Consider the following 57,671-nt stretch of genomic DNA (forward strand, 5'->3'; position numbering starts at 1 on the left):
TTTGATGTTCGATGCTGTGAGTGCCCACACAGATTGCTTGATTCAAATTGTTAAAGAGCGTCACGCTTATCGCGTTGAGGAGGCGCATCTTACGCTCCTCACTTCGAAAGTCAAGCGGTTGTTTTCGCTTTTCTTTCGGCGCCCACTTCGCTAGGAAGCTGGCTCATCAGTTCGGCGTGTTCCGCCGTGCTGGTAGGGGCGCATTATAGGGAGCCGGATCACGATGACAAGGGATTTTTTGAAGAAAGTCACGGAAACTTCAAATTATCCAGTTAGAAACAGCTTACCCAGTGTATATATACAATGTTATCCACAAGCTGATGATTTCAGCTCTGTTTTATTGGCATTTAACCGGGTCTTCCTTGCTTAAGGAATGCCATACTGAAGCGGATAATGTGTCCCAAGTGGTCCATGGTAGCGTCCTGTCGTAAAGCTGGTTACCATGGAGGTGAATAGAGTGTTGCACCTTTTTTGCTTTCATTTACAAAAGGTCTTTAAAGATGAATTTATCCAAGTTTCCCGTTTATGTGCAGGCGGCCGTTCTCGCTCTGGTGTTGGCGCTGGTCGGTTATCTGGTTGCCCAGGCCCTGCAGTTTTCCCTGAAAGCCGAAGTCATTTTTGCCGTAGGTCTGGCCATTGGCGGTTTCGTAGTACCGCTGTTCCTTAACCGGGCTCCTGCCGCTGTGGCCGAGCAGAACGCCAGCCAAGAAACATGCACCTTATATGTAGGCAACCTGCCCTACCGTGCCAACGAGATTGCCGTGCGCGAGCTCTTTGCCGAGCAGGGTCTGGTGATTTCCGTCCGTCTGATGAAAGACAAGGCCACTGGCAAGCGCAGGGGCTTCGGATTTGTTGAGATGCCGGTCGCCGATGCGGCCAAGGCCATAGCCGCGCTCAATGACAAGGAGTATCAGCAGCGCACCCTCAAGGTACGTGAAGCCAACGACAAGCGGGACAGGGATGAGAGGGAAGGCGCCGACGTCGACGCCTGAATACTCAGCACAGCACCTCTTCGAGTGATGACAGCCCCCATGCTTGCAAGGGGGCTGTCAGTTTTTGGGCCCGGGCATCCAGCAGGCTGCAATAGGCGTGGCCCTGTCCTTCACCGGTGAAGGTGGATGGAAGCGCGGCCAGCAGATGAGCCACCCGCCTTGCCACCGCATTGCCCGAGTCCACCAGTTGGCACTCCGGCATCAGTTGCCGGATTTCATCCCCCAGCAGCGGGAAATGGGTGCAGCCCAGCACCAGGGTATCCGGCCTCTCCTCCCCTTCCATCCAGTCAGCCAGCACCTCTCGCAGCAACCCCATGTTGACCGGCTGTCCCGCCAGCTTGCGCTCGGCCTCGATCACCAGCTCGGTCGCTCCCTTGAGCAACACCCGCTTGCCCGGCGCGAACTGGGCGATGAGCTCATGGGTATATTCGCGGCTGACGGTGCCCGGGGTTGCCAGCAGACCGATGCAACCATTGCGGGTCAGGGCGGCGGCAGGTTTGATGGCGGGTACCACGCCCACCACAGGAATGCTCAGAGTGGCTCGCAGGGATGGCAGGGCTATGGTGCTGGCGGTGTTGCAGGCAATCACCACCAGATCGATGGCGTGTTCGGCCACCATGTGGCTGACCAAGCCGGTGCAGGCAGAGATCAGTTCTGGTTCGCTCAGCTCGCCATAGGGGAAGTGGGCGTTGTCGAAGCAGTAGAAATAGTTGTGCGCCGGCAGGGTGCGACGGATCTCCCCATAGACGGTCAAACCGCCCATACCGGAGTCGAACACGAGAATATTGGCCACCAGAGCTCCCCCTTGGATGCGAGGCGGCGATCATACTCCCGCCAGCGACCAATAGAAAAGGCCCCGCACATGGCGGGGCCTCGCTTTTTCCTCTCTATATAAGCAGAGCAGCAGATCAGCAGATCAGCAGATCAGAGACGGTAGTCGGCGGTCAGCTTGAACTCGGTGCCCGGTGAGGCATAGCCATAGGCCGGGACATAGTCACGATCGAACAGGTTGTCGATGCGACCGCCCAGGGTCAGCGCAGGCGTCACCCCGTAGCTGGCACCCAGATTGACCAGGGTGTAAGAGCTCAGCACCACCCGCTCTGCGGGGAAGCTGCTGAAGTTCTTGTCGTCCCGCTTGCCCACGTAGAGCAGTTCGGTCGACAGATCCACCGGGCCCAGCTGTGCCTGGGTCAGCCAGCTCGCCTTCTGCTTGGCGCGGCGCAGCAGCGGCTGATCGCCGTCGTTCTTGTCTTCGGTCTTGGTGTAATCGAAGCTCAGGTCATGATGGAGCGGACCGGTTTCCAGCCCCAGCGCCACTTCCACGCCGCGGATCTCGGCATCCGTGTTGTCCGGCTTGCAGCTGGAGAAGGCGCTCTGGCAGGAGATCAGGTTCTGGATCTGGTTGCGATAGAGGTTCACTGACCAATCCCAGGCGGTGTAACGGCCGGAGAAGTCCAGCTCCAGGTTCTTGCTCTCTTCCGGCTTCAGATCCGGGTTCTCATAACCGGGATAGTAGAGATCGAGGAAGGTCGGCGCCTTGAAGCCGGTGCCGTAGCTCAGCCGCACATTGTGGTTGTCGTCTATATCCAGCCCGCTGGCGGCGGACCAGGTGTTGTGACGACCATACTGCTCGTTGTCATCGGTGCGGCCGGATAGCTCCCACAGCAGGGCCTGCCAGCGATAACTGCCCACCGCAAACAGACCTGTGTTGTCGCGATCCGGGGCATTGAAGGCCTGGCCATAGCTGCGCGAATCGGACTTCATCTGCTCCTGCTGCCAGTCGGCGCCACCGGTCAGGTTGAGCCCCTCGATGCCGCTCCAGCTGTTGATCCAGGAGAAGCGGGTCAAGCCGGTGTGGATCGGCTGGGCGCTGGATTCCCCCTGGCTCTCCAGCCAGCTCTTCAGCTTGTTCTCGCCGTAGCTGGCTTCCAGCCGGCTGGTCAGGGTCTCGCTCTGGAACTTGAGGCCACCGTCGTACTGGAAGGCCTTCACCCGGCTCTGGTCGGCCGACTGATAGGCATCGTCCATCTCGGTCTGGTTGTCATAACCCTGGGCGTTGAAATCGGCACTCCAGGCGTCGTTGAAGGCATGGTTCATCCCGACCTGGCCATTGAGGCTGTCGAAACCGTCCCGATCCGGCTGCTGGGCACCGGCCACCACGTCGAACCCATCGGTGCGCTCATAGCCCACCAGCAGGTTCATGTCGGTCTGCTGGCCCAGAGCCTGCACGGTTCGCAGTTGGCCCTGACCATAACCATGGCTGCCTGCGCCGCCCTTCAGGTGGGTCTCGCTGCCACTCTTGGCGGAGGTCTTGGTGATGAGGTTGATGACGCCACCTATGGCATCCGAACCGTAGACGGCGGCGCGCGGCCCGCGGATGTACTCGACGCGCTCTATGTTGCCGAGGGGGATCTGGCTGAGATCGGGCGTGCCAGCCACCATGGCGGCGATGGGGCGGCCATTCATCAGCACCAGGGAGTGGTTGGAGTTGGTGCCGCGGATGAAGAGGCTGCTCATATGGCCCCGGCCACCCAGGGTGGTGATCTGTACCCCGGGCAGGGTCTTGAGAAGATCCGTCAGGCTCGATACCTGGCGGGATTCAATCTCGGCGCGATCGATCACCACCACGGGAGCCAGCACAGCACTGACGGGTTGTTCCACCCGGTTGGCGGTGACCACCATGGTGTCATTGGCAGGAAGGGAAGACTGGGCAAAGGCCGCCGTTGGCAACAGGGCAGCCGCCAATAATTTCTTGGACATGAGAGATCCTTAAGTTCGCGTAAGCATCTACTTCGTGGCCGGTTTCTCTCGGCCCGAAATACGAACTTTGGCAGGTCTTCGGGCTTGGGGGCTGATGGCCTACGGCGACGGCTTCCCACCTGACGGCAGTGCCCTGATGTCGCTTCGTTCCCCCTTACCGCTGCGCGCCAGCTCCGGATTCTCACCGGATTCCCTTTTAAGCATGATGCGCCAAAGCGGGGGGATTATAGGCAGAGCCAGATTGGATGTATAGCCATCTGGATTTCTATCATCGTTTTTTCCCACAAGAGGGTGTCGAGTGGCACAGATGCTACCCTGCACCTCTGTCATGGCCGCCGTTGGGCGCAATCCGAAGGGATCAGACGCAAGAAATGTTGAGCCAGGTCCCACGGCTTTTTGGTAACATGCGGCAAACGTTTGACACCCCCGAGGAAGCCGTAATGACGACCCCCCCAATGATCGGCCTGGTAATGGGCTCTGACTCCGACTGGCCCGTGATGCAAGCGGCAGCCCGCATCCTCAAGGAGCACGGCGTGCCCTATGAAGCGCGCGTCGTCTCCGCCCATCGCACCCCGGATCTGCTGTTCGAATATGCCGCCAGTGCCCGCGAACGCGGCCTGCGCGCCATCATCGCCGGGGCCGGCGGAGCCGCCCACCTGCCGGGCATGCTGGCCGCCAAGACCACAGTGCCTGTGCTGGGTGTGCCCATCCCGACCCGTCAGCTCAAGGGGATGGACTCTCTGCTCTCCATAGTGCAGATGCCCAAGGGGGTGCCGGTCGCCACCTTCGCCATCGGTGAGGCGGGTGCCGCCAACGCAGGTCTGTTTGCCGTCTCCCTGCTGTCGGTTGCCCAGGATGGCGACGCCCCTCGCTATCACCAGCAGCTCGACAGCTTCCGTGCCAACGAGCGGGATCGGGTGCTGGCCCTGCAACTGGAGGACCCGGCATGATACTGCCCCCCGCTACCCTCGGCATGCTAGGTGGCGGCCAGCTCGGCCGCTATTTCGTGATGTCGGCCCATCGCCTCGGTTATCAGGTGATAGTGCTGGATCCGGATCCCGCCAGCATCGCCGGCGCCGCGGCCGACGCCCAGATAGTGGCAGCCTATGACGACGCCGAGGCGCTGCGCGATCTGGCCAGCCGCTGTGATGCCGTGACTTGCGAGTTCGAGAACGTGCCGGCCGCCTCCCTGGCTCTGCTGGAGCAGCACCTGCCGGTACGCCCTGCGGCCAGCGCAGTGCGTGTCTGCCAGGATCGCCGGGAAGAGAAAGCCTTCCTGACCCGCGCCGGCGTGCCGGTCGCCCCGAACCTGACCCTGCTGCCGGGTGAGCCCCTGCCGGCCCTGCCCAACGACCTCTTCCCCGCCATTCTCAAGACGGCCCGCGAAGGCTACGACGGAAAGGGACAGTGGACTATCAACAAGGCCGACGAGCTGCCAGCGGCCCTGGCCGCCAGCGGCGTGCCCTGTGTGCTGGAGAAGCGCCTGCCGCTGGAGGGGGAGTTTGCCCTCACCCTGGCCCGCAGCCCGAGCGGTGCCATCAGCGCCCTGCCTCTGGTGCAGAACTGGCACAGCGGCGGCATTCTGGATCAGACGCGCTCCCCGGCCAATGTCCCCGCCCTGGAGGCGGAGGCTCAGCGCATCGCCGAGCACATCATCGCCGCCCTCGACTACGTGGGCGTGCTGACGGTGGAGTTCTTCCTGGTCGGCGGCACGCTGCTGGTCAACGAGATGGCGCCCCGCCCCCACAACTCCGGACACCCCAGCATCGACAACGCCGGTTGCAGCCAGTTCGAGCTGCAGGTGCGCGCCCTGTGCGATCTGCCGCTGCCGGCAAAAGCAGAGGTGTGCCCCGCCATACTGCTGAACCTGCTCGGGGATCTCTGGCAGGGCGGCACCCCTGACTGGGCCGGCGCCCTGGCCCTGCCCGGCGTACACCTGCACCTCTATGGCAAGGGCGACGCCCGCCCCGGCCGCAAGATGGGTCACGTCACCGTCACCGGCACCGACTGGTCTGCGGTCGAGGCCACCGCCAGCCAACTGCGCACCTTGCTGGGACTTCCCCCCCGCTAAACGCCGCTTGTACCAACGAAAAGACCCGGGCCAATGCCCGGGTCTTCTTTTTTACCGCCGTGGAGACCAGGTCAGCCCCGATCCGCCGCCACCGCAACGGGAGCCGGCAGCCGTATGGTGAGGGAGAGCACCAGGGCCACCACCAGCAACACCAGAATGAGGTTGAAGGTCGCCATGAAGCCGCCGAACAGGGACGCGACTATGGAGCCTATGATGCTACCCAGACCGAAGCCCAGATAGATGACGCCGTAGTTCTTGGTCAGGTTGTTGAGGCCGAAGAAGTCGCTCACCAGGGAGGGGTAGACTGTGATGGTGCCGCCGAAGCTGAAGGCCACGCAGGCCACCGCCACGAAGAACAGGTTGGCGTTGAGGGGCACGAACAGCAGCAGCACCATGCCTGCCAGGGTGATCAGCTGGGCTATGGTGATGACCCGGATGCGGGACATCTTGTCGGAGAGAATGCCCAGCACCAGACGGCCACCCAGATTGGCCATGGCGATGATGGCGACGGCGTTGGCGGCCACCACGGCAGGCAGGCCCACCATCTTCTCGCCTATGTCCTTGGCCACGCCGATGACATAGAGGCCGCTCATGCAGGCGGTGAGGAACATCAGCGCCAGCATCCAGTACTGCGGCTTGCGCATGGCCTCGGCCAGGGTGAAGTCGCGGCTCTCGGTCTGTTGCACGGAAGTGGCCTGCTGGGGCGCATCCTTCATCAGCATGCCGCCCACCAGCACCATGGACATGGCGATCAGCCCCCACAGCTGGAAGGTGGTCTCGAGGCCGGAGCTGGAGAGCAGCAGCAGGTTGATGTACTTGAAGCCGAGGCTGCCGAGGCCATAGGCGCCGATGGAGCAGGCGGAGATCAGCCCCTTGCGCTCCGGGAACCACTTCACGCAGTTGGAGAGGGTCATCAGGTAGCCTGTCCCGTCGGCGAAGCCCACCAGTATGCCGGCGCAGAGGTAGAGCATGGCCAGGTTGCTGGCGTGGGCGGTGAGGAAGAAGCCGATGCCGAGCAGCACGCCGGCCCCCAGGGTGACGTTGCGCACCCCGAACCGCTCCTGCAGCTTGCCCGCCAGGGAGGAGGCCACCGCCAGGGAGAGGCTGAGCAGGCCGAAGGCGAAGGCCACCTGGCTCACCGGCTCGTCCAGCTTGTCGGAGAGCTGGGCGTTGAACAGGCTCCAGGTGTAAACGGAGCCCAGCGCAAACTGGGTGATGATGGTACCGATCAGGGTCAGATACCGGGTGCGATTCATCTCTTTAGTCATGATGCGTCTCGGGCGATGGCCATAAGGAAATTGAGGCCACTATAGGCAAGACGCGACTCGCGCCGGCAGATTAAGGCATGAAATGCAGATCGGCAGGCATGAATGGCAATCAGAGCCGCATCAGCTGACGGAACGCCTTGATGTTGCTGCGGCTGACCGGCACCTCGAACGGCAGATCATGGAGCCGTATGAGATAGGTGCTGTTGAACCAGGGCACTATCTCGCGGATCTTGTTGATGTTGACGCAGTAGGAGCGGTGGCAGCGGAAGAAGCCCTCCGCCGGCAGGCGGCTGACAAACTCGCTGAGGGCCATGGTCATCACGTAACGATCGGTGCGGGTGTAGACATAGGTGAGTTTCTCGTCCGCTTCTGCGTAGTAGATCTGCTCGCAGGGGGTGACTATGATGCGCTCCCCCTTCACCAGGTTGATGGTGCGATTGTGCGGGCTGCTCACCTCCCCCTGCCCCGGCTGCGACTTGCCCGCATGCTCGAGCTTTTGCAGCAGATTGATGATGCGCGGCTCGTTGTAGGGCTTGAGAATATAGTCGAACGCCTCCAGCTCGAACGCCTCCACCGCGAACTCCTTGTAGGCGGTGACGAAGACGATGTGGGGCGGATGGCTCGACTTGTGCAGGTTCTTGGCCAGCAGCAGACCATCGATGGAGGGGATCTGGATATCCAGAAACACCACATCCACCTCGTGATCCTGCAGGTATTTGAACGCCTCCAGCCCATCCTCGAAGCTCGCCACTATCTCTATGGTGCTGTGCTGATTCACCAGATAGACCAGCTCCTCGCGAGCCAGGTATTCGTCTTCCACTATGATGGCTTTCAGCATGGCATTGCCCCCTGAGGGAACGCAGGAGAGGCCAGCTCCTCCCGCATCAAACATTCATCTTCGACACTAATGGCTTTCAACATGACAACGCCTCTCCAGTCAGCGACTCGTCTTCAACAGTGATGGCTCTCAACATGGCATCGCCTCCTGATCCGGCAGATAGAAACAGACTTCGGTACCCGGCTCCAGCCGCTTGAGGTGCAGGCCGTCGCCATAGAGCAGCTTGACCCGCTGATGCACGTTCATCAGGCCTATGCTGCGGCTCTCCACCCGGCCGGCGGCCACCCCGTCGATCACCGCCTGGCTGATGCCGTAACCCGTGTCGCGTACCGCCACCCGGATGCCGCCCGCCAGCTGCTTCACCTCTATGGTGACCCGGCCAGGCGCACTGCGGGGCTGGATGCCGTGCAGGATGGCGTTTTCCACCAGGGGCTGCAACAGCAGGCAGGGCACCTGGATGTGGACGTCGTCCACCTCGAACACTACCTCCAGCTTGTCGCCGAAGCGGGCCTGCTCGATGGCCACGTAGTCGCGCACCTGCTGCAGCTCCTCCTGAATGTCGATGAGCTCGTCCCCCTTGTTGAGGTTGTAGCGCAGGTAGTCCGCCAGGTTGGCGATGAGCTGGCGCGCCTGCTGGGGGCGGATGCGGATGAGCGACGAGATGGCATTGAGGGCATTGAACAGGAAGTGCGGGTTGATCTTGCTCTGCAGCGCGGTGAACTCCGCCTTGCGGGTCATCTCCTTGAGCTGCTCGATGCGAGACACCTCCATCTGGGTGGAGATGAGCTGGGAGAGGCCCACCGCCATCTCCCGCAACGAGCTGGTGATGCTGTGGGTGCGGCGATAGTAGATCTTGAGGGTGCCGCTGACGGCGCCGTTTTCCCGCAGCGGGATGATGATGACAGAGTGAAAATCGGAGAGGTGATACTGACGCAGATCGTTGTTGATGATGATCTGGTCCAGCAGCACGGCTCTCTGGGTCATGTCGCTGATGGCGTGGTGCTCGTCCAGCTCGTAGTAATCCTTGCCCACCCCCACATAGGCCAGCACGTCCCGGGTGTCGGTGATGGCCACCGCATCGGCGTCGATCTCGCGCCGGATCACGGCACACACCTGACCGAGGGAGTGGCGATCTATGTTCTGGAAGAAGGGCAGCGTCTGGTTCGCTATGTCCAGCGCCAGCTTGGCCTGCTTGGCAGCAATCAGCTCCTTCTCGTCATCCAGATCCTGCACCAGCTTGATGATGAGACCGATGCAGAGCGTCCCGGCGATCATCGGATAGGCGATGTGGCTGACGATCTCCACACCCACGGCATGGGGCTCGGTCAACAGCCAGATCAGCAGCATGGTCAGCCCCTCGCAGGCCATGCCCGCCAGTATGCCGTAGAGCCAGAGCCGCGACTTGCGGCATCTCAGGTGCAGCCAGGTCGCCAGCAGACCGGCGATGATGCTGGCGATGAGGCAAGGGATAGAGGTGTGACCATCCATGTCGATGAGGTAGCGGTGCAGACCCGAGATGACCCCGGCCGGGATGCCGACCCAGGGGCCAAACAGTATGCCGCCCGAGATGATGGCGATGATCCGCACGTTGATCAGCGCCCCCTCCACCGGAATGCCGGTGTAGGTGCTGAACACCGCAAACAGGCCGAAGATGGCGGCCACCAGCAGCAGCTCAGCCGGGGTGTGATCCCGCTTCTGGAACAATCGCTGGAACGGCCTTGTACGGGTCAGGAGGAAGAGCGTCATCAGCATCAGCGCCGCCCGTTCAAACACCGCCAACAACATCATCTGATTTTCGAGCATGGGGCCCTCCGGCCTATGGCCACAAAGGGGCGCACTATAGAAGGAATCTGGCCGTGGACGGCTGACCCCGATCAAATCAGGGACATGAGACCACGGCGGCAGGATTGAAAAGAGAGAGGCCCTCTCATCGAGCCCTAGTGTACCGCAGGCAGGTGCCGGGGAGGCATAGCGCTGCCATATTCAGCCCGATGGAGCAGGAAAGGACGGGATCAGGACGACAGGGTCGCCAGCCTGGCCGCGAAGCCCATGAAGAAGAGGCCGATCAGGCCGTTGCCCAGCTTGGCGAGACGCACCTTGCGCGCAAAGAAGCGCGCCATCAGGGTGCCGCCGAAGATCAGCAGGGTGAGATAGACGAAGCTCATGGCCTCCAGCATGCCGGCCAGCACCAGGTAGGAGATCCAGGTGTGGGCATAGCTGAAGTCGATGAACTGCACGAAGAAGGAGACGTAGAAGAGGATCGCCTTGGGGTTGGTGAGGCTTAAGGTGAGGGCCTTGGAGAAATAGCGCTCCCCCAGCTCCACCGCGGATTCCTGCCCTTCGCCCTTGGCTATGAAGTTGGCATGGAGGATCTTCACCCCCAGATAGAGCAGGTAGATGGCGCCGAGGTAGCGCACCAGGGTGAACAGCAAGGGGGTGGTGCGAATGAGGGAGGCGATCCCCAGGTAGGCGCAGAAGATGAGGATGGCATCGCCGACGAAGACCCCGAGGGCGGCGCGATAGCCAGGCCCTATGCCCCGCACGGCGGCGGTGCGCAGCACATAAATAGAGTTGGGACCCGGCGCTATGATGATGAAGAAGAGCCCCACCAGATAGGTCCAGACATTGATGACTCCCAGGCTTTCGAACATGTTCCCTCCATGGCGGGCTATGGGCCGGATAGCGGCGGCAGGCTTTCTATACTAATCCGCCAGGCGCCAAGCACAAGATCTGACCTGTCATCCACACACCTTCAGGGTGAACGGCTTGCACGCCGATCGAGAGCAGCCCCGGCGTTCGCCCACTTTGGTTATGTCCAGATGCACCGGGATAGGGCATGGTAGAGGGAGTATGAAACCGCAGATACCTCACCCATGGACAAGACCTTGAGCACCGATACCTCTGTCACCGCGACGCCCTCGGCCGACCCCCTGAACACCACCACTTATCCGGTGATTGCCGCCATCAGCTTCTCGCACCTGTTGAACGACATGATGCAATCTGTGCTGCTGGCCATCTATCCGTTGCTCAAGCTCGGCCTAGACCTGTCGTTCACCCAGATTGGGCTCATCACCCTCACCTACCAGTTCACGGGCTCGTTGTTGCAGCCGCTGATCGGCTTCTACACAGACCGCAGGCCCATGCCGTATTCGCTGCCCCTCGGCATGGGCTTTACCCTGCTCGGCTTGCTCTCCCTGTCACAGGCGGGCAGCTTTGGCGCCGTGCTGCTGTCGGCCATGCTGATCGGCATGGGCTCGTCCGTCTTCCACCCGGAATCCTCCCGGGTCGCCCGCATGGCGGCCGGCAGCCAGCCGGGCTTGGCCCAATCCCTGTTCCAGATCGGCGGCAACCTCGGCTCGGCCATAGGTCCGCTGCTCGCCGCGCTCATCATAGTGCCGCAGGGACAGGGCAGCGCGGCCTGGTTCTCGCTGTTCGCCCTGGTGGGCGTCATGGTGCTCTGCCTGGTCGGGCGCTGGTCGAGCCAGCACGGGGCCAACTTCCACAAGCGGATGAAAGCCCATGCCGGCAGCGGCCTGAGCCGCCGCCAGATCGGCTGGTCGCTGGCCATCCTGGGCCTGCTGATGTTCTCCAAGTTCTTCTACATGACCAGCCTGAGCAGCTATTACACCTTCTACCTGATGGACAAGTTCAACCTGCCGCTGGATAGCGCCCAGTTCCATCTGTTTGCCTTCCTGTTCGCCGTCGCGGCGGGCACAGTGCTCGGCGGGCCTGTCGGTGACCGCATCGGCCGCAAGCGGGTGATCTGGATCTCCATCCTGGGCGTCGCCCCCTTCACCCTGCTGTTGCCCCACGTCGACCTGTTCTGGACCTCGGTGCTCTCGGTGATCATCGGCCTCGTCCTGGCGTCGGCCTTCTCCGCCATCCTGGTCTACGCCCAGGAGCTGGTGCCCGGCAAGGTCGGCACCATCTCCGGCCTCTTCTTCGGCTTCGCCTTCGGCATGGGGGGCATAGGCGCCGCCCTGCTGGGTCAGCTGGCCGATGCGACCAGCATAGAAACCGTGTACCAGCTCTGCGCCTACCTGCCGCTGATCGGCCTGCTGACCGCTTTTTTGCCGACCATCAGAAAGGGTTAATAGATGCCCCGCACGGAAGACCGTCCATAAAAAACGCGGCCTGAGAGGCCGCGTCTGAAGTTGATGAGAACGAAGGTTGGTCAGCAGTACTGACCGGCCACCCAGCCCGATGACCAGGCCCACTGGAAGTTGTAGCCGCCGAGCCAGCCGGTCACGTCCACCACCTCGCCGACGAAGTAGAGACCGGGCACCTTGCGCGCCTCCATGGTCTTGGAGGAGAGCTCGTTGGTATCCACGCCCCCCAGGGTCACCTCGGCGGTGCGATAGCCTTCGGTGCCGTTCGGCAGTATCTGCCAGTCCCCCAGCAGGGTGGCCACCGCCTCCAGCTCCCGCTCGTTGTACTGGCGCATCGGCTTGCTGTTGAGCTGCCCCAGCTCCACCAGCTTGTCGACGAAGCGCTTGGGCAGCTCGCGTCCCAGCACGGTTTTCAGCTCCTGGGCCGGGTGCGCCAGCGCCCAGGCCTTGAGGGCCGTCGCAATATCCAGCTCGGGCAGCAGGTTGATGTGGATCTTCTCCCCCGCCAGCCAAAACGAAGAGATCTGCAGTATGGCGGGGCCCGAGAGGCCGCGGTGGGTGAACAGCATGGCCTCCTTGAAGCGGGTGCCATCCTCGGCGGTCACCGCCACCGGCAGGCTGACCCCGGCGAGATCGGCGAAGGCCTCTTTCTGTTCCTGATGCAGGGTGAAAGGCACCAGACCGGCGCGGGTGGGCAGCACATTGAGGCCGAACTGCTCCGCCAGCTTGAAGCCGTAGGGGGTAGCGCCGAGTTTCGGCATGGAGAGGCCGCCGGTCGCCACCACCAGAGAGTGGCAGGCGATCTCGCCCTTGCTGGTGTCGAGCAGGAAGCCGTCATCCGTCTTGCTGACGGAGAGGATCTCGGTCTGGCACTGCAGGGTCACTCCGGCCCAGTCACACTCGGTGAGCAGCACCTCGACTATCTCCTTGGCGCTCTCGTCACAGAACAGCTGGCCCAGGGTCTTCTCGTGATAGTTCACCCCGTGCCTGTCCACCAGATCGATGAAGTCCTGCTGGGTGTAGCGCGCCAGCGCCGACTTGCAGAAGTGCGGATTGCCGGAGAGGAAGGCGTGGGGACCGGCCTGATGGTTGGTGAAGTTGCAGCGACCGCCGCCGCTGATGAGGATCTTGCGGCCCGGTTTCTTGGCGTTGTCCAGCAGCAGCACGGATCGCCCCCGATAACCGGCCTGGGCCGCACACATCAAGCCGGCCGCCCCGGCCCCGATCACCACCACATCAAACTGCTTCATCATCACGCACCCATCAAAAGAAAAACGGCCCCTGCCAAGGAGCCGTCATCGCATGGCCGAAACCACAGCGGCGGTTTCATGGCTGCATCAATCGAAAACGGCCCACAAGGGGGCCGTATTGTACTGGCGCAGCACTAAGTGTCCACGACTATCAGGCGTTGCCGTCCATGATGCTGGCAGGGGCGCCCTTGGCCAGCTCGGCCAGCTCCTTGTCGATGAAGTAGAGACCCTTGCCATCTTCGCCCACCAGCGACAGACGATCGACGATGCTCTTGAACAGCTTCTCCTCTTCGTGCTGCTCGGCCACGTACCACTGCAGGAAGTTGAAGGTGGAGTAGTCCTGGGTGGTGAATGCCACATGGGCCAGACCGTTGATGCACTTGGTGATGTGGAACTCGTGCTCCAGGGTGGTGCGGAAGATGTCCCCCAGCGAGTTGAACTCGTGGGGAGGCGCATCTATGGCCCCCAGCAGCGGCATGCCACCGGTCTCGCTCACGTAGGTGAACAGGCGCTCCATGTGCTGGCGCTCCTCGGCGGCGTGCTTGCGCAGGAAGGTGGCAGCCCCTTCGAAGCCCTTGTCCTCGCACCAGGCGCTCATCTGCAGGTAGAGATTGGAGGAATAGAATTCAAGATTAATCTGCTCGTTCAACTTCTCGATCATGGCTTTGGCCAACATGATGATTCTCCACTGTGATTTGGTCACGATTGTCGCCACTGTTGCAGCCTGACGCAACCAGATACGACGGTCAGCGCTCGCAGTTGTGACCCGGCCTCGCCTCATCCTGTCCCCCATACGGTTATAGAGAAGCAAAGAAACATGGTGTAGGTGGCGTCAGCCATTATGATGGCGCCAGTGGTCTGGGAAAGGATTCAATGAGATTCATTATGGCACTGGCGCTGCTCTGGATAACCCAGTTGCAGGCCACTCCCTCCTTGCTGGAAGAGGCTGAATTGCAGGCGGCGCGCGATCCCGTCGGCTATCTGCAGCGCCTCGACGCCAGCCCGCAGCAGGACATGGAGCTGTTCCATGCCAGGGCCCTTGCCCAGGCCGCCCTGGGACGCTACCAGCAGGCTTTGCTGGACAACGCCCGCGCCCGCGGGCTGGCCAGTGCCCAGCAAGAAAGCCAGCGCCTGCTCGACTTCAGATTGCAACAGATAGCCCTGACCCTGGATACCGAGGCCCCCGAGCAGGCCCTCCAGCTGCTGACCCAGCTCAGGCCGGCCGTCCTGGGCCATGTCCAGCAGGAGTCCGAGTGGCATGCCCTCAATGGCCTCGCCCTCTACCGTACCCAGCAGATGAAGGAGGCGATCGCCGAGCTCAAGACCGCCTTCCAGCTCAAGCAGAAAGGGCCCGGAAGCACCCTCTCCACCCTGCAGTGTGCCCGCCTGATGATGACCCTTGGCAACCTCTATGCCGATCTCAGCCTCCACCGGGAGGCCGAGACCTACTATCAGGATGCCCTCGGACAGATGGTGCGACTGAACGAACCCAACAGTCAGGCCATCATCCGGGCCAACATGGCGCGGCTCTACATCGACATGGCGCGCCCCGATCGGGCGAGCGAGCTGCTCGATGCCCTGTTGGCCACCCCCGGGCTCTCGCCCCACTATCGCGCCATCGTCCTCGGCTACAGGGCCATGGTGTTCAACGCGCAGCGAGACTGGCACTCGGCCTGGCAGAGCCTGGAGGAGGCGCAAGCCATCTATGAGGGGCTGGGTTATCCCCATGCCGCCTCCCGGCTGACCGAGATCCGGGCCAGAACCCTGCAGGGACGGGGGGAGACCCAGCTGGCCTTGCAATTGCTGACGACCCAGCCAGGCCCGGTCAGCATAGAGGGCAAGGCGATGCAGGCCAGGCTGCTGGCAGATCTGGGACGCTACCCCGAGGCCTATGGTGTCATGACCCGCTACATGCAGCACTACAGGCAGCACTTCAATCAGACCCTGAGCCAGCATGCCGCCGCCTTCCAGGTCGAGATGGACCTGGCCCGCAGCGAGGCCAGCAACCAGGCGTTGCAGCAGGAGAACGAGAACAAGCGCCAGCAACTGCTGTATCAGCAGAGCGCCCGCTACTACCAGCTGATGCTGGTCGTCCTGCTGATCGGTGCCCTGATCCTGCTCGGGCTCACCACCCACAGGCTGCACCGCAGCTCGCGCCACCTCTACAAGCTCGCCACCTTCGATCAGCTGACCGGGCTGCCGAACCGCCGCGCCCTGCTGGAGCAACTGGAGCAGCAGTGGCAGCTGGATGCGCCACTGACCCTGCTCATCATCGACATCGACCACTTCAAGCAGATCAACGACAGGCACGGCCACCAGACCGGGGACCAGGCCATAAGGCAGCTGGCCCGGGAACTGAAGAGCTGGGCGCCGGACCTGCAACAGGTCGGGCGTTGGGGAGGGGAAGAGTTTCTGGTGGCCATGACGCAGGACGGCGCCACCTGCTGGCGGCTGGCCGAACAGCTGAGAAACCGGATCGCCTACCTGGCCGCCCCCCACATGACCATCAGCATAGGGGTGGCGGAGCGCTCACCGGACGATGACAGCCTCAGCCAGCTGATCCACAGGGCCGACATGGCCATGTACCAGGCCAAGCGTCAGGGGCGCAACCAGACCATACTAGCTCCGGCCCCCAACCAGCCAGCCTGCAACGTCGCCTGAACCACCAGCGCCCAGATCAGGGCAGCAGCTCGGTCAGGGAGGCGACATCCACCGGCGCCCCATAATCGACGCCGGGCAGCTCGAACCCGTTGAGCTCCATGAAGTCCTGGCGCAGCCCGGCGAAGTCCCCCAGGGCGTGGAAGTTGTCCGGCGTCACCTTGGGCCAGAGCGCCGAGACGGCGGCCTGAATGGCCGGGTCCAGCTCGTGGTCATCCATCCGGATCAGGCGGTTGCCGTCGGCCACCACCCCATGGGGCCCATACATCTTGGCGGCAAACAGCCGCTGCATCTGTTCGATGCAGCCCTCGTGCACGCCCCGCTCCTTCATCACCCCCATCAGCAGGCCCAGATAAATCGGCAACACAGGAATATAGGCGCTCGCCTTGGTCACCAGCGCCTTGCAGACCGACACCCAGGCGTGGCCACCGAGCTCGGCCAGCTGCAGGTTGATGGTCTCGGCGGTGGCGTGCAGGTGCTCCTTGGCGTAACCGATGGTGCCGTCTCTATAGAGGGGATAGGTGGATTCAGGGCCTATGTAGGAGTAGGCGACTGTCTGAACGCCTGGGGCCAGACAATCGGCCTGCTGCAACGCCTGCAGCCAGAGCTGCCAATCCTCGCCCCCCATCACTGTGACTGTGTCGCGGATTTCCTCCGGGGTGGCGGGAGACAATGACTGCTGCACCAGGGTGTCCTGCTCCAGATCCAGCCCCCAGCCGCTGAAGGGCTGGCCGGTGGTCTTGAGCACCGAGCGCACCTGGCGACCATCCGGCAGCACCCGGAGGCCGCTCGCCAGGGAGTAGACCACCAGATCCACCTGGCCCAGCTGCTGGCGGATGCCGTCGATGGCCTGCTGGCGCAGGGCGTCCGAGAAGGCATCGCCGATCAGGTTGATGGCGATGCGTCCCTCCTGCTCCGCCGCCTGGCGAAACCAGATGTTGTTGTACCAGCCCGCGCTGCCGAGCCCCTTGTCGGAGGGCCCGCGCTCGAACGAGATGCCCAGGGTATCGGCGCCGGCCCCGAAGGTCAGCGCTATGCGCGACGCCAGCCCGAAGCCGGAGGAGGCCCCCAGCACCAGCACTCGCCTGGGCCCGTTGAAGGGGCCCGCCGCCTTGACGCTGGCGATCTGCTGCTGCACGGCGGCGCGGCAGCCGATGGGATGGCAGTTGCGGGCCACGCAACCCTGGATCTGGGGATGAATGATCATGGATGAATCTCCAAGAAATCGATGGAATACGAGGAGCGGCGGCCGCAAACACATCGATCATCGGCGGCATCGCCACGGGAATTGGCTAGAGCATAACCAAGAAGCCGGGGATTACCTTGATGTCGGGTGGCATAGGGGCAAGAAAAGGGGGCAGAAAAACAAGAGGGAGCACAAGGCTCCCCAAAGCGTTATTCAGATGCTTTTTGTTGTGTTGTGTTCATTGCGAAGCACGGGCACATCCTATTCCCCTCCCTGGGTCGGGGCAATAGAGTGGCTGTGATCGGCTTCAAACTCCTGTTCAAAATATGTGCGACCCTTTTATCCGCAATGGCAACCAGGGTGTACGGGCCTGCCATGGAAATCCTGAAACTGTGGTGACATCGCCGTTTTAGTTTCAGCGGACATTGGTATAGTGAACCCAGGATCAGTGAGGAGAATTCCCATGAGTGGAACCTATTACAAGCACATACTGGCGGCGATCGACCTGTCGGAAGACAACCGCAAGGTGATCGACAAGGCGGTCGACCGGGCCCGTTCCAATGGCGCCAAGCTGTCGGTGATCCATGTGGACGTGGACCTCAAGGATCTCTACACCGAGATGATCGATATCGACATCGACAACGTGCAGGATCAGGTGATCGCCGAAGCGAAAGAGAAGCTGGAGGCCTTCCTGGCCTCGGTGGACTACCCCATAGAGAAGAAGCTGGTGATCTGCGGCGATCTGAGCGAGCGGGTCAATCAGGCGGTCAAGGATTACCAGATAGACCTGCTGGTGTGCGGCCACCGCCAGAGCTTCTGGAGCCTGCTCACCTCCAGCGCCCGCCAGCTGATGAATACGGTGCCCTGCGATCTGCTGGTGGTGCCCTTGCAGAAGTGATCAAACAGGCGTAGCTTGATTTGCCATGAACATGACCATCGTCAATCACAACTACTGGTGGTGCTGCTTATAAACAGGCGGCACTGCTTTTCTATGTAATTTTTCCCAAAGAAAACACCGTGACCGCCGAGAGGCGGTCATTGTTTTCATCCCTTTGTCGCCTCCCGGCCCACCCCAACTGGAGAGAGTGACATGCACAACCCCGTTATCCTGACCGGCGATCGCCCCACCGGTAAACTGCACATAGGCCACTACGTCGGATCCCTGCGCCAGCGCGTCGAGGCCCAGCACCATTACCGTCAATTCGTGATGATCGCCGATCTGCAGGCGCTGACCGACAACGGCCACAACCCGGCCAAGGTGACAGATCACGTGCTGGAGGTGATGGCCGACTACCTGGCCGCCGGCCTGGACCCGGCCAAGACCACCTTCTGCCTGCAGAGCGCCCTGCCCGCCCTCGCCGAGCTCACCACCTATTACCTCAATCTGGTCAGCGTCGCCCGGCTGGAGCGCAACCCCACCGTCAAGGCGGAGATCCAGCAAAAAGGGTTCGAGCGCAGCCTGCCTGCGGGCTTCCTGGTCTATCCCGTCAGCCAGGCCGCCGACATCACCGCCTTTCGCGCCACCCATGTGCCGGTGGGCGAGGATCAACTGCCCATGCTGGAGCAGACCAACGAGATAGTGCGCCGCTTCAACGTTCTGATGGGCAAGGAGGTGTTGACCGAGTGCCAGCCGATCCTGAGCGACACCGGCCGCCTGCCCGGTATAGACGGCAAGGCCAAGATGTCCAAGTCCCTCGGCAACACCATAGAGCTCGGCATATCGGCGGAAGAGATCAAGCAAGCGGTGTTCGCCATGTATACCGACCCCAACCACCTCAAGGTGAGCGATCCGGGTCAGGTGGAGGGCAATACGGTGTTCGCCTATCTGGACGCCTTCCACCCGGACAAGGCGCTGGTGGCCGAGATGAAGGCCCACTACCAGCGCGGCGGTCTCGGCGATATGCGCTGCAAACAGGTGCTGAACGACTGCCTGCAGACCCTGCTCGCCCCCATGCGGGAGCGCCGTCAGGCAGCCATCGCCGACAAGGAGAAGCTGCTGGCTCTGCTCTATCAGGGCACCTTGCAGGCCCGCGCCCTCACCGACGAGGTACTGGCAGAGGTCAAAAGCGCCATGGGACTGGATTACTTCGCCGGGTTGCGCTGAGTCGGCGCACCCAGCGCGTCTGCACCGTAACGCTCGAAGGCGAGCCGGTGCAGCAGCCCCTTGAACCAGCCGATCGCCTCGTCGTGGGCGGTGAGCGGGTGGCCCGCCATCAGGTAGACGATGGGAATGGCGGGCTCCAGCTGATGCAGCCGCAGCGGGTAGTAGCGGCAGAAGTGGCGCCCTATCATCTCGGGCACCACCACCAGATAGCGGCCGGTCGCCATCAACTGCGGCACCGCCATGAAGCTCGGCAACCTGACCCCCAGCTCCCGCGCCACCCCGAAGCGGGCCAGCCAGAGATCCACCATGGCCTGGCTGTGCCCCCAGCTGGAGGTGTGGATGTGGGGGCGGCTCACCAGCTCGTCCGGCCCCAGCTCATCGGGCAGTTCGCTGCCGAGCGGCGACAGGCAGACCAGGGGATTGCTGAACCACTCCTCGCGCCACAGGCGGGGGGAGAGGTGGTTGGCGCCGGCAAAGCCGATCACCAAATCCAGCTCCCCCTTCTCCAGCTCCCGCTCATAGTCGCTGTCCGCCAGCTCGCACACCTCCAGCCTACAGTGGGGTGCCTGCTGGACCATGCGCTCCACCAGGGTCGGCACCAGGCCGTGCTCCACCGAGCCCGGGGTGGCGATGCGAAACACCCGCTGGGCACTGGCGGGATCGAATCCCTTGGCCTGGCGCAAGCCCTGCTCCAACATGGCCAGCGCCTGGCGCACCGGCCCGGCCAGGGCCTTGGCCCGCTCGGTCGGCATCATCTCCCGCCGGCTCATGACGAACAGGGGATCATCCAGCGCCTGGCGCAATCGCCCCAGGGCGTGGCTGACGGTGGACTGGGAGAGGTGGAGCCGCTCCGCTGCACGGGTGACGTTGCGCTCCTGCATCAGCATGTCAAACACTGTGAGCAGGTTGAGGTCGAGGCGGGAGAGGGGGAGTTCCATCGATATTGGCCATAGTTGAATGACGACAATTCATTTTTGGCATAGTAGCAGATTGCATAGAATGCGCGGGCGAATTACATCGGAGATTAACATGCGTAGCTATCTGTTATTGCTGGCGATAGGCCTGTTGTGGGGCTCCCAGTTCATTTTCATGCATCAGGCCGTTACCGAACTGCCCCCCATCATGGTGGCGGCCGGTCGTGCCCTGTGCGGCAGCCTGACCCTGGGTCTGCTCTGCCTGTTCATGCGCCTCAAGAGCGAGCACACCCCCTGGCGTACCTATATGCTGATCGCCCTGCTCGATGCCACCATCCCCTTCATCATGGTGGCCTGGGGTCAGCAGTATGTGGACAGTGCCATCGCCGCCGTGGTCATGGGTTGTATCCCCTTTGTGACCATTCTGGCTGCACCCCTGTTTATTTCTGGTGAAAGAATCACCAAGGGTGGTCTGCTCTCCGTGGCCATCGGCTTCGTCGGCGTGCTGGTGCTGTTCTGGCCCAAGCTGGCCAACGGCATGAACGCCGGTCTGCTCGGCGCCATGGCCATACTGTTCGGCGCCAGCTGCTTCGCCATCGGCCTGCTGATGATCAAGCGCTTCGCCAAGGACCACCCCGTGGTAGTGGCCCGCAACATACTGATCTCGTCAGCCATCCAGCTGCTGCTGGCCGCGCCCTTCGTCACCGATCTGAGCGCCCTCACCCTGCCGAGCCAGCAGGCCATAGGTGCCGTGGCCGTGCTGGGGGTCTTCTGTACCGGTCTGGTCTACTTCCTCTACATGGCGCTGATCCAGAAGGCGGGCCCGACCTTCGCCTCCTTCAGCAACTACCTGGTGCCGCTGTTCGGCGTCATGCTGGGTGCCCTCTTCCTCGGCGAGCAGGTGCACTCCACCACGGCCGTGGCACTGGCCCTGATCCTGGGTTCGGTCGCCCTGAACCAGTGGGCACAGCAGCGTCGTGCCCGTCGGGAGGCCAGCCTATGTCAGGCATCCTGACCACATTGTGCGGCGGTCTGGTGCTGATAGCCGGCTGGCAGTATCGCCACCGGCTGGCCGGACTGCTCGGCCTGCTGATGCTGACCCTGCCCTGGTTCTTCGACAGCAAGCTGCAGGCCATGCTGAGCTATGCCCTGAATGCCTGAATGCCATCTCTGAATGTGTGACGAGAGTGTATCTCTCCTGTTTTTGGGACCGTTTTAAAAAAACCTCCGATTTGTCCCCGCTACCGGCGCTCTGCGCCGGTTTTTTTATGCCGGTTTCCCGCCCTACGACCAGTAGCGGTAGCTGAGCCGCTCGTTCTTCCGTGGCCCCCTGATCTCCCAGCCCAGCAGAAAACCGCTCGTGGTCTGCGTCAGCTCGGCGCTGTAGTGATCCTGACCGCACAGGTGCGCCTCGGCGGTGAGCCAGCGGCCGTCCCCCTGGGGCAACAGCTCGAACAGCAGCACCGGCGCCTGGTGGCGCAGGTGGGAGAGGCTGATCCCCCGCTCGCCGCGCTGCCACCAGAAGCTGTTGTGCATGGTGAGTACCCGGCCATGGGGCGTGGTGTAGCACCCCTGCTCCGTAAAGAGCCAGCCACCCTGATGATCGGTCACCCGCACCTCTCCCTCGCCACGGCCGTTCCAGTCGGTGGCGGAACCCGCCCCGTTGCTCGCCTCGAAGGCAAAAGCGCCGATCTGTGGCAACTGCTCCCATAAACGCTGGATCGCGCTTTCCAACTCGGCCATCATAGCGCCCTCCAAATTGACAACTGACGACAATTCAATCACATGAACTACTTGATAGGGGTTACCCTGCTCTGGTCCTTCTCCTTCAGCCTGATCGGGGTCTACCTCGCCGGCCAGGTGGACGCCTACTTCTCGGTGCTGACCCGCATCGCCCTCGCCAGCCTGGTGTTCCTGCCCTTCCTGCGCCGCCGTTGGCTGCGCCCCGATCTGGTCATCAAGCTGATGGCTCTCGGCGCCATCCAGCTCGGCATCATGTATCTCTTCTATTACCACTCCTTCCTGCTGCTGACGGTGCCGGAAGTGCTGGTGTTCACCATCTTCACCCCCATCTACGTCACCCTGATCCACGACATGCTGGAGGGGCGCTTCAAGCCGACCTACCTGTGGGGGGCGCTGCTGGCGGTGCTGGGGGCGGCCGTCATCCGCTTCGACGGCCTGACCGAGAGCTATGTGATGGGGTTCCTGGTGGTGCAGGGAGCCAACCTCTGCTTCGCCCTGGGCCAGGTGGGTTACAAGGTGCTGCTGGCCCGAGAAGCGCAGCAACCGCCCCAGCTGGCTGTGTTCGGCTGCTTCTATCTGGGGGCCCTGGTGATCGCCCTGCCCGCCTGGTGGCTGCTGGGCCAACCGCAATACCCGACGAGTGGATTGCAGTGGGGCATACTGCTCTGGCTGGGGGTGGGGGCATCCGGGCTCGGCTACTTCCTGTGGAACAAGGGGGCCACCCTGGTGAGCAGCGGCGTGCTGGCCATCATGAACAACGCCCTCATTCCGGCCGGTCTGCTGGTCAATCTGGTGCTTTGGGGCAAGGATACGGATCTGTTCAGGCTCAGCCTCGGCGCCCTGCTGATGCTGGCCTCCCTCTGGGTCTGCCAGCGCCAGCCGGCGCGTAGCACGGAGTGACGAACCGCCAGGCCTGCCGATGCAGGCCTCCTTTAACCCACAGGCGTCAGCGGGTGAGTGAGAACTGACTAAAAATCAGCCAACTACTGCGTTGCGTTCCCGTCTTGCCTGGCCGTGGCAGGAGGCCAGCCGGGCCAGCAGGTGATCGAGCTGCTCGGCGTTCTGGCTCTGCACCAGGCCTATGCTGACGGTCACCGGCCGCTCGGGCAGCAGGCTGGCATCGGCAATCTCGAGACGCAGCCGTTCGGCAATCTCGAGGCCGCTCAGCCGATCTGTCTGGGACAGCATCAGGATGAAACCGTCCTCGTCCCAGCGGGCGAAGGGATCTTCCCGCCGCAATTCGCGGCGCACTATGCGGGCCAGCTTGGCCAGCATGGCGTCGCAGGCGGCCTCGCCAAACAGCTGCAATATCTTGCTGCGGTGATCCACGGTGAACTGCAGCAGACAGAAGCTGCCGCTCTCGCTGGCCAGCCGCTCGTCCAGCAGCGACTCGAAGTGACTGCGGCTCTCGAGCCCGGTGAGGGGATCGGTGTCGTGACGATCGTCCAGCTGGGGCATGGCCGCGTCCAGATGGCGCACCACCCCCAGCAGCTGGCCCCCTTCGTCGCGGCGCACCCGCTCCTCCAGCCGGATGTAGTGACCCTGATGGTGCAGGATCCGGTACTCGAGCCGCAACCCGCTGCTGCGCCCTTCCCGACAGGCGTCGATGGCCTCCCCCAGGCGGGGCCCGTCATCCGGGTGCACCCGTGCCAGCCAGCCGAGATCATCCAGCTCGTTCCCCGTCAGCCCCAGCAGTTGCAGGCAGGAAGGATCGCGCCTCAGGCCCTGTTCGGCCGACCAGGTCCAGATCCCGGCCTCCAGCATCGCCATGGCTTCTGCCTTCAGCGTCACCTCAAGCGGGGTAATGACCTCAACCCCGGGAGTCTCATACCTTTCCATCACGCGCCTCGACACAGGATCTGACTGTCTGCCCAGACAGCAACATTCAATAAGTAACATTGGCGATTGCGCCGAGCAACAGCGTCAACTCGCTTTTCCCTGGCGCCCTCTCATCCGCCCCAGCCACTCCCTCAGCCCTGATAGCCCTTCATCAGAGCCTGCCAGTTCTCCGGCACGAAATGGAAGCTGGTATGCAGCTGGGACTCTTTGCTGAAGGAGCGCTGCAGCCGCTCCAGATTGGCCTGCTGCCAGCTGCCGGGGGAGCGGATAGCCCCCTTGTCAAAATCGATCACCCACACCTTGCCCTCCTTGTCGAGCAGCAGGTTGTGGCTGTTGAGATCGGCGTGATAGACCCCGGCCTCGTGCAGCCGGCGCACCGTCTGACCCACCTTGTGCCACACCTCGTCGGCGAGGGGCCCCTGCTTGAGCAAGGCCACCAGATCCTTGGCGCCACGGATGCGCTCGATCAGGATGTCGGCGCGATAGAAGGGTCCCTGCTTGACCATGCGGGCCGCGAATGGCCGTGGCACCGGCAGCCCCTGCTCGCTCAGCTGGGCCAGCAGACGGTATTCGGCCATGGCGCGGCTCGATTCGACCCCTTCGAACCAGAAGCGATCCCGTACCAGCTTGCCCACCATGCCGCCGCGATAATAGTGGCGCAGCACCAGGTGGCGCGACTCATCCTTCACGAACCAGGTCACCCCGCGACCTATGGCGGAGCCCACCACCTGCCGATGGGTCTGCCACCAGGCCGGATCGAACAACGCGGGGGAAGGGTCGCGGAAGGCGCCTTCGGCATACCAGCAAATCTGGTTGTGGGCGGTCTGTGTCAGCATCATGAGTATTCCGGTCGATAGTGGGGCGCAATGCATCCCGTCATGGGGACTGTGCCGGTCGGGCAGCTGGCGCAATTTTACAATCCACAAGGGAGTTTGCATAATGCCATCCATCCATTTTGCCACCATTGCGCCACATCATGCCGCTGTTCCAAACGCCGCCCTCCTCTATCTGCATCCTGCGGCTCTCCGCCATCGGGGATTGCTGCCATGCGCTGGCGCTGGTGCGCGTCATCCAGCGGGCCTGGCCAGAGACTCGCATCACCTGGATTACCGGCAAGATAGAGGCGACCCTGTTTGCCGATCTGCCCGGGGTCGAGGTGATCCCCTTCGACAAGAGCAAGGGCTGGCGCGGCTACCGCGATCTCTGGCGCACCCTCAAGGGGCGCAAATTCGATGCCCTGCTCCACCTGCAGGCGGCCCTGCGGGCCAGCATCGCCACCCTCGGCATCAGGGCCAAGATCAGGCTCGGGTTCGACAAGGAGCGGGCCAACGACGGCCAGTGGCTGTTCACCAACCATCAAGTGCCGTCCCCCGCCTCCCCCCATGTGCTGGATGGCTTTCTCGCCTTCGCCAAAGAGCTTGGCATCCAGGATCTGACCCCGGACTGGCAACTGCCCATCAGCGCCGAGCATCAGGCCTGGGCCAGGGAGAAGATAGACGGCAAACCGACCCTGCTCATCTGCGCCGCCGCCAGCAAGGCATTCAAGAACTGGACTGCCGAAGGCTATGCCGCCCTGGCGGATCACGCCGCCAGCAAGGGGTTTCAGGTCTACCTCTGCGGCGGGCCGGCCAAGCTGGAGCGGGATCTGGCCGCCGACATCCAGCGCCTGAGCCTGAGCAAGCCGGTGGATCTGATGGGGCAGACCAACCTCAAGCAACTGCTGGCGCTCATCAAGGAAGCCAGCCTGGTGCTGGCCCCCGATACCGGCCCCACCCACATGGCGACCCTGGTGGGCACGCCGGTGATCGGCCTCTACGCCCATCACAACCCGGATCGCACCGGCCCCTATCTGTGCCGCGAGCACGCGGTCAGCGTCTATCAAGAATTGATCGAGCAGGAGACCGGCAAGCCGCTGGCGGCGCTCGACTGGCGCACCCGCCTCAAGGATCCGGACGCCATGCGCAAGATAACCAGCGAACGTGTCATCGCCGCCTTCGAGCGGCTCTGTACCGAGCGCCAGCTGCCGGGCTGAGGAGCAACTCGGAAATTCCGAGCCCTGAGGCAGGGATAATCTGATGGCCCAAGCCGAGTGCCGGGGGCAGAATAGCGGCCGATGTGGGTAACGCTCCCGCAGCAAGCAACGAATACTTTGATCGGCTGGAATATGATTCCGGCCGTTTTTTTATCCGCCCCCATCTGCTAACATTCGCCGCCTTTACAACCTCCCGACTCAAGAATTTCCCGCGTTTTGCGAGTGACTGTCTCCCTTTCGGGCACATGACGGCAGCCTCTGCTACAACCAAAACACGGGTCATCGCTTAAAGGTACAGACATGGCGCAACAAGGCACTCTCTATATCATCTCCTCCCCGAGCGGGGCCGGTAAGTCCAGCCTGCTCAATGCCTTGCTGACCCAGCACAACGACGCCGGCAAGATGCAACTCTCCGTCTCCCACACCACACGCGCCACTCGCCCCGGCGAAGAGCACGGGGTGCACTACCACTTCGTGCAGGTGGAAGAGTTCAAGGCGCTGATCGAGCGCGGTGATTTTCTGGAGTGGGCAGAGGTGTTCGGCAACTACTACGGCACCTCCCGCGCCGCCATCGAGGCCTGTCTGGCCAGGGGCATCGACGTCTTCCTCGACATCGACTGGCAGGGTGCCCGCCAGATCCGCGAGCAGATGCCAACCAAGTCCATCTTCATCCTGCCTCCGAGCCGGGAAGAGCTGGAGCGCCGCCTGATCGGCCGCGGCCAGGACAGCAGCGAAGTGATCGCCGGCCGGATGGCGAAAGCCATTGCCGAAATGGTGCACTACGACGAGTATGACTATGTCATTATCAATGAAGACTTTGAGCAGGCGCTGTTCCAGCTCAGGGCCATCATAGAGTGCCAGCGGCTGGAATTGCGCCAGCAGCAGCAGGCCCAACAAAACTTGCTGCAACAGCTACTGGCAGAATAGGCCAAAAACAAGTAAACTTTTGCGTCATTTTTAAACACTGCTTTTTCAAACACAGAAAGCCCAAACACTGGAGTCCTGCATGGCACGCGTTACTGTAGAAGATGCTGTAAAACAGGTAGGTAACCGTTTTGACCTGGTGCTGGTCGCCGCACGCCGCGCCCGTCAAATCGCGGTACAAGGCAAAGATCCCCTGGTCGACGAAGAGAACGACAAGCCGACCGTGATCGCCCTGCGCGAGATCGAACTGGGTCTGGTCAACAACCAGGTGATGGATACCCAGGACCGCTACGAGCAGCAAGAGCAGGAAGCCGCCGAGCTGGCTGCCGTTGCTGCCATCGCCGAAGGCCGCGGTTAAGTCAGTTATTTCTCATAGTCGGCGCCCGCCCGGGTGCCGACTGTTCTTCCCATTTACAACCGCTCGAAAACCTCGCAAACTCGAGGGCATACCCTCAATTCCACGGATTGTCGTTTCACCGCTGCGGGGACTGTCTTGTATTTATTTGAAAACCTTAAAGAAATAGCCAGTTCCTACCTGCCTCCAGAGCAGGTTGAGAAGCTCAGGCAAGCCTATGTGGTGGCCCGTGACGCTCACCAGGGACAGATGCGTTCCAGCGGCGAGCCCTATATCACCCACCCGGTTGCCGTTGCCCGCATTCTCGGCGACATGCGACTCGATCACGAAACCCTGATGGCCGCCGTGCTGCACGACGTCATCGAAGATACCCCGGTCACCAAGGACGATCTCGCCGAGCTGTTCGGCAACGCCGTCGCCGAGCTGGTATCCGGCGTCTCCAAGCTCGACAAGCTGAAGTTCCGCGATCGCAAGGAAGCCCAGGCCGAGAACTTCCGCAAGATGGTGATGGCCATGACCCAGGATATCCGGGTCATCCTGATCAAGCTCGCCGATCGCACCCACAACATGCGCACCCTGGGCTCACTGCGGCCGGACAAGCGTCGCCGCATCGCCCGGGAAACCCTCGAGATCTTCGCCCCCATCGCCAACCGCCTCGGCATTCACACCATGAAGAACGAGCTGGAAGAGCTGGGCTTCGAGGCGCTCTACCCCATGCGTTCCCGGGTGCTGCGGGAATCGGTACGCCGCGCCCGCGGCAATCGCCGCGAGATCATCGACTCCATCGAGAGCGAGATTGAGGGTCGCCTGCGCGAGGCCGGCATCGATGCCCAGGTCAGCGGTCGCGAGAAAAATCTGTTCTCCATCTACAACAAGATGGAGAAGAAAGAGCTGCAGTTCCATGAGGTGATGGATATCTACGCCTTCCGCGTCAGGGTGAAGGACATAGACACCTGTTACCGGGTGCTTGGGCAGATGCACAGCCTCTACAAGCCGCGTCCCGGCCGCTTCAAGGACTACATCGCCATTCCCAAGAGCAATGGCTACCAGTCCCTGCACACCTCCTTGGTGGGGCCTCACGGGGTGCCGGTGGAGGTGCAGATCCGCACCGAGTTCATGGATCAGATGGCCGACAAGGGGGTCGCCGCCCACTGGGCCTACAAGCAGGATGGCGACAGCTCGGGCACCACGGCCCAGATCCGCGCCCAGCGCTGGATGCAGAGTCTGCTGGAGTTGCAGCAGAGCGCCGGCAGCTCGTTCGAATTCATCGAAGGGGTCAAGACCGACCTCTTCCCGGACGAGATCTACGTCTTCACTCCGGAGGGCCGCATCATGGAGCTGCCCGCCGGCGCCACCCCGGTGGACTTCGCCTACACGGTGCACACCGACATCGGTCACGCCTGCGTCGGCTCCCGGGTCGACCGTCACCCCTACCCGCTCAGCAGTCCGCTGCATTCGGGCCAGACGGTGGAGATCATCACAGCACCGGGCGCCCGCCCCAATGCGGCCTGGCTCAACTTCGTGGTGACCACCAAGGCGCGCTCCAAGATCCGCCAGTTCCTCAAGAACCTGCGCACCGAAGAGTCTGTGGTGCTGGGCCGTCGCCTGCTCAACCATGCCCTCGGCGCCAAGAACATCGAAGACATACCCGAGCCGCGCATCAAGCAGGTGCTGGCCGACACCAAGCACGAGAACCTGCAGGGCCTGCTGGCCGACGTGGGCCTTGGCAATGCCATGAGCGTCATGGTGGCCCGCCGCATGCTGGGTGACGAGTTGCCGCCGGAAGAACAACCGAAATCCAGCAGCAAGAAGATGCCGATCAAGGGGGCCGACGGCATGCTGGTCACCTTCGCGAACTGCTGTCGTCCGATCCCGGGGGATGCCATCATCGCCCACATCAGCCCGGGCAAGGGACTCGTCATTCACCAGGAGTCCTGCCGCAACATCAAGGGCTACAGCCGCGAGCCGGACAAGTACCTGCCGGTGCAGTGGGAAGTGGACAAGGATCAGGAACAGGAATTCCGCACCGGCATCAGCATCGAGATCGTCAACCACCAGGGTGCCCTGGCGGAGCTGGCCAACGTGATTGCCGCCACCGGCGCCAACATCCACGCCATCAGCACAGAAGAGAAGGATGGCCGGGTCTATCTGGTCACCCTGCTCATCACCACCAAGGGCCGCATCCACCTTGCCAACATAATGCGCAAGATCCGGGTAATGCCCAATGTGCTCAGGGTGAGTCGACAGAAGAACTGATCACACAGGCGGCGCGAGCCGCCTGATGCTTTTATAGAGACAAGCCATGACCCCCGAACGCTTCAAGCGGATTTCCGACATGCTGGCCCAGCGCCAGCTCGATTTAACCGTCTGCATGCACGGGAAGAGTGCACAAGCCTCACTGCATAGAAACCGATATGACTCCCGAACGCTTCAAGCGGATTTCCGACATGCTGGCCCAGCGCCAGCTCGATTTAACCGTCTGCATGCACGGGAAGAGTGCACAAGCCTCACTGCATAGAAACCGATATGACTCCTGAACGCTTTAAACGGATCTCCGACATGCTGGCCCAGCGCCAGCTTGATTTAACCGTCTGCATGGAAGAGGTCCACAAGCCTCACAACCTGGCCGCCATAGTACGCACCGCCGATGCCATCGGCATTCACCGGGTCCACGCCGTTTGGCCCAAAACCTGGATCCACAAGCGCAAGGGCACCGCCCGCGGCAGCCAGAACTGGGTCGACGTCAAGCTGCACCCGGACATAGGCAGCGCAGTGGCCGAACTGAAAGCCTCCGGCATGCAGATCCTGGCGACCCATCTCTCGGAGAGCTCGGTGGACTTTCGCGCCATCGACTACACCAAACCGACAGCCATCCTGGTGGGCCAGGAGAAGCACGGCATAGGGGAAGAGGCGCTGGCCCTGGCCGATCACCATATCGTCATCCCCATGGTGGGCATGGTGCAGTCCCTCAACGTCTCCGTGGCCGCCGCCGCCATCCTGTATGAAGCCCAGCGCCAGCGCGAGCTGGCCGGCTGCTACCAGCGCGGCTGCCCGCTCGACCTGGAGGAGCAGAACAGCATACTGTTCGAGGGGGGCTACCCCATCTATGCCCAGCTCTGCAAAGAGAAAGAGATGCCATATCCCCAGCTCGGCCCAGCCGGCGAGATCCTGGCGGACGAGGCCTGGTGGCAACGGATGCAGCTGACCCGCAAGGGCTGGGCCGCACAACAGGAAGATCAAGCGTGGCAGGAGGAGTGATGGAGAATCCCTTCGGTAGCTGGCTGGAATCCCAGGTCATACGGGATCATCTCAGCAACCCCAATATCGAGGCAGGCGACTACAGCTACTATTCCGGCTACTACCATGGCAAACCGTTCGAGGATCACTGCGTACGCTATCTGCTGGGTGACGGCTCGACCCGGGATACCTGGGAGAGCGGCATCTGGGGCGAAGTGGATCGCCTGATCATCGGCAAGTTCTGCTCCATAGGTTCGGGTGCCACCTTCATGCTGGCCGGCAATCAGGGCCACCGGCTGGATTGGGCCTCTACCTTCCCCTTCGACGCCACCCGTTTCGGTGATGGCGTACACGACGGCTTCCAGCGCAAGGGAGATACCCAGGTTGGCAACGACGTCTGGATAGGCTCGGAAGCCATGATCATGCCCGGCATCACCATAGGCGATGGCGCCGTCATTGCCACCCGGGCAGTCGTCACCAAAGACGTTGCCCCCTACACCATAGTGGGCGGCAACCCGGCCAAACCCATCCGTCGCCGCTTCACCGATGAGCAGATCTCCATGCTGCAGGCCATGCAGTGGTGGAACTGGCCCCTGCCCCGCCTGCAGGCGGCCATGCCCCTGCTCTGCTCGGGCGATATCCCAGCCCTCTACCAGCATTGGCAACAGGAGTACGCATCATGAACCGGTTATCTTCTGCCCTGCTGGCCCTGACCCTGTTTTCTGCCGGAGCCCTTGCCGTGACCAATCCCTATCAGCTGACCACGGAAGCCGAAGTCCCCGCCCTCCATCAACAGACCCTGCCGGATTTCTGGCGCGACCATGCCGTCGAAGGGGAGTTCAAGGGCAAGGACGGGGTGACCATCCGCTACGCTGCCCTGCGCCAGGCCAAGGTGGACAGAGCCATACTGCTCGTCAACGGCCGGGTCGAAAGCTACCTCAAGTATCAGGAGCTGGCCTGGGATCTGTGGCGTCAGGGCTACAGCCTCTACCTCATCGACCATCGCGGCCAGGGGCTGTCGGATCGCCTGCTGGCCGACAAGGAGAAGGGCTATGTCGCCGACTTCGACGACTATGTGCTGGATCTGAAGCAGTTCCATGACGACGTCATACTGGCGGACAAGCCTGCCAAGCTGTTCCTGCTGGCCCACTCCATGGGCGGCGCCATCTCGGCCCGCTATCTGGAGCGCTGGCCGGATGATGTCAAGGCGGCCGTGCTCTCCTCCCCCATGATGGGCATCAACCTCGGCGGCCTGCCCAAGTGGCTGGCCCAGGGACTGGCGGCCACCATGGATACGGTCGGCAGCTGGTGGGGCGAGCCCCCCTATGGCCCGGGCCAGACCGGCTATGTCTCCCATGAATTCGCCGACAACGGCCTGAGCCACAGCGAGCCCCGCTACCAGGCATTCCGCCAGCTCTATGAGCAGCGTCCGCAGATCAAGCTGGGCGGGGTGACGGCGCACTGGATCCGCGAGGGTATCAAGGCCGGGGATGCCGCCATCGCGGAGGCAGACAGGATCAAGACGCCACTGCTGCTGATCCAGGCGGGGGATGACGGCATAGTCGACAATGCGGCCCAGGACGAGTTCTGCACCAGGGCCAGTTGTGAAGGGGGTAAGCCGCTGCGGATCGAGGGGGGCTGGCACGAGCTGTTTATCGAGGCCGATGCACAACGTCTGCCTGCCCTGACCGCGACCCTGGACTTCTTCGCCCGCTTCTAGTGGCCAGTTGCATGACTTGCCAGAGGAGTGGCCAGCGTCCCGTGTCCAAAATGGCGTCACCTGCCACCCAGGCGCGGCCTGGTCCGGCACGGCAACAGACCCCGGGACTGGTTATTTTTTGGATCCCTAAATAAATGGGGTGGCGCAAGACGCTGGGGTACACTGCCCCGGCGTTCCACTGATGCCGAGGTAATGATGTTCAAGGTAGTTGTGTCCGATCTCGATGGTACCCTGCTCAACGGGCAGCACCAGATCTCCCCCCGCACCCGGGATACCCTGCACCGTCTGGTGGATCAGGGGATCAAGTTCGTGGTGGCCACCGGCCGTCACCATGTGGATGTGCGCAGCATCCGCGATGCCCTGGGGCTGGATATCTACCTCATCACCTCCAACGGCGCCGTGGTGCACGACAAGCAGGATACTCTCGTCTTCAACCAGGCACTGCCGAGCACTGTGGCGGCCGAACTGATCGCGCTGGAGCGCGACCCCTCCATCCACATCAACGTCTACTACGGCGACGAGTGGCTGGTGGAAGAGGAGATGCCCTGGCTGCTGCAGTTCCATCACGATTCCGGCTTCAGCTATCGCCTGACCGATCTCGCCAGCCACCCGCTGGACAAGATCAACAAGGTGTTCTACATCGGCGAACACGAGAAGCTGCTGCAGATAGAGGCTGAGCTCAACCAGCGTTATGGTGATCGGATCAACGTCACCTTCTCCCTGCCGGATTGCCTCGAGGTGATGCACGCCGGGGTGCACAAGGGCAATGCCGTGCGCGCCGTGCTGGAGCAGCATGGGCTTGAGATGTCCCAGGCGGTCGCCTTCGGTGATGGCATGAACGACTTCGAGATGCTGAGCATGGTGGGCCGGGGTGTGGTGATGGGCAACGCCCATGATCGTCTCAAGCTGGCCCTGAGCGAACACGACAGAACCCTGAGTTCGGATGAGGATGGCGTCGCCGTCTATCTGGAGCAGCTGTTCGCCATCAATCAGACTGGCGCGGCCTGATCCCTGCCATCATGGCGATCTCCCCGGGATCGCCATGACACTATGGCGCGCGAGTGCCCTCATCGTTTGAAGCTGTGGTTGCACTCCTTGCACCAGTATTGCCGGGAGAGCTGGCGATCCAGGGTGCGACCCAGCCATAGCCCGATACCCCCACCGGTTGCACCGCCGACCAGAGCGCCGCTCAGGGCCCCTGCGATAGAGCCTATGGGAATCCCTATGCCACCCAGCGTAGCCCCATCATCAACTGAGACCTGGCAGGCCCAGGCGATCCAGCAGGCTGCCGGTCGGCGTCCAGGTGAAGCTCTGATTGGCGCCACCGTAGCACTCGGCCAGTCGTAGCGGCACGGCGGCTCTGTGGCGGCGACCAGCCACATCCAGACACAGTGAAACCTGCCGGTTGAACAGTCTATCCCCCTGCCACTGCCATTGGCGGCTGTCGTCCTGACACTCTCCCACGGCGAGGCCGTCGTCCCCCCTGGCGATCAGGCAACCCTGCGCCAGCTGCAAGGCCCCCGCATCCCAGGTGAACAGCTGGCGGGGGCTCTGATCGCAAGGCTGGGTGAGCAGGCTACCTTGCTCGCTCAGGGCCACGCAGAAGCCGCCGCCAGTTACCAGGGTGGCCGGGGGAACCGGCGTTGATCTGGGGGCGGCCCCCATCAGCAGACTCTCAGGTCTCGGCTGCAAGGCACAACCGCCGAGCAACAGTGCCATCAGGGCGAGCAATCGGATGTGAAGGGGCATGATGATGCATAGGCCTGTGTCTGAATGGGTCGCGGGTGTCCACTATTCTGGTGGCTCCCGGCCAAGCATACCGAACTCGCGGCGAACAGGCGCCTGCAGAAATGTAAGAAGAGGTGACAGAGGAATGATAGATACACAGAAAAGCAAAAACCCCGCCGAAGCGAGGTTTTCAGAATGTGGTCGGTGATAAAGGATTCGAACCTTTGACCCTCTGGTCCCAAACCAGATGCGCTACCGGGCTGCGCTAATCACCGATGGGTATTTCCAAAATACAAAGATGACCATGTGGTCATCCTCGTCATACAGCAAGTATGGTGCGAAGAGAGGGACTCGAACCCTCACACCCGGGGGGCACTAACACCTGAAGCTAGCGCGTCTACCAATTCCGCCACCTTCGCATACCTGACAAGCTGTAAAATGGGGTGGCTGATGGGGCTCGAACCCACGACAACCGGAATCACAATCCGGGACTCTACCAACTGAGCTACAGCCACCACAGCTGTTTTGTTCCACAACAACGCCCGCTTAACTGGCGCACTTTGATGGTGCGCCCGACAGGATTCGAACCTGTGACCTCTGCCTCCGGAGGGCAGCGCTCTATCCAGCTGAGCTACGGGCGCTACGCTGTCGAACGGGGCGCATTATTGATGATGGCGCCCACCTTGTCTACTCTTTTTTTATCCCCACGGTTCAAGTGTTTGTTTTTCAATCTTTTCGTGCACTTTTATACCTCTTCTTCAGCCATTCGGCCAAAAACGTCCTCACTCGGCCCGCTTTTGGATCCTCTTCTGGCAGTAAAGTGGCTGGCATCCCTTGACTTGCTTTCCTCTCCACCTAGAATGAATGAACGTTCATTCACTCGCTGAAGTCTGATCATCATGGATAAGAAAGAACGGATTTTCGAGGCAGCGCACGAAATCCTCGGCGAGCAGGGCTTCTACGGCCTTTCCATCGCCGCGGTTGCCAAGAAAGCCAAGGTAGCGGCAGGCACCATCTATCGCTACTTCAGCGACAAGGATGATCTTGTCCGCCAGCTTTATCAGCACACCATTCTCAAGTGTCATCCCTTGGTCATGGAAGATGTGCAGATAGAAGAGGTGTCATATCGGCAGTATCGACGCCTCTGGCTCAATATCGACGCCCTCTTTGCCAGCCATCCCAATGTACTGAAATGCAAATTGCAGTACGAAAGTTCTCCATTGGGGGCTGAATTGGAGCGGGATCCGGTCATAATGGCGACATGGGCCCCACTTGAGCGTTTCTTCGAACAGGGACGCCAGCAGGGCCTGTTCATCGATTTGCCCGTTCTGGTGCTGCAGGCCCTGAGCCTGAGCTGCGTGGTCAACCTGGTACAACAACGCCAGGCTCACGAATTTGAGTTGACGCAAGAACAGTTGGAGACGGTCATCCGGGCCAGCTGGAATGCCATTTTAAACCCTAATTATTCCATCACAGGAGCCTGTTCATGAAAAAGTGGATGGCCATCATGTTGCTGATAGCACTCGCCCTGTTCGGCAGTGTCATCGGCTTCAATATGTTCAAGCAGAAGAAGATTGCAGAGTTCATGGCCAATCGACCCGAGCCCGAGTTCCCGGTGACTGCCATGGTGACCAAGGCGCAAGACTGGGTCCCCACCATAGAGGCGATCGGCTTCATCGAGCCTAACCAGGGGGTCACCCTTTCCAGTGAGCTGGCGGGCACCATAGACAAGATCAGCTTCGAATCCGGGGCTCAGGTCAAGGCGGATCAACTGCTGCTGAGCCTGGACTCCAGCGTGGAGAAGGCCAACCTGAACGCCTCCCAGGCCAGGCTGCCTGCGGCTCGTGCCAAGTTCGAGCGCTACCAGAACCTGTACCAGAAGAACTCCATCTCCCGTGATCAGCTGGATGATGCCGAAGCGGCCTATCGCTCACTGGAAGCGGACATCGACAGCCTGAAGGGCACCATAGCCCGCCGCGAAGTCCGCGCCCCCTTCGGTGGCGTCGTGGGTCTGCGCAACGTCTTCCTCGGCCAGTACCTGGAACCCGGTACCGAGATAGTGCGACTGGAAGACACCAGCGTGATGCGCCTGCGCTTCACCGTGCCCCAGACCGATATCTCCAAAATTACTCTGGGCCAGACCGTCAAGATCAACGTGGATGCCTATCCCCAGACCCAGTTTGACGGCCAGATCACCGCCATCGAACCAGCCGTCAACTATCAGAGCGGCCTGATCCAGGTGCAAGCCAACATCCCGAACAACGACGGTCAGCTGCGCTCCGGCATGTTTGCCCGCGCCAGCATCATATTGCCCACGGTGAAAGACCAGATTGTGATCCCGCAGTCTGCCATCTCCTTCACCCTCTATGGCGAGAACGTCTACGTCATTCACGAGGCAGACGGCGTGAAACGCGCCAAGCAGGTGGTGGTGAAGGCGGGTGAGCGTCGCGGCAATGATGTCCATGTGTTGTCCGGCATCAAGGCTGGCGATCAAATCGTGCTGTCGGGTCAGGTTCGCCTGAGCAACGATACCAAGGTGCACGTGGTCGAAAACGATGCCCTTGCCGTTCCGGCACAAACCCCGATGCTGTAAGCGCGGAGATCTGCGATGCGATTTACTGACATATTCATAAAACGGCCGGTGCTGGCGATCTCGCTCAGCTTCCTGATAGCCCTGCTGGGCTTCCAGGCCATCTTCAAGATGCAGGTGCGGGAATATCCCGAGGTGATCAACACCGTCATCACGGTCAACACCAGCTACTATGGCGCCAGCTCGGATCTGATCCAGGGCTTCATTACCCAGCCTCTGGAGCAGGCGGTCGCGCAAGCCGACAACATCGACTTCATGACCTCCTCCAGCCAGCTGGGCAGCTCCACGGTGACGGCTTACATGAAGCTGAACACCGACCCCAACGCCGCGCTGTCCGACATCCTGGCCAAGGTCAACTCGGTGCGCTCCCAGTTGCCCAAAGAGGCGGAAGACCCTTCGGTCACCTCCTCCACGGGTTCCACCACTGCGGTGCTCTACATGGGCTTCACCAGCCCCGAGCTGAACTCCAGCCAGATCACCGACTACCTGGAGCGGGTCATCAAGCCCCAGCTGTTCACCGTGGGCGGGGTATCCAAGGTTGACCTCTACGGCGGGGTCGAGTTTGCCCTGCGGGTGTGGCTGGATCCGGCCAAGATGGCCGCCTTCGACCTGACCGCCAGCGACGTGATGACTGTGCTCAACAGCAACAACTATCAGTCCGCCACCGGTCAGGCCACCGGCTATTTCACCCTGTTCAACGGCAATGCCGAGACCCAGGTCAGCAATACCGATGAGCTCAAGCGTCTGGTGGTGGCGACCCGGGATGGCAAGGTGATCCGCCTCTCCGACATCGCCAAGGTGTCGCTGGAGAAGAGCCACGACATCTATCGCGCCAGCGCCAACGGCCGTGAAGCCGTGGTGCTTGCCATCAATGCCGCGCCGACCGCCAACCCCATCAACATCGCCCACGATGTGCTGGAGCTGCTGCCGAGCCTGAAGAGCAACATGCCGAGCACCATGCAGGTCAACATCCTGTATGACTCCACCATCGCCATCAACGAGTCCATCCACGAGGTCATCAAGACCATACTGGAAGCGGCCGCCATAGTACTGGTGGTGATCACCCTGTTCCTCGGCTCCTTCCGGGCCGTCATCATCCCGATCATCACAATACCGCTGAGTCTCATCGGCGTGGTGATGATGATGGACATGTTCGGTTTCTCCATCAACCTGATGACACTGCTGGCCATGGTGCTCGCCATCGGTCTGGTGGTGGATGACGCCATAGTGGTGCTGGAGAACGTCGATCGTCACATCAAGGAGGGGGAAGAACCCTTCAGGGCCGCCATCATAGGCACCCGGGAGATCGCGGTGCCCGTCATCGCCATGACGGTGACCCTGGCTGCGGTGTACGCGCCTATCGCCCTGATGGGGGGCATCACCGGCTCCCTGTTCAAGGAGTTCGCGCTGACCCTGGCGGGGGCCGTGTTCGTCTCCGGCATCATAGCCCTGACCCTGTCGCCCATGATGTGCTCCAAGATGCTCAGGGCCAACGAGACCCCGAGCAAGTTCGAGAGCACTGTGCATCACCTGCTGGATCGGATGACGGCCCGCTACGACAGCATGCTGCATGCTGTCATGCAGCGCCGCATCGTGGTCATACTGTTCGCCGTCATAGTGTTCGGCAGCCTGCCGCTGCTGTTCAAGTTCATCCCGAGCGAGCTGGCCCCGTCCGAGGATAAGGGCGTCATGGCCGTGCTGGGGACTGCACCGTCCAATGCCAACCTGGACTACATCGAAAACACCATGGCGGACGTGAACAAGGTGCTGGATGACCAGCCCGAGATCGCCTACTCCCAGGTCTTCTCCGGGGTGTTCAACGCCAACCAGGCCTTCGGCATCGCCTCCATGGTGCCCTGGAGCCAGCGTGAGGCGAGCCAGAAAGAGGTGCTGGATCGGGTGGCCGGTCTGGTGAAGGACATCCCCGGGATGGCCATCACCACCTTCCAGTTCCCCGAGCTGCCAGGTGCCTCCAGCGGTCTGCCCATCCAGTTCGTCATCACCACCCCGAACAGCTTCGAGAGCCTGTTCCTGATCGCGGGTGAGATGCTGGCGGCGACCCAGGCCAACGGCCAGTTCGTCTATTCGGATCTCGATCTGAACTACGACTCGGCCACCATGAAGATCAGCATCGACAAGGACAAGGCCGGTGCCTACGGCATCACCATGCAGGACATAGGCACCACCATGGGCACCATGATGGCGGACGGCTATGTCAACCGGATCGATCTGGATGGCCGCTCCTACGAGGTGATTCCGCAGGTGGAGCGCAAATACCGCCTCAACCCCGAGTCCATCAAGGGTTACTACGTGCGCGCCGCCGACGGCAAGTCGATCCCGCTGGGCAGCCTGATCAAGATTGAAGTGGTTGGCGAGCCCCGCGCCCTGCCCCACTTCAACCAGCTGAACTCCGCCACCATAGGCGCCGTACCGGCACCCGGCGTGGCCATGGGGGATGCGATCAACTGGTTCAAGGCCACCGCCGAAGAGAAGCTGCCGCAAGGCTATCGCTACGACTTCATGGGGGAAGCCCGCCAGTTCGTGACCGAGGGCAATGCGCTCTACGCCACCTTCGCCCTGGCCCTGGCCATCATCTTCCTGGTGCTGGCCATCCAGTTCGAGTCGGTGCGTGACCCCCTGGTGATCATGGTGTCGGTACCCCTTGCCATCAGCGGGGCCCTGATTGCCCTGGCATGGGGCCTGGCCACCATGAACATCTACTCCCAGGTGGGCCTCATCACCCTGGTCGGTCTGATTACCAAGCACGGTATTCTGATCTGCGAGGTGGCGAAGGAGGAGCAACTGCTGCACGGTATGAACCGGATGCAGGCCGTGATGCAGGCTGCCAAGGTTCGTTTGCGCCCCATCCTGATGACCACGGCGGCCATGATTGCCGGCCTGATCCCGCTGCTCTATGCAGCAGGCGCGGGCGCGGCCCAGCGCTTCAGCATCGGCATCGTCATAGTGGCGGGTCTGGCCATAGGCACCCTGTTCACCCTGTTCGTGCTGCCGGTGATCTATACCTTCCTGGCCTCGGAGCACAAACCGCTGCCGGAATTCGACGAGTCCATTCCAGCCAAGGCGAAAGGAAACCATTGATCCTCAGCCAACAGCAACAAGGCCCCGAAAGGGGCCTTATTTTTATCCATTTGATGGCACACGACATGAGTCCATGAAGCAGTTAAACTAGGCCGTTCGCAATCCAGACCGCAAGGATGCCATGTCAGGAATCTTCTCCAGGGCCATAGGCCTTAACGGACTCTCTTATCGTCTGCTTTCCTACATTCTGATCTGCAGCACAGTGCTGGCGCTGGTCATCACTGTGTTGCAGCTCGCCTGGGATTACAACAAGGACGTCACCGTCATAGAGGCGAGCATCGACCAGATCGAGGCCTCCTTCCTGCAACCCATCTCCGCCAGTCTGTGGAACCTGGATGAAGAGCAGGTCAAGGTGCAGATCGAAGGCATCATGAACCTGCCCAACATGCAGTTCGTCATGGTCAAGGAGATGCTGGGCAACTCTGAAGTGCCGCTGCTGACCCAGGGGGTGGAGCAGGCGCAATACGATATCTCCCGCGAATTCAGCCTCACCTATCAGGGAGAGGTGGTCGGCAAGCTGTTCGTCGCCGCCACCCTGGATCAGGTCTATCAGCGGCTGATCGAGAAATCGGTGCTGATCCTGGTCAGCCAGACCATCAAGACCCTGGTCGTCTCGCTCTGCATCCTGGTCATCATCTATTACCTGGTGATCCGTCATATCAACCGCATCGTCAGCTACGCCCAGAAACTGAGTCTGGATCGGCTGGCGGTGGAGCTGACGCTGGAAGGGCGTCCCCTGCCCCGCAAGCACCCGGACGAGTTCGATGCGCTGGCCGCCACCCTCAACCAGATGCGCACCCGATTGAACGACGAGTTCAACGCCCGCCATCAGGCGGCGGATCAGCTCCAGCAGGAGCGGGACTTCTCCGCCACCCTGATCAACTCCGCCAACATGGTCATCTGCTGCATGGAGCCGGATCTCAACATCGCCAGCATCAACCCGGCCGCCATACTGCTCACCGGCTACCACCACGAGGAGCTGCTGCAGCACAACTGGCTGGATCTCTTCGTCAGCGAGGAGCAGCGGGCCGAGCTGGCGGCCACCCTGGCGGATCAGGGCTCCCTCGAGGACAGGGAGATCACCATGCATGACCAGCAGGGCAGCGAGCTCGTCCTGCAGTGGACCTTCGCCCCCTTCTACGAGGGGCCGAATCTCAAGTATCTGATTGGCTTCGGTTATGACATCACCCCCCTCAAGAAGGTGGAGCGGGAAATCATACTGTTCAACGAACAGCTGGAAGGCAAGGTGGCGGAGCGTACCCGCAGCCTGAGCGATGCCAACGACCAGCTGGGCAAGGCCTATGACGATCTGAAACAGGCGCAGCAGACCCTGGTGGAGTCGGAGAAGATGGCCTCCCTGGGTTCCCTGGTGGCCGGCGTGGCCCACGAGATCAACACCCCCATCGGCATCAGCGTGACGGCCTCCTCCTATCTGCAGGAGCGGGTGGCCGACTTCAAGCAGCACCTAGAAGCCAAGCAGCTGTCGCGCTCCTATCTCAACGAGTTCACCCAGAACCTCGACGAGTCGATGCAACTGCTGCAGGGCAACCTGAGGCGGGCCTCCGAGCTCATCGCCAGCTTCAAGCAGGTGGCGGTGGATCAGTCGTCCGAGGCGCGCTACAACTTCAGCCTCGCCGACAACCTGCATCAGGTGGTGGTCTCCCTCGGCTACAAGCTGAAGAAGGCCCAGTGCGAGGTCGACATCCAGTGCGATCCCAAGCTGGCCATCTACTCCTTCCCCGGCAGCTTCACCCAGATCTATTCCAATCTGATCCTCAACTCCATCCATCACGGTTTCGACGGCTGGGACAGGCCCAAGAAGATCACCATCAGGGTGGAGCAGCAGGGTGACGAGCTGGTCATCGATTACAGTGACAACGGTCGCGGCATCCCCCCTGAGATACTGCCGCGCATCTTCGATCCCTTCGTCACCTCCAAGCGGGGCCAGGGTGGCAGCGGGCTCGGCACCCACATCATCTACAACCTGGTGGTGCAGCTGCTCCGTGGCCGCATCCATTGCGCCAGCGAACCTGGTCAGGGTGCCCAGTTCCATATCCGCCTGCCGATCCGGCAGAACTGAGCGCCGGCTCTTGTGAGCCGGCCACTTTGTCCCCATCATGCTGTGATTGCATTCTTAACGAGCGGAGAACCTCGCAATGGCACAGCATTTTGACTATATCGCCATCGGCGGCGGCAGCGGCGGCATCGCCTCGGCCAACCGGGCTGCCATGTACGGCAAGAAAGTCGCCCTGATTGAAGCCAAAGAGCTGGGGGGTACCTGCGTCAACGTCGGCTGCGTGCCGAAGAAGGCCATGTGGTATGCCGGCCAGATCGCCGATGCCCTGAGATACGGGGCCGACTACGGCTTCGACACCACCCTCAATCACTTCAGCTGGGCCAAGCTGGTCGAGTCCCGTCAGGCCTATATTGGCCGCATCCACAAGTCCTACGAGAACGTGCTGGGCAAGAACCAGATCACCGTCATCAAGGGCTTCGCCCGTTTCGTCAGCAGCAACACTATCGAGGTTGATGGCGAGCAGTACAGCGCCGATCACATACTGATCGCCACCGGCGGCCGCCCCGAAGTCCCGACCATACCGGGTGCCGAACTCGGCATCGACTCCGACGGCTTCTTCGATCTGCAAGCCCAGCCAAGACGGGTCGCCGTGGTCGGTGCCGGCTATATCGCGGTCGAGATCGCCGGCGTAATGCAGGCCCTCGGCTCAGAGACCCATCTGGTGGTGCGCAAGCACGCGCCGCTGCGCAACTTCGACCCCATGATCCACGAGACCCTGGTGGAGATCATGGCGCAGGAAGGGCCCAAGCTGCACACCCACGCCGTGCCCAAGGCCGTGGTCAAGAACGCCGACGACAGCCTGACCCTGCAACTGGAAGATGGCCGCCACCTCACTGTGGACTGCCTGATCTGGGCCATAGGCCGCGTACCGGCCACCGACAACCTCAACCTGGCCGCCACCGGCATCACCCTGGACGAGCAGGGCTTCATCCCGACCGACAAGTTCCAGAATACCGCCGTCGCCAACCTCTATGCGGTGGGTGACAACACCGGCCGCATCCAGCTCACCCCTGTGGCCGTCGCGGCCGGTCGTCGCCTCTCGGAGCGGCTGTTCAACAACAAGCCCGACGAGCACCTCAACTACGATCTGGTGCCGACCGTGGTGTTCAGCCACCCGCCCATAGGCACCATAGGACTGACCGAGCCGGAGGCCATCGCCGAGTATGGCGAGAGCCAGGTCAAGGTCTACCGCAGCCAGTTCACCGCCATGTATTCGGCCCTGACCCAGCATCGCCAGCCCACCCGGATGAAACTGGTCTGCGTCGGGCCGGAAGAGAAGGTGGTCGGCCTGCACGGCATCGGCTTCGCCATGGACGAAATTCTGCAAGGCTTCGGCGTCGCCATGAAGATGGGGGCCACCAAGGCGGACTTTGACAACTGCGTCGCCATTCATCCCACCAGCGCGGAAGAGTTTGTGACCATGCGCTGAGGGAGCTGGAGCATAGAGGTCAAACCGGCCACTGCGTTCCCACTCCCCATCCGACCTGCACGGAAGATTTTGTTACTATGAGGGGTTAATGTAGAAAACCCACCTACACACGTTCGTGCTGTAGAAAAACTGAGAGGCCAGAGCATCGTTCTCTGGCCTTCATTTATCGACTCATCAATACACAGCCTCTTCTAACACGTTTATGCCCCATTTCGAGTTAGCAGAGTGACTTGAGGCTGACTCTGGCATACTGAGTTGACCGAATTTTAGTAATGATACAAAGTGTCTACTATTAATGGCTTAGAGTGACATAAGTTAAGCCAATGCAACTGCTCTTTGGAGATTAACATGGCAATGGAAGCAGGCGGGTATGCCGAAAAATTAGGTAATCGCTACGAAGCAAATTGGGTTGCTTATCAGTTACTGCGCTTGTTGGACGAAAAGATAGCATCTGTAACGGTCGAACCATTAGGTAATGATGAAGTTGGTACCGATGTCATAGTTGAAAATTCAGACGCAAGCCTTGAACATCATCAATGTAAAGTTGGTGCTGGTGATGCGGAACATTGGAGTGTTGCGCTTCTTTATGAGAAAGGGATACTAAAAAATGCCTTTGAACAAATTGAAAGAGGAAAACGAGAGTTTTATATAATTTCTCCACTCCCATCAAAACAGATGTCCGATTTAAAGGATAGTTCCCGAAATAGTCCAGAAGATGTCAATCAATATTACGAGCATCAAATATCAACAAGCAAAACTCGTAAAAAAGACTTTGACTACATTTGCGACAAGTTAGGATTAAATACTAATAATGAATTGCATTTAGATAGTGCTCGTCAATTCCTCGCAAAGTTTCATGTATTCCCATACACAATCGACACCCACTCCAATGAACAGCTCAACGATTATGCAAATAAGCTATTCGTAGGAAATCCAGTCAAACTTGTCAGCTTTCTAAAACACTACGCTGACAATGACGACAAATTGAGAACTAAGATAACCGCTCACGACCTTTTTCAAGATCTACAAAAATCAGGCTTTGAAGCTAAAGTACTTGAAGCTGATGATAGAATATCGCCAATAATTAACAATTTAAACACCAACTTCGAACAGTCAATAACCCCTTATTTGATTGCAAATAGCAATATTCATAGACCTGAACTAGATGAGCTCATTCAGTCTACGCAAAGCCACGCAATAACTCTTTTAATGGCTGAGGCTGGAATGGGTAAAAGTGCCCTATTGCTCGAATTAAAGAATGAGCTGGAGTTGCAAGGTGCAATTGTTGTACCAATTAGGCTAGACAGATGTAAGGTAGAAACTAGTGCTGATGCTTTTGGCCGAGCATTAGGTTTTTCATATACTCCAACGTATTCTCTAGCAAAATATGCTTTGAATAATAAAATTGTACTAGTGTTAGACCAATTAGATGCTATTAGGTGGACAGCTGCTCACTCAGACAATGCTCTTCATGTGTGTCAAGAGATCGTAAGACAAGTATTAACACTCAGGAATTCTAATGTCGATATTAGTATAGTATTTGCCTCAAGAGATTTTGATATCAGCGAAGATGTTGCTTTAAATGCTTGGTTAAGTTCGATAAATGATAAGTTAAACACAGTAAAACTGTCTAGTCTTTCAGACGAAACGGTTAAAGAATTAGTTCAACCTTATGAGAAATATGAGACTTTATCAGCAGAGCAACAAGATACACTTAAAATTCCTCTTTGGCTTGGCATATACATATCTATAGCTCTTTCGGAAGAACGCGCCCCTGACTTTACGAACAAGCTTGAACTTGTTAAACGCTATTGGGACAACAGAGTATTAGAGGCAAATAAAATAACGGATCCCAACCAAAACTTGTTGGTGATAAATGAACTTTTACATCAAATGATTAGTAAATCAAAGTTCTCTGTATCAGAAACATCCCTACACAATATATCGCTAACTGCATTGAGCGCATTGCTGTCTGTCGGTTTGGTTACAAAACAAAACAAGCAAATAAGCTTTAGCCATCAAGCACTCTTCGATTATCAAGTAGGTGTCAGGTTATTTAGCGCCGCACAGGATTCATTCGATAAACTTCTAGAAGAGATTGGTGACTTTTCCCAACAAACATTAACAAGAAGAGAGCACTTAAAGTACGCAATGAGCATGTTGCTTACAGAAAGCCAAAAAGATTTTTGCAAAATAGCGTCTTCACTACTTCAAAGTAAAAATATTAGGTTTCACTTAAAGTATTTGATATTTAACTCACTTAAAGAAATTAAAAACTTTAACGCTCCAGCAAAAAATTTAGTTGATGGCATTGTTAAATCACCTGAACTTTTACCCCACCTATTATCATCAACATGCTACTCAAATCCTGAGTTAGTTCATTATTTGTCAGAACAAGGCGCTCTAAACGCATGGTTGGATAATGCTACAGATAAAGATCTTGTATCGAAATTACTGCGAATCTTAAGGTCTATAGCAGATCAAAAGCCTGACGTTGTGTTGAAAACGGTAGTTCCATACATTGGAAAATCCCAAGAATGGAACAATAGAGTTTATGAGTCCTTATGCTGGGATATTGAAAACGATTCTGATGATATGTTTGAGATCCGAAAACAGCTATTAACGGCAGGCGTAAACGCTCATTTCATACACTGGAAAATGTTAGCTAAGAAAACACCTATACGAACCTTAGATCTTCTCGAAATACTTCTTAATCATTACAAGGAAGTTTTGGGTGAAAATAAATATATATCTAGAGATAAAGTCGATGCTATATCTCACCGAGATATATTTACCGAGTCTGACTTAGAAGGTATTGGAAAAATTTCAAACCAAATACCTTTTGAAGCATTAAAGCGCTTACTTAATATAGTCCATTCTATTGTTCGCGATATTGATGATGAGCAAATACATGAGGCATGGCTGTGCCAAGACAGACAATCAAACTACGATGCCGTTGAAAGCATTACTCATTGTGTTTTTTCAGTGATAGAGCGATCCGCAGAATGCCTTAAAGAGCAACCTGAAAAGCTCGCTGAAGCGATTGCTACACACTTAAACTCTGCAAGCCCAGTATTGAACCACCTGATAGCAAAAGTTCTAAAATGTTACCCCACTAGTGAAGCCGACACAGTTGTTAGTTGGTTGCTCTATACCCCGAAAAAAAGATTGAATTGTGGAAATACCTATATTGAACCGGAATGGAAACTACCAGGTGAGTTAGTTGATAAATTTTCTCCCCATTGTAGTGAAGACTTATTCCTACAGTTAGAAGAAAAAATTTACAACTACACACCCAATAGATCTATTGATAACTATAAATGGCGCTTAGAGTGCAGCCGAAAAGGTATTTATTATTCATATTGGGGTGAGCTTCAATACTTCTTATTACCTAAGTTATCGCAATCAAGACGCTCTGAAAAATCAAATCAGTTAATCGGCGTTTTGAATAGAAAATTTATTGAATACACCGAAAGAGACTTTTGTCGTGCTTTCCATTTAAGGCGCTCAGGAGGCATGGTAACTTCACCACTTCCATTAGGTAATGTTTTATCAAACCTTACTTGGACTAAGTTGATTTTAACTCCCAAAGAGAGAACCAATAGGAAAACTTGGCGTCAAGCAGGCAAGCAAGTTGTTCATGAATCAAGCGTAGAACAATTTGCCAGAAGCCTAGAAACTGCCGTAATTAATGAGCCAGAAAGGTTTGCTAGTTTAGCATTAACACTGCCTTCCAATATAGATTCAGATTATATTGAGTGGATTTATTATGGCTTATCTAATACAGATCAAAACAGAGTTAGTGAACAATATAGAAGTGGATGGCAACTTTGCCCTGTAGGGCTTATAGAAAAAGTTATAAATCACTTTGGATATGAAGGATATGAATATCAAATAGTTAGAGTTTTTGATAGACGAATAGCTGAAGATGGCTGGTCAAACAAAATGACTGATCTATTATTAAAGCTTTCAAAAACAGCTAAGGATCCTGAACCAGAAAAGCTAAATGTAATAGTGAATAACGAACCTAATGTAGTTCAAGATGTTCTTGTTAGAACCTTAGCTTCCAATGCAATAAATTGTTGCAGAGGCGTTGCTTTTGGTGCAATTGGTCACTTATATTGGAAAAGTGACAAGTTGGCAAGTGAATTAATTAACTCTTTGGATGACGTAATTAATGACCCTCATCCAGCAGTGAATTATTCAGCTTCTGAACTTCTATTACCAATATACAATTACAACCGACAGTTGGCGCACCAAAAATTCTTAGCGTTATGTAATAAAGATTTGAGAATGTCCTGTATCAGGGGTAATCATTACTTTTTTAACGATGGCTTCACAGAAGATAGCTCGTTTCGTGAACAGTATCTAAATTTAACTTTAAGAATGAAGTACTCGCCTTTTGATGAAGTGAAGAAGGAAGCAGGTCGTCAAATCGCTGCTCGTTGGTTTTTCTATGAACTGTTTAGTGAAGAAATTCATACACTTAAAAAGTGGGATACTCCATTAAAAAGTGGTGCAACAAGCGTAATTTCACAATTTTTAACAGAGTCTCGTTATAATGCAACAATAAAAAAGTTACTTCCACTGTATGATGTTTTGTCGAATGATGATGATAAGCTTATATTGGAAAAAATTGGTAGAAGTGTTAATAACAAAAATTATTGGTCAAGAACTGATACTGCATCATTCTTCTCTGTGTTAGCAAATTCAAAAGCTGCGTTATATAACCTTTGGCAAATATTCCACTATCTAGATGAAAACAAAGTCAACCTTGTTGGTATCTCTAACGAGTTATTGCAGCTTGTCAAAAATATTGTAAGTTCTGATGCTGTTGATAAAAACCAGCGCGCTATGAATATTAGGGATTCAGATTTAATCAAAGTTCTCCAGCGATTGTATGAAGAAGCAGGAGATGATGAAGATGATGAGGTTATTAACCAATGTCTAGATATTTGGGACCTTTTGTTAAAAAATCAAGTTTACTCAGCAATTAACGCAACAACTAAACTAAGCACAGGCATGCTTGGTTAAAAATGTTTAGATAAATGAGCTCAAAGCATTTAAGTTCCGTCTCGAAATGAGACCTAGCCTGGTTAATAACGAGGATTAAAGTTGGAACACGTTAAATCTGCCTTTGATACTTGAAGTTATCCGTATACAGCTAATTTATAAAAATCGCCAACTTGGAAATGCCCAAACCTGAGCTACAGCTAGAATGATACTTTAATACTCTGCTGTGGCCAGGCTCAGATAGGATGTCTACGGCCAGTGTGAACCTATATTTCTTTCCTACATATATCCCAAAAAACTTTCACATGTGAAAGTGCTAGCAACTTTTACTATTCAATGAAAGTGCTCAAACTGCCCAAATTGGTACATTACAGGCCTTAGGATTGAATCCCCCCTACTTTCCTAACCAAACACGTGGCAGTAAGCCAGAACCATGCGTTGAGGCTGAGGAACAGGGAGGCAGAGGCCAAACCGACAACTGCGTTCCCCTTCCCACCCCACCAGCGCGGAAGAATTCGTGACAATGCGATAAGGGCAGATGAAGCTGGTCTATCACTACCAGGCCAGCTTCTACAACGATGTAACTCCTTTACCCAAACCCGGCTCAGGCCGGGTTTTTTGATCCCCTCCCACCCGATCCCCTCTGAAAGTGGCCTTCTTTACGCCGATTTTACGCTCCCCCAACGCCCCTTTATGGCGCCTTTACGCCCGTTTTACATACCCTTTCAGCGTCAATGACACCAACGGAGTCGATATGGATTTGCATCGACTCTCGACGCTAATTATCTCAACGGAGTCGTTATGAATTGGCTATATCTGCTGCTGGTCCTCGCCCTGATGGGTTACCTGATGCGCGCACTCACGCGTAGTCACGAGTGAGGAACTAGAACATGTGGCAAGAAATAATCTATCCAGTGGCCTTCGTGCTGCTGGTCCTGCTGCCGGCACCCCTGCTCGGCAGCTATATGTATCGGGTGTTCGAGGGCAAGAGCCGCTGGCTCGCGCCGGTCGAGCGCGCCACCCTGGCCTGCTGTGGCACGGATGGACGGGAGCAGGACTGGAAGTCCTACGCCCTCAGCCTGCTGGCCTTCAACGGTGCCGGTTTCGGTCTGCTGTTCCTGATCCTGATGGCCCAGGGCCTGCTGCCCCTCAACCCGCAACAGCTGCCGGGTCTGAGCTGGCAACTCGCCTTCAACACCGCCGTCAGCTTCATGACCAATACCAACTGGCAAGCCTATTCAGGTGAGGCCAGCCTCTCCTACTTCAGCCAGATGGTGGGGCTCACCACCCAGAACTTCGTCTCCGCCGCCACAGGTGCCACAGTCGCCGTCGCGCTGTTCCGCGGTCTCTCCCGCCAGCAGACCATACACCTTGGCAACTTCTGGCAGGATCTGGTGCGCTTCTGCCTCTACGTGCTGCTGCCCATGGCGCTTATCATGGCGCTGCTGCTGGTCTGGCAAGGGGTTCCCCAGAGTCTGTCGGCTTATCTGCCGTTCCATGCCCTGGAAGGTCAGGAGCAGTTGCTGCCGCTCGGCCCTGCCGCCTCGCAGATCGCCATCAAGCAGCTCGGCTCCAACGGTGGCGGCTTCTTCGGCGTCAACTCGGCCCACCCGTTCGAGAACCCGACCGCCCTCTCCAACTGGCTGGAGATGGTCACCCTGCTGACCATTCCCGCTGCCCTGGTCTGTACCCTGGGCCGTTACGTGAAGGATTCCGGCCACGGCCGCGCCATCCTCTCCGCCATGACACTGTTGTTCGTGCTGGGGCTCGGCCTCTCCGTCTATCAGGAGCTACAACCGGATCCGGCGCTCGCCCAGCTCACCACCCAGGCAGGCAACTGGGAAGGCAAGGAGAGCCGCTTCGGCCCCGTGCTCTCCAGCATCTGGGAAGTGGCGACCACCTCGGCCTCCAACGGCTCTGTCAACGCCATGCACGACAGCTTCACCCCGCTCGGTGGCATGGTCGGCATGATCAACATGCTGCTCGGTGAAGTCATCTTCGGCGGTGTGGGTGCCGGTATCTACGGCATGATGCTGTTCGTGCTGCTGACCGTGTTCCTGTGCGGCCTGATGGTCGGGCGCACGCCGACCTATCTCGGCAAGCGCCTCGGGATCACCGAGATGAAATGGGTGGTCGCCAGCATGCTGGTGATGCCGGTCGGGGTTCTGGTGATCGGCGGGGTAACGCTGCTGATGCCGGATGCCGCCACCATCATGGGTCACGACGGTCCGCACGGCCTGTCACGCCTCATCTATGCCTACGCCTCGGCCGCCGGCAACAACGGCTCGGCCTTCGGGGGCTTCGCCGCCGCGGACAACTGGCAGTGCGTCGCCATAGGTCTGGCCATGCTGCTCGGTCGCTTCGGCTACATCATTCCGGTGCTGGCCATCGCCGGTCAGCTCTCGCGCGCCTCCCAACAGGATGCCGGCGAGGGTGACTTCCCCATCCGCGGCCCGCTGTTCATCACCTTGCTGATCATCACAGTGCTGCTGATAGGCGGTCTCTCCTTCCTGCCGGTACTGGCGCTGGGCCCCGTCGCCGAGCACCTCCTGATACTGGGAGCGCTCTGATGACCCTGTCCATGTCAGTCACCTTACCGATGCCAATGGTCGAACATCTGATGCTGGGAGCATTCAAATGAGCAAGTCCATCTCCATCCCTGCCCGCACCGAAAAGGTGAAGGGCAAGGGCAAGAAACAGACCTCACAAGTCGTGCAGGCCATGATCGAAGCCTTCTATCGCTTCAACCCCAAGGCGCTGTTTGGCAGCCCCATACTGTTCACCCTCTGGCTGGCCGCCGTGATGGCGACCGTGGAGTCCCTGCTGGGTCAACCCCTGTCGGGAGTCACCCCCAGCCTGGCCTGGCAGCTGACTGCCTGGTTGTGGCTGACCCTGTGGTTTGCCAACTTCGCCGAGACCCTGGCAGAAGGCCGTGGCAAGGCGCGGGCCGACAGCCTGAAGGCGGGCATGAGCCAGCTTCAGGCACGCAAGGTGCGGGATCCGAAAGATGGCCAGGGCGAGTGGATCCCGGCCACCAGCTTGCAAAAAGGGGATCTGGTGCTGGTGCGCAGCGGCGAGATGATCCCGGCCGACGGTGAAGTCATTGCCGGTATCGCCTCCGTCAACGAGGCCGCCATCACGGGGGAATCCGCCCCCGTCATCCGCGAGTCCGGCACCGACCGCAGCGGCGTGACCGGCAATACCACTGTGGTCTCCGACGAGATCTGGGTCCGTGTGACCAACAATCCCGGGGAGAGCACGCTCGACAGGATGATAGCGCTGGTCGAGGGGGCCAAGCGCCAGAAGACGCCCAACGAGATGGCGCTCGATGCCCTGCTGGTGGGTCTGACCCTGATCTTCCTGCTGGTGGTCGCCACCCTGCCCTGGTTCCTCGACTACAACGGCACCCAGGTACCGCGCCTCTACCTGCTGGCCCTCTTCATCACCCTGATCCCGACCACCATAGGGGGTCTGCTCTCCGCCATCGGCATCGCCGGCATGGACCGGCTGGTGAAGCTGAACGTGATCGCCAAGTCGGGTCGTGCCGTGGAGGCCGCCGGTGACGTGCGTACCCTGCTGCTCGACAAGACAGGCACCATCACCTTCGGCAACCGCATGGCTGACGAACTGATCCCGGCCCCCGGCGTCGATCCCTCCCTGCTGGCCCAGGCCGCCATGCTGGCCTCCCTCGGCGACAACACCCCCGAGGGCAAGTCCATCCTGACCCTGGCCGGCAAGAGCATGGCCAAGCCGAGTCAGCTCGAGAGCGACAAGGTGATCCCCTTCAGCGCCGAGACCCGGTTGAGCGGTCTGGATCGCAACGGTCATCAATATCGCAAGGGGGCCGTGGATGCGGTGCTCAACTACCTCTCCCTCGATCGCAAGGGAGTGCCCGAGCTCATTCTGAAGGCGGTCGACAACATAGCCCGCCAGGGCGGCACCCCGCTGCTGGTATGTACCCACGAGCAGTTGCTGGGGGTGGTGTACCTCAAGGACATCATCAAGCCAGGCATCAAGGCCCGCTTCCAGATCCTGCGCCACATGGGGATCCGCACAGTGATGATCACCGGGGACAACCCGCTGACCGCCGCCGCCATCGCCGCCGAGGCCGGGGTGGATGACTTCATCGCCGAGGCGACACCGGAGAAGAAGCTGGCCTATATCCGCCAGGAGCAGGCCGATGGCCGCATGGTCGCCATGTGCGGTGATGGTGCCAACGACGCACCAGCACTGGCCCAGGCGGACGTGGGTCTGGCCATGAACGAAGGCACCCAGGCCGCCAAGGAGGCGGGCAACCTGGTGGATCTGGACTCCAACCCCACCAAGCTGCTGGACGTGGTGCTGGTGGGCAAGCAGTTGCTGGTCACCCGGGGCGCCCTGACCACCTTCTCCATCGCCAACGACGTGGCCAAGTATTTCGCCATACTGCCGGCCCTCTTCATCGCCGCCTACCCGCAGCTGGGGGCGCTGAACCTGATGCAACTCGGCAGTCCAGAGAGCGCCATACTGTCGGCCATCATCTTCAACGCCCTGATCATAGTGGCGCTGGTGCCGCTGGCACTGCGGGGGGTCAACGTGAAGGGCTCCGCCGCCAGCCTGCTGCGCCGCAACCTGCTGATCTATGGTCTCGGTGGCCTGATCGTGCCCTTCATCGGCATCAAGTTGATCGATCTGGTCATCACAGGCCTGGGTCTGGTGTGATGAAAACGCCTCACTATGGTATCCACGGCCAGATCGTGCCCCCATCCATGGGCATCAAGCTGATCGACCTGGTCATCACAGGCCTGGGTCTGGTGTAACGACATAACGGGTGCAAGCCTGGCCTGCACCCCATCAATCTGTTTGGAGCGAGAGAATCATGATAGCAATCAGAACCCTGCTGACCCTGACCCTGCTGCTGGGTGTCGGCTACCCCCTGGCCGTCACCGGGCTGGCCCAGCTGTTCTTCCCCTGGCAGGCCAACGGCAGCCAGCTGACCGATGCCAAGCAGCAGTTGGTCGGCAGTGCCCTGCTGGCGCAGAAGTTCGAACGGGCGGAGTACTTCCACTCCCGCCCCTCTGCCAGCGACTTCACCACCATTGGCAGTGGCGCCAGCAACCTGGGGGTGAGTTCCCCCCTGCGCAGCGAATTTGCCAAGGCCCAGGGTAATTACCAGTCCCCCGCCATGCTGACCCGCTCAGGTTCGGGCCTGGATCCCCACCTGCCCCTGGATGCCGTGCTGGCCCAGGTGGATCGCGTCGCCAAGCAACGCGGGCTGGATCCCGCTTCCCTGACGGAGCAGGTCAAGTCGTCCACACAAGCTGGTATCCTTGGCCCCCAGGTGGTCAACATCCTCCAGTTGAATCTGTTGCTCGATCAGCACAAGGACGCATGATGGCGCACCTGGCTGGCCCGAGTTGGAGGGCGACCCAGATTTTCGAACCGAGCCGGTGGTTGCTCCATAAGGATGATGATGCGTAATGAAGTAAAGACGGTTGCCCTGCTGGCAGGCATGAAGCAGGAGCATGGGAATGCGTGATGAGGTAAAGGCGGGTGCCCTGCTGGCAAGCCTGGAGCAGGAGCACGGGAATGCGTGATGAGGTTCGGGCCGATGCCTTGCTGGCAAGCCTGGAAGAGGAACACAAGGGCAAGCTGAAGGTCTTCCTCGGCGCCGCCCCCGGCGTAGGCAAGACCTACGCCATGTTGCAGGCGGTGCGGGAACAGGCCAAGGAAGGGGTCGACATTCTCATCGGCGTGGTCGAGACCCATGGGCGCCAGGAAACCCTGGCGCTGCTCGACAAGCTCGCCATCCAGCCACGCAAGCTCCATCACCACCGCCAGCAACGGCTGGAGGAGATGGACCTGGATGGCTTGCTCGAACGCAAGCCCGCCATCGTAGTGGTGGATGAGCTGGCCCACACCAATGCCCCCGGCAGCCGCCACGAGAAACGCTGGCAGGATGTGGAGGAACTGCTCGGCGCCGGCATAGACGTCTACTCCACCCTCAACGTGCAGCACCTGGAGAGCCTCAACGATCTGGTGTGGCAACTGACCGGGGTCAGGGTCAAGGAGACCCTGCCCGATCAGGTGCTGCTGGAGGCGGACAGCATAGTCCTCATAGACCTGCCCCCCAAGGAGCTGCTCGGCCGGCTCAAGGAGGGCAAGGTCTATGTGCCCCATCAGGCCAAGGCCGCCCTGCAATCCTTCTTCTCCCTCAACAACCTGACCGCCCTGCGGGAGCTGGCGATGCAGACTGCCGCCAGCCACGTGGAGGGGGATCTGCAACTGCAGTGGCAGGCGGCAGGCAAGACCACGCTGCCGCTGCGGGGCAAGCTGATGGTCTGCCTCGGGGATCAGCACGGCTCGGCCCTGGTGCGCTACGGCCATCGCTTCGCCCAGCGCCGCCAGCTGCCCTGGCTGGTGGTGCACATCGACAGCAAGGGGCAGCGATCCCCTGAGCTGGAGCAGGCGCTGGCGCTGGCCTCTCACCTCGGCGCCAAGGTGCTGACCCTGTCCAGCCCGGCGGTCGCCGATGCCCTGCTGGAGACGGCCGAACAGCAGCAGGTCTCGCAACTGTTGCTCGGCAAGCCCCACAACCCGCCCTGGCGCCGCTCCCTGGTGCAGCACCTGCTGAAACAGGCACAGGGATTCGAGATCACGCTGGTGGATACGGAGAAGAACAAGCCAGGACTGAGGCTGCAACCACTCCACCCCAAGGACATTCGCCAGAGCCTGCTGGCCATCGCCATCATGGCGGTGACCTCAGCCAGCGCCTGGGGGCTCTCCCACTGGCTGCCGCCCGCCTCCCTGCCGCTGCTGTTCGTGCTGGGGGTACTCGCCACTGCCCTCACCACCAGCCTGGTGCCCGCCATCCTGGCCGCCGTGCTGGGGTTCGTCGCCCACAATCTGCTGTTCACCGCCCCCTACTTCTCCCTGAGCGTGGCCAGCCACAGCGACCTGCTCACCCTGTTCGTACTGCTCATCGTCGGCATGACGGCAGGACGGCTCGCCTCCCGCCAGCGCCAGCAGTTGATCGGTCTGCGCGAGACCCAGCAGCTTGGCAACGCCCTGTTGTCGCTGAGCCAGGGGCTGGCCACCGCCAGCAGCCCGGTGGAGGTGCTCAGGCAGGGAACCCAGGCCATCTCCCTGGCCCTGGGGCAGCCCGTGTTCGCCCTGGATGAGGAGTATCAGTACAGAGCCGGGGACGAAGTGCGGGGACCGGGCCAGACCGACAAGGCCGCCATCGACTGGTGCCTGGCCCAGAAGCAGAGCGCCGGGGCCCACACCGCCACCCTCAATGCCGCCGAGGCCCAGTACCACCACCTCACCGACGAACTGGTGCTGGGGATACGGCTGGCCAGCCCGCTCGCCTCCTCCGCCGAACACCAGTTGCAGGCGCTGCTCACCGACATCCGCGCCGCCCTGGCCCGGATCGATCTCAACGAGCGGCTGGCCGACAGCCAGCTGCAGGCGGAGACGGATCGGATGCGCGCCGCCCTGCTCTCCTCGGTCTCCCACGATCTGAAGACGCCGCTGGCGACCATCATGGGGGCCGGCAGCACACTGCAGGAGTACGGTGACAGGATCAGTGCCGAGGATCGCAGCGAGCTGCTCCACTCGGTGCAGGAGGAGGCACGCCGCCTGCACAGCTATGTGCAGAACCTGCTGGACATGACCCGCATCGGCTCCCCGGACTTCCAGCTGAAGCGGGAGTGGGTCGACCTCGCCGACCTGGTGGATAGTGCGCGCAAGCGGCTGGATTCCTCCTGGCGCCAGCACAAGCTGCTGATCCACTTCGATCAGCAGATCCCCCAGCTCTATGTGCACGGCGCCCTGATCGAGCAGGTACTGGTCAACATCCTCGACAACGCCTCCCGCTACTCGCCGGCCGGCACCCCCATAGAGTTCAAGGTGATGCTGGCGGACCCTGACCTCATCATCGACATCATCGACATAGGGGTCGGCATCGCCGAGTCGGATCGGGACAAGATCTTCAACCTCTTCTATACCCAGCCGGTAGGTGATTGCGGCAGTCGCGGCACCGGACTTGGCCTCGCCATTTCCCGCGCTATGATAGAAGCCCACGGTGGTCGCATCTGGGCGTTTGCCGGCCCCAACGGCAACGGCACCTGCATGCGTATCTCACTGCCGCTCTCCCTCAACTCACCCGAGGTATGATGCGCACATTCCGGGCTCCTGGGGTCAGCCGTCCCCAGCCCCCAACACTCGCCTCTGGAGGCTAGATGGCCCATATCCTGGTCATAGATGATGAAGCGGCCATTCGCCGCTTTCTGCGGATCAGCCTGGTCGCCGAGGGGCACCAGGTGAGCGAGGCGGTGGGCGTCAACGAAGGGCTGGCGCAGTACCGCCACCTCAACCCCGATCTGGTGATCCTGGATCTCGGCCTGCCGGACGGGGACGGCATCCAGATCTTGCAGGCCATCCGCGAACACCACCCCAACCCTGTGCTGGTGCTGTCGGCACGGGATTCGGAGCAGGAGAAGGTGCGGCTGCTGGATGCCGGAGCCAACGACTACATGAGCAAGCCGTTCGGCATAGGGGAGATGATGGCCCGCATCCGGGTACTGCTGCGCCAGCGTGCCGGGGTCAGCAGCGGCGAATGCCGTCACTTCCCCCAGTGCGGCCTGAGCCTGGATACCGGCAGCCACAAGGTCACCATGGGGGATGAGGAGATCCCCCTCTCCCGCAAGGAGTTCGCCCTGCTGCAGGCCCTGGTGTGCCACCCCGGCAAGCTGGTGCTGCAGACCCAGCTGCTCAACGACATCTGGGGGCCCAGCCACAAGGAAGATACCCACTACCTGCGCATCGTCATCGCCAGCCTGCGCAAGAAGCTGGGAGATAACCCCCAGCAGCCCAGCCTGATCGAAACCGAATCCGGCATCGGCTACCGCTTCATCGGCAGTTGAAGCAGCAACAAGCAGCCCACCCAGTTCGAAACACCGTACCCGACATCGGCTACCGCTTCATCGGTAGCCGATGTTTCACGTGGAACGGCGCCCGCTGCAGAGCAGCGCCAGCAGACCGCAGCTGGCGAGCAGCAGCCCCAGATCCTGCAAGCTGGCTGCCACCGCCAATCCCAGGCTGAGCAGCAGGTAATAGGCCAGCCCGAACAGGGCACCGGCGCTACCCGCCACCGCCCTGTAGGCCTGCAAGGCCTCACTCAACACATTGGGGATAGCCACCCCATAGGCCACCACTATTCCCATCATGGGCAGCAGGAACCAGAGCGAGGACTGACTCGTCCAGACCAGCAGCCCGCAAACCAGCGCCAGTGCACAGGCCAGCCTGATCAGGGATGACGGCTGCCAACCCTTCCCCAGCAGCTGCTTGTTGAGCAGGCTGCCGAGCAGGGTCGCCAGCGCCAGCAAGACCCCGGAGTAACCAAAGTCGCTCACCCTCAATCCCAGCCCGTCAAACAGGAAGGGAGCCAGGCTGTAGTAGCCAAACAGCATGGTGTTGAACAGGGCGACCAGGGCTGCGCTGCGCCAGAGCCCGCCATCCCTGGCCATCTTGCCTGCCAGCGGCCAGAGTGCGACTCGCTGTGTGCTGGCCGGACGGGTTTCCGGCAGCCACCGACCGGCCACCAGCAGCAACAGTGCCGCCAGCACCAGCAAGCCGCTGAAGACCCCGAGATAGCCAAACTGCTCGGCAAGCAGGCCGCCGCTCACCAGCCCCAGCACGGGGCTGAGGGAAAGCGCCACGCCCATCACCGAGAAGACCCGCGCCAGCTCGACC

General features: G+C 59.9%; 44 protein-coding genes, 4 tRNA genes and 1 riboswitch (1 of these 49 running past the window's edge). Of the genes, 29 read left to right on the top strand and 19 right to left on the bottom strand.

The window, feature by feature from the left end:
- Window positions 1–500: 500 nt before the first annotated feature.
- Entirely contained in the window at window positions 501–992 is a 492-nt protein-coding gene (locus AB5Y91_RS19845; protein WP_025325242.1) for an RNA-binding protein, read from the top strand.
- 4 nt (window positions 993–996) lie between these two features.
- Here the strand turns inward: AB5Y91_RS19845 and murI are convergent, their stop codons facing one another.
- Both murI and AB5Y91_RS19855 read right to left on the bottom strand, forming a co-directional pair.
- Window positions 997–1,785, bottom strand: coding sequence for a glutamate racemase (gene murI / locus AB5Y91_RS19850; protein WP_111911436.1), 789 nt, complete (start codon window positions 1,783–1,785; stop codon window positions 997–999).
- Window positions 1,786–1,916: 131 nt separating this feature from the next.
- A complete protein-coding gene (locus AB5Y91_RS19855; RefSeq protein ID WP_163135468.1) occupies window positions 1,917–3,752 on the bottom strand; it encodes a TonB-dependent receptor in 1,836 nt (611 codons plus the stop codon).
- Window positions 3,753–3,803: 51 nt separating this feature from the next.
- Window positions 3,804–3,982: riboswitch (cobalamin riboswitch) on the bottom strand.
- A 210-nt stretch (window positions 3,983–4,192) separates the two neighbouring features.
- On the opposite strand from AB5Y91_RS19855, the gene purE reads away from it, so the two are divergent.
- On the top strand, window positions 4,193–4,702 hold the full coding sequence (gene purE / locus AB5Y91_RS19860; protein WP_025325239.1) for a 5-(carboxyamino)imidazole ribonucleotide mutase: 510 nt from the start codon (window positions 4,193–4,195) through the stop codon (window positions 4,700–4,702).
- Window positions 4,699–5,823, top strand: a complete 1,125-nt coding sequence (locus tag AB5Y91_RS19865) for a 5-(carboxyamino)imidazole ribonucleotide synthase (protein ID WP_171275159.1) — start codon at window positions 4,699–4,701, stop codon at window positions 5,821–5,823. Before purE ends, AB5Y91_RS19865 begins: the two co-directional genes overlap by 4 nt.
- Window positions 5,824–5,894: 71 nt before the next feature.
- On the opposite strand, the gene AB5Y91_RS19870 is transcribed toward AB5Y91_RS19865, so the two are convergent.
- The 4 genes from AB5Y91_RS19870 to leuE all read right to left on the bottom strand — a co-directional run bounded on the left by AB5Y91_RS19870 (window position 5,895) and on the right by leuE (window position 10,580).
- Window positions 5,895–7,091, bottom strand: a complete 1,197-nt coding sequence (locus tag AB5Y91_RS19870; protein ID WP_171275158.1) for an MFS transporter — start codon at window positions 7,089–7,091, stop codon at window positions 5,895–5,897.
- Between the two features lie 109 nt (window positions 7,092–7,200).
- Window positions 7,201–7,929 carry a LytR/AlgR family response regulator transcription factor gene (locus AB5Y91_RS19875; RefSeq protein WP_368170613.1) on the bottom strand — a complete coding sequence of 243 codons (729 nt, stop codon included), beginning with the start codon at window positions 7,927–7,929 and terminating at the stop codon, window positions 7,201–7,203.
- A gap of 129 nt (window positions 7,930–8,058) precedes the next feature.
- Window positions 8,059–9,732: a sensor histidine kinase gene (locus tag AB5Y91_RS19880; protein ID WP_234570694.1), complete on the bottom strand. Its 1,674-nt coding sequence runs from the start codon at window positions 9,730–9,732 to the stop codon at window positions 8,059–8,061.
- Window positions 9,733–9,941: 209 nt separating this feature from the next.
- The gene (gene leuE, locus AB5Y91_RS19885) at window positions 9,942–10,580 is read right to left on the bottom strand and encodes a leucine efflux protein LeuE (RefSeq protein WP_106885341.1); all 639 of its coding nucleotides are present in this window, start codon (window positions 10,578–10,580) and stop codon (window positions 9,942–9,944) included.
- A gap of 222 nt (window positions 10,581–10,802) precedes the next feature.
- Between leuE and AB5Y91_RS19890 the strand changes: the two genes are divergently transcribed.
- Window positions 10,803–12,023, top strand: a complete 1,221-nt coding sequence (locus AB5Y91_RS19890; RefSeq protein ID WP_163156810.1) for an MFS transporter — start codon at window positions 10,803–10,805, stop codon at window positions 12,021–12,023.
- An 80-nt stretch (window positions 12,024–12,103) separates the two neighbouring features.
- Here AB5Y91_RS19890 and AB5Y91_RS19895 read toward each other — a convergent pair whose 3' ends face one another.
- Together AB5Y91_RS19895 and ftnA are read right to left on the bottom strand one after the other, a co-directional pair.
- The gene (locus AB5Y91_RS19895) at window positions 12,104–13,288 is read right to left on the bottom strand and encodes an NAD(P)/FAD-dependent oxidoreductase (RefSeq protein WP_368170614.1); all 1,185 of its coding nucleotides are present in this window, start codon (window positions 13,286–13,288) and stop codon (window positions 12,104–12,106) included.
- A 151-nt stretch (window positions 13,289–13,439) separates the two neighbouring features.
- A complete protein-coding gene (ftnA, locus tag AB5Y91_RS19900) occupies window positions 13,440–13,964 on the bottom strand; it encodes a non-heme ferritin (protein WP_005326403.1) in 525 nt (174 codons plus the stop codon).
- A 209-nt stretch (window positions 13,965–14,173) separates the two neighbouring features.
- Here ftnA and AB5Y91_RS19905 point away from each other — a divergent pair, with 209 nt between their 5' ends.
- Window positions 14,174–15,949 (top strand): diguanylate cyclase, encoded by a 1,776-nt coding sequence (locus AB5Y91_RS19905; protein ID WP_368170636.1) that lies wholly within the window; start codon window positions 14,174–14,176, stop codon window positions 15,947–15,949.
- A 16-nt stretch (window positions 15,950–15,965) separates the two neighbouring features.
- On the opposite strand, the gene fabV is transcribed toward AB5Y91_RS19905, so the two are convergent.
- On the bottom strand, window positions 15,966–17,153 hold the full coding sequence (gene fabV, locus AB5Y91_RS19910; RefSeq protein WP_368170615.1) for an enoyl-ACP reductase FabV: 1,188 nt from the start codon (window positions 17,151–17,153) through the stop codon (window positions 15,966–15,968).
- Between the two features lie 442 nt (window positions 17,154–17,595).
- On the opposite strand from fabV, the gene AB5Y91_RS19915 reads away from it, so the two are divergent.
- Both AB5Y91_RS19915 and trpS read left to right on the top strand, forming a co-directional pair.
- Window positions 17,596–18,030, top strand: coding sequence for a universal stress protein (locus AB5Y91_RS19915; RefSeq protein ID WP_025325220.1), 435 nt, complete (start codon window positions 17,596–17,598; stop codon window positions 18,028–18,030).
- Window positions 18,031–18,222: 192 nt separating this feature from the next.
- Window positions 18,223–19,236, top strand: a complete 1,014-nt coding sequence (trpS, locus tag AB5Y91_RS19920; RefSeq protein ID WP_368170616.1) for a tryptophan--tRNA ligase — start codon at window positions 18,223–18,225, stop codon at window positions 19,234–19,236.
- On the opposite strand, the gene AB5Y91_RS19925 is transcribed toward trpS, so the two are convergent.
- Window positions 19,215–20,174, bottom strand: coding sequence for a LysR family transcriptional regulator (locus tag AB5Y91_RS19925; protein ID WP_163135474.1), 960 nt, complete (start codon window positions 20,172–20,174; stop codon window positions 19,215–19,217). The genes trpS and AB5Y91_RS19925 overlap by 22 nt on opposite strands.
- A 91-nt stretch (window positions 20,175–20,265) precedes the next feature.
- Between AB5Y91_RS19925 and AB5Y91_RS19930 the strand changes: the two genes are divergently transcribed.
- Window positions 20,266–21,165 (top strand): DMT family transporter, encoded by a 900-nt coding sequence (locus tag AB5Y91_RS19930; RefSeq protein WP_234689757.1) that lies wholly within the window; start codon window positions 20,266–20,268, stop codon window positions 21,163–21,165.
- Window positions 21,150–21,311 (top strand): hypothetical protein, encoded by a 162-nt coding sequence (locus AB5Y91_RS19935; protein ID WP_005326376.1) that lies wholly within the window; start codon window positions 21,150–21,152, stop codon window positions 21,309–21,311. The genes AB5Y91_RS19930 and AB5Y91_RS19935 overlap by 16 nt, the downstream gene beginning before the upstream one ends.
- Window positions 21,312–21,434: 123 nt before the next feature.
- Here AB5Y91_RS19935 and AB5Y91_RS19940 read toward each other — a convergent pair whose 3' ends face one another.
- Window positions 21,435–21,893: a DUF6314 family protein gene (locus AB5Y91_RS19940; RefSeq protein ID WP_234689766.1), complete on the bottom strand. Its 459-nt coding sequence runs from the start codon at window positions 21,891–21,893 to the stop codon at window positions 21,435–21,437.
- A 42-nt stretch (window positions 21,894–21,935) separates the two neighbouring features.
- Here AB5Y91_RS19940 and AB5Y91_RS19945 point away from each other — a divergent pair, with 42 nt between their 5' ends.
- Window positions 21,936–22,793 carry a DMT family transporter gene (locus tag AB5Y91_RS19945; RefSeq protein WP_106885349.1) on the top strand — a complete coding sequence of 286 codons (858 nt, stop codon included), beginning with the start codon at window positions 21,936–21,938 and terminating at the stop codon, window positions 22,791–22,793.
- 75 nt (window positions 22,794–22,868) lie between these two features.
- Here AB5Y91_RS19945 and AB5Y91_RS19950 read toward each other — a convergent pair whose 3' ends face one another.
- A complete protein-coding gene (locus AB5Y91_RS19950) occupies window positions 22,869–23,732 on the bottom strand; it encodes a sensor domain-containing diguanylate cyclase (protein WP_234689759.1) in 864 nt (287 codons plus the stop codon).
- 131 nt (window positions 23,733–23,863) lie between these two features.
- Entirely contained in the window at window positions 23,864–24,568 is a 705-nt protein-coding gene (locus tag AB5Y91_RS19955; protein ID WP_234689767.1) for a 3-deoxy-D-manno-octulosonic acid kinase, read from the bottom strand.
- A gap of 128 nt (window positions 24,569–24,696) precedes the next feature.
- Between AB5Y91_RS19955 and AB5Y91_RS19960 the strand changes: the two genes are divergently transcribed.
- The 8 genes from AB5Y91_RS19960 to AB5Y91_RS19995 all read left to right on the top strand — a co-directional run bounded on the left by AB5Y91_RS19960 (window position 24,697) and on the right by AB5Y91_RS19995 (window position 33,008).
- A complete protein-coding gene (locus AB5Y91_RS19960; protein WP_368170637.1) occupies window positions 24,697–25,764 on the top strand; it encodes a glycosyltransferase family 9 protein in 1,068 nt (355 codons plus the stop codon).
- A gap of 300 nt (window positions 25,765–26,064) precedes the next feature.
- Window positions 26,065–26,691, top strand: a complete 627-nt coding sequence (gmk, locus tag AB5Y91_RS19965) for a guanylate kinase (RefSeq protein ID WP_106885352.1) — start codon at window positions 26,065–26,067, stop codon at window positions 26,689–26,691.
- A 79-nt stretch (window positions 26,692–26,770) separates the two neighbouring features.
- Complete coding sequence (gene rpoZ / locus AB5Y91_RS19970) at window positions 26,771–27,046, top strand: DNA-directed RNA polymerase subunit omega (protein ID WP_005307060.1); 276 nt, start codon at window positions 26,771–26,773, stop codon at window positions 27,044–27,046.
- Between the two features lie 135 nt (window positions 27,047–27,181).
- Window positions 27,182–29,299 (top strand): bifunctional GTP diphosphokinase/guanosine-3',5'-bis pyrophosphate 3'-pyrophosphohydrolase, encoded by a 2,118-nt coding sequence (gene spoT / locus AB5Y91_RS19975; RefSeq protein ID WP_106885353.1) that lies wholly within the window; start codon window positions 27,182–27,184, stop codon window positions 29,297–29,299.
- Between the two features lie 270 nt (window positions 29,300–29,569).
- Complete coding sequence (trmH, locus tag AB5Y91_RS19980) at window positions 29,570–30,301, top strand: tRNA (guanosine(18)-2'-O)-methyltransferase TrmH (RefSeq protein WP_167402194.1); 732 nt, start codon at window positions 29,570–29,572, stop codon at window positions 30,299–30,301.
- Window positions 30,301–30,963, top strand: coding sequence for a CatB-related O-acetyltransferase (locus AB5Y91_RS19985; RefSeq protein ID WP_171275147.1), 663 nt, complete (start codon window positions 30,301–30,303; stop codon window positions 30,961–30,963). The genes trmH and AB5Y91_RS19985 overlap by 1 nt, the downstream gene beginning before the upstream one ends.
- Window positions 30,960–32,000 (top strand): alpha/beta fold hydrolase, encoded by a 1,041-nt coding sequence (locus AB5Y91_RS19990; protein WP_368170617.1) that lies wholly within the window; start codon window positions 30,960–30,962, stop codon window positions 31,998–32,000. Before AB5Y91_RS19985 ends, AB5Y91_RS19990 begins: the two co-directional genes overlap by 4 nt.
- A gap of 195 nt (window positions 32,001–32,195) precedes the next feature.
- A complete protein-coding gene (locus AB5Y91_RS19995; protein ID WP_111911448.1) occupies window positions 32,196–33,008 on the top strand; it encodes a Cof-type HAD-IIB family hydrolase in 813 nt (270 codons plus the stop codon).
- A 240-nt stretch (window positions 33,009–33,248) separates the two neighbouring features.
- On the opposite strand, the gene AB5Y91_RS20000 is transcribed toward AB5Y91_RS19995, so the two are convergent.
- The 5 genes from AB5Y91_RS20000 to AB5Y91_RS20020 all read right to left on the bottom strand — a co-directional run bounded on the left by AB5Y91_RS20000 (window position 33,249) and on the right by AB5Y91_RS20020 (window position 34,369).
- On the bottom strand, window positions 33,249–33,749 hold the full coding sequence (locus tag AB5Y91_RS20000; protein WP_368170618.1) for an RICIN domain-containing protein: 501 nt from the start codon (window positions 33,747–33,749) through the stop codon (window positions 33,249–33,251).
- A gap of 177 nt (window positions 33,750–33,926) precedes the next feature.
- Window positions 33,927–34,003: transfer RNA gene (locus AB5Y91_RS20005), tRNA-Pro, on the bottom strand.
- Between the two features lie 58 nt (window positions 34,004–34,061).
- Window positions 34,062–34,147, bottom strand: a tRNA-Leu gene (locus tag AB5Y91_RS20010).
- 20 nt (window positions 34,148–34,167) lie between these two features.
- Window positions 34,168–34,243 (bottom strand) — tRNA-His (locus AB5Y91_RS20015).
- A gap of 49 nt (window positions 34,244–34,292) precedes the next feature.
- Window positions 34,293–34,369, bottom strand: a tRNA-Arg gene (locus tag AB5Y91_RS20020).
- 258 nt (window positions 34,370–34,627) lie between these two features.
- Between AB5Y91_RS20020 and AB5Y91_RS20025 the strand changes: the two genes are divergently transcribed.
- From AB5Y91_RS20025 to AB5Y91_RS20075, 11 genes are all read left to right on the top strand, one after another.
- Entirely contained in the window at window positions 34,628–35,218 is a 591-nt protein-coding gene (locus AB5Y91_RS20025; RefSeq protein ID WP_106885358.1) for a TetR/AcrR family transcriptional regulator, read from the top strand.
- Entirely contained in the window at window positions 35,215–36,321 is a 1,107-nt protein-coding gene (locus tag AB5Y91_RS20030; RefSeq protein ID WP_163156830.1) for an efflux RND transporter periplasmic adaptor subunit, read from the top strand. Before AB5Y91_RS20025 ends, AB5Y91_RS20030 begins: the two co-directional genes overlap by 4 nt.
- 15 nt (window positions 36,322–36,336) lie before the next feature.
- Window positions 36,337–39,417, top strand: a complete 3,081-nt coding sequence (locus tag AB5Y91_RS20035; RefSeq protein ID WP_111911399.1) for a multidrug efflux RND transporter permease subunit — start codon at window positions 36,337–36,339, stop codon at window positions 39,415–39,417.
- A 121-nt stretch (window positions 39,418–39,538) separates the two neighbouring features.
- Complete coding sequence (locus AB5Y91_RS20040; protein WP_111911397.1) at window positions 39,539–41,497, top strand: ATP-binding protein; 1,959 nt, start codon at window positions 39,539–39,541, stop codon at window positions 41,495–41,497.
- Window positions 41,498–41,573: 76 nt separating this feature from the next.
- Window positions 41,574–42,923: a glutathione-disulfide reductase gene (gorA, locus tag AB5Y91_RS20045; protein ID WP_168236099.1), complete on the top strand. Its 1,350-nt coding sequence runs from the start codon at window positions 41,574–41,576 to the stop codon at window positions 42,921–42,923.
- A gap of 348 nt (window positions 42,924–43,271) precedes the next feature.
- A complete protein-coding gene (locus AB5Y91_RS20050; RefSeq protein WP_368170619.1) occupies window positions 43,272–47,957 on the top strand; it encodes a hypothetical protein in 4,686 nt (1,561 codons plus the stop codon).
- Window positions 47,958–48,826: 869 nt separating this feature from the next.
- Complete coding sequence (kdpA, locus tag AB5Y91_RS20055; protein ID WP_041206621.1) at window positions 48,827–50,506, top strand: potassium-transporting ATPase subunit KdpA; 1,680 nt, start codon at window positions 48,827–48,829, stop codon at window positions 50,504–50,506.
- A gap of 67 nt (window positions 50,507–50,573) precedes the next feature.
- The gene (gene kdpB / locus AB5Y91_RS20060) at window positions 50,574–52,637 is read left to right on the top strand and encodes a potassium-transporting ATPase subunit KdpB (RefSeq protein WP_163135484.1); all 2,064 of its coding nucleotides are present in this window, start codon (window positions 50,574–50,576) and stop codon (window positions 52,635–52,637) included.
- Between the two features lie 157 nt (window positions 52,638–52,794).
- On the top strand, window positions 52,795–53,310 hold the full coding sequence (locus AB5Y91_RS20065) for a potassium-transporting ATPase subunit C (RefSeq protein ID WP_005326326.1): 516 nt from the start codon (window positions 52,795–52,797) through the stop codon (window positions 53,308–53,310).
- A 194-nt stretch (window positions 53,311–53,504) separates the two neighbouring features.
- Window positions 53,505–56,093 carry a sensor histidine kinase KdpD gene (locus AB5Y91_RS20070; protein WP_111911383.1) on the top strand — a complete coding sequence of 863 codons (2,589 nt, stop codon included), beginning with the start codon at window positions 53,505–53,507 and terminating at the stop codon, window positions 56,091–56,093.
- A 65-nt stretch (window positions 56,094–56,158) separates the two neighbouring features.
- Window positions 56,159–56,842, top strand: coding sequence for a response regulator (locus tag AB5Y91_RS20075; RefSeq protein WP_106885366.1), 684 nt, complete (start codon window positions 56,159–56,161; stop codon window positions 56,840–56,842).
- 75 nt (window positions 56,843–56,917) lie between these two features.
- On the opposite strand, the gene AB5Y91_RS20080 is transcribed toward AB5Y91_RS20075, so the two are convergent.
- Window positions 56,918–57,671: the 3' portion of a multidrug effflux MFS transporter gene (locus tag AB5Y91_RS20080; RefSeq protein WP_139745072.1), read on the bottom strand. The gene runs 374 nt beyond the window's last position; 754 of the gene's 1,128 nt are visible here — the last part of the coding sequence; its start codon lies beyond the right edge, outside the window; its stop codon occupies window positions 56,918–56,920.

Source organism: Aeromonas sp. R4-3 (genome assembly GCF_040908275.1).
Lineage (GTDB): Bacteria > Pseudomonadota > Gammaproteobacteria > Enterobacterales > Aeromonadaceae > Aeromonas > Aeromonas rivipollensis.

Bases quoted from the DNA above. Each gene is read 5' to 3' on its own strand.
- AB5Y91_RS19935 (WP_005326376.1), top strand. From the start codon at position 21,150: ATGTCAGGCATCCTGACCACATTGTGCGGCGGTCTGGTGCTGATAGCC.
- AB5Y91_RS19930 (WP_234689757.1), top strand. From the start codon at position 20,266: ATGCGTAGCTATCTGTTATTGCTGGCGATAGGCCTGTTGTGGGGCTCC.
- AB5Y91_RS19985 (WP_171275147.1), top strand. From the start codon at position 30,301: ATGGAGAATCCCTTCGGTAGCTGGCTGGAATCCCAGGTCATACGGGAT.
- AB5Y91_RS20040 (WP_111911397.1), top strand. From the start codon at position 39,539: ATGTCAGGAATCTTCTCCAGGGCCATAGGCCTTAACGGACTCTCTTAT.
- fabV (WP_368170615.1), bottom strand. From the start codon at position 17,153: ATGATCATTCATCCCCAGATCCAGGGTTGCGTGGCCCGCAACTGCCAT.
- AB5Y91_RS19940 (WP_234689766.1), bottom strand. From the start codon at position 21,893: ATGGCCGAGTTGGAAAGCGCGATCCAGCGTTTATGGGAGCAGTTGCCA.
- AB5Y91_RS19870 (WP_171275158.1), bottom strand. From the start codon at position 7,091: ATGACTAAAGAGATGAATCGCACCCGGTATCTGACCCTGATCGGTACC.
- kdpA (WP_041206621.1), top strand. From the start codon at position 48,827: ATGTGGCAAGAAATAATCTATCCAGTGGCCTTCGTGCTGCTGGTCCTG.
- AB5Y91_RS19895 (WP_368170614.1), bottom strand. From the start codon at position 13,288: ATGAAGCAGTTTGATGTGGTGGTGATCGGGGCCGGGGCGGCCGGCTTG.
- leuE (WP_106885341.1), bottom strand. From the start codon at position 10,580: ATGTTCGAAAGCCTGGGAGTCATCAATGTCTGGACCTATCTGGTGGGG.
- purE (WP_025325239.1), top strand. From the start codon at position 4,193: ATGACGACCCCCCCAATGATCGGCCTGGTAATGGGCTCTGACTCCGAC.
- rpoZ (WP_005307060.1), top strand. From the start codon at position 26,771: ATGGCACGCGTTACTGTAGAAGATGCTGTAAAACAGGTAGGTAACCGT.
- AB5Y91_RS19880 (WP_234570694.1), bottom strand. From the start codon at position 9,732: ATGCTCGAAAATCAGATGATGTTGTTGGCGGTGTTTGAACGGGCGGCG.
- AB5Y91_RS20030 (WP_163156830.1), top strand. From the start codon at position 35,215: ATGAAAAAGTGGATGGCCATCATGTTGCTGATAGCACTCGCCCTGTTC.
- AB5Y91_RS20025 (WP_106885358.1), top strand. From the start codon at position 34,628: ATGGATAAGAAAGAACGGATTTTCGAGGCAGCGCACGAAATCCTCGGC.
- AB5Y91_RS19875 (WP_368170613.1), bottom strand. From the start codon at position 7,929: ATGCTGAAAGCCATCATAGTGGAAGACGAATACCTGGCTCGCGAGGAG.
- AB5Y91_RS19905 (WP_368170636.1), top strand. From the start codon at position 14,174: ATGGCACTGGCGCTGCTCTGGATAACCCAGTTGCAGGCCACTCCCTCC.
- AB5Y91_RS19945 (WP_106885349.1), top strand. From the start codon at position 21,936: ATGAACTACTTGATAGGGGTTACCCTGCTCTGGTCCTTCTCCTTCAGC.
- AB5Y91_RS19995 (WP_111911448.1), top strand. From the start codon at position 32,196: ATGTTCAAGGTAGTTGTGTCCGATCTCGATGGTACCCTGCTCAACGGG.
- AB5Y91_RS19950 (WP_234689759.1), bottom strand. From the start codon at position 23,732: ATGGAAAGGTATGAGACTCCCGGGGTTGAGGTCATTACCCCGCTTGAG.
- AB5Y91_RS20065 (WP_005326326.1), top strand. From the start codon at position 52,795: ATGATAGCAATCAGAACCCTGCTGACCCTGACCCTGCTGCTGGGTGTC.
- gorA (WP_168236099.1), top strand. From the start codon at position 41,574: ATGGCACAGCATTTTGACTATATCGCCATCGGCGGCGGCAGCGGCGGC.
- AB5Y91_RS19865 (WP_171275159.1), top strand. From the start codon at position 4,699: ATGATACTGCCCCCCGCTACCCTCGGCATGCTAGGTGGCGGCCAGCTC.
- AB5Y91_RS19990 (WP_368170617.1), top strand. From the start codon at position 30,960: ATGAACCGGTTATCTTCTGCCCTGCTGGCCCTGACCCTGTTTTCTGCC.
- AB5Y91_RS19845 (WP_025325242.1), top strand. From the start codon at position 501: ATGAATTTATCCAAGTTTCCCGTTTATGTGCAGGCGGCCGTTCTCGCT.
- AB5Y91_RS19955 (WP_234689767.1), bottom strand. From the start codon at position 24,568: ATGCTGACACAGACCGCCCACAACCAGATTTGCTGGTATGCCGAAGGC.
- AB5Y91_RS20075 (WP_106885366.1), top strand. From the start codon at position 56,159: ATGGCCCATATCCTGGTCATAGATGATGAAGCGGCCATTCGCCGCTTT.
- trpS (WP_368170616.1), top strand. From the start codon at position 18,223: ATGCACAACCCCGTTATCCTGACCGGCGATCGCCCCACCGGTAAACTG.
- AB5Y91_RS19915 (WP_025325220.1), top strand. From the start codon at position 17,596: ATGAGTGGAACCTATTACAAGCACATACTGGCGGCGATCGACCTGTCG.
- AB5Y91_RS19890 (WP_163156810.1), top strand. From the start codon at position 10,803: ATGGACAAGACCTTGAGCACCGATACCTCTGTCACCGCGACGCCCTCG.
- kdpB (WP_163135484.1), top strand. From the start codon at position 50,574: ATGAGCAAGTCCATCTCCATCCCTGCCCGCACCGAAAAGGTGAAGGGC.
- AB5Y91_RS19925 (WP_163135474.1), bottom strand. From the start codon at position 20,174: ATGGAACTCCCCCTCTCCCGCCTCGACCTCAACCTGCTCACAGTGTTT.
- AB5Y91_RS20070 (WP_111911383.1), top strand. From the start codon at position 53,505: ATGCGTGATGAGGTTCGGGCCGATGCCTTGCTGGCAAGCCTGGAAGAG.
- AB5Y91_RS20000 (WP_368170618.1), bottom strand. From the start codon at position 33,749: ATGCCCCTTCACATCCGATTGCTCGCCCTGATGGCACTGTTGCTCGGC.
- AB5Y91_RS19855 (WP_163135468.1), bottom strand. From the start codon at position 3,752: ATGTCCAAGAAATTATTGGCGGCTGCCCTGTTGCCAACGGCGGCCTTT.
- gmk (WP_106885352.1), top strand. From the start codon at position 26,065: ATGGCGCAACAAGGCACTCTCTATATCATCTCCTCCCCGAGCGGGGCC.
- AB5Y91_RS20035 (WP_111911399.1), top strand. From the start codon at position 36,337: ATGCGATTTACTGACATATTCATAAAACGGCCGGTGCTGGCGATCTCG.
- ftnA (WP_005326403.1), bottom strand. From the start codon at position 13,964: ATGTTGGCCAAAGCCATGATCGAGAAGTTGAACGAGCAGATTAATCTT.
- trmH (WP_167402194.1), top strand. From the start codon at position 29,570: ATGACTCCTGAACGCTTTAAACGGATCTCCGACATGCTGGCCCAGCGC.
- AB5Y91_RS20050 (WP_368170619.1), top strand. From the start codon at position 43,272: ATGGCAATGGAAGCAGGCGGGTATGCCGAAAAATTAGGTAATCGCTAC.